We start from the raw sequence: 57,671 nt of genomic DNA, 5'->3' as shown, positions 1-57,671 counted from the left end.
CATTTGGTTGCACCTTCTTCCATCCGCTTCTGGATAGTACATAGCCAAGCCTTTTCATCTCAGCCATACTCAAATCAACAAAGCCATACTCTCTCTTTTGCTCGTCGGTCATATCACTTACCCACATACTTGATTCCCTTCTTGTTGGCTGCCACCGCGTCACTTAACACCGACAATTTTTCAACCATAGTTAGGGCGTTCCAAATCTTACCGGTGATTTTCATGCTTATCTTCCTCCAATCTATTTTTGAGTTGGGTGGTTACTGCATCCAGCGCGGCATTGGCCTCTGATAGTGACTTGTTGTATTTGCTGTCCCCCGGAAAATCTACCAGTCGTGATTTTACGATGTATATATGATCTAGTAAGGCCGTTTGGATGGTATAGAGAGTATCAAGCCCAAACATTACTCTGCGTCCTGCCAATGACCGCTTATTAAGTTGTTTGGCTTTGTTTTGGCTGTGACTTTGGCGTGACGGCTCCAGTTGGTAACTTTAACCTTAAGCCCGGCGAAAACCCCATAATCTAAGCCTGCCTCGATGCCCGTGCCTGCCTTGATGCCCGTGCCTGCCTTGATGCCCCAGCCTGCCTTGATGCCCTCGCCTGCCTCGATGCCCGTGCCTGCCTTGATGCCCCAGCCTGCCTTGATGCCCTCGCCTGCCTCGATGCCCTCGCCTGCCTCGATGCCCGTGCCTGCCTCGATGCCCGTGCCTGCCTTGATGCCCCAGCCTGCCTTGATGCCCGTGCCTGCCTTGATGCCCGTGCCTGCCTTGATGCCCCAGCCTGCCTTGATGCCCTCGCCTGCAATCAGCAATTTAATAAAGGCTCCAATTTTAAAGACAACTCTTCCTGCAAAGACGATCTGCAGAGTAGATTCATTGACGTGTTCCTCGTACTCTCGCACATCCTCTGTAGGGCCAACTCTTCTAAGCAGCCACTCCGCCCAATCCGCACGGCCAACCTCACAGCATTTGTCCAAAATGGCTTGATATTCACCGCCCTCAGGAAACTCTTTCATGAAAAATCTGTATCCTTCCGGGCAAGCGCCATAAGCTTTTACTTGCTCCGACGTAATCAAAAATGTACCTTTCATTTAACTTCCTCCTAAAATTTAGTTTAACTATGCGAAAACTCGGTCTAAACCTCAAACAAGTCCCTTTCCAGCGCCTCAATCTTCGCGCAGATATCATGTTGCCAGTCATACTCGCCGTTGACATGAGCAATGTATGAGAGGTTTTTCAGTTCGTCCAGTCTCTGAATCATTTTCAAATTTTGCTTGAGCAATGGTTGCAACAACTTAAAAGCAGCTTTATCTAGTTTTATTTGACCGTATTGATTCGTTGACATCCACGTGATAAGCGCCATCTTACGATGTATAGGATGTATGCCGATCAAGGGGTATCACTCCTTTCGTAATTATGCTTGCATCATGCCGTCAGCATCATATCGCGTGTAGTTGTGTGGGTTTAACCCTTGGCGCTTTATATAGCTCATGATGTCTTTGATCTTGCGACCGTTCACCTTAAGGACACATAACCATTCGTCCACTGCAAGCCCATGTAGTATGTCGTGGAGATCGTTACCTTCGTAATACATCACAGCAGGCTCTTCTAACCCTACAGCTTGATAGTCGCTAAAAGCTCCGCGTACAATACCCTTGAATTGATATTTCATGTTCTACCTCCTTAGGCTAATGTCCCAATAGCCAATTCTTTGACTATAGTGGTATAGATTTCTTTGAGCCTGGAATCAGACTCGATTACGTCCATGCGGTTAGTCTCGTTGATCTTGGTTTTGGTCGCCCCTGCATCTGCTAAGCGGTCCTGAAGGTTCTTGAGACGGATGTTTAGTTGGCATTTACCGCGCTCTTCGAGCAGCCTATAGCTCTCGGTGCGGATATCCCGGTAACTTGTGCCGGATCGATATGCTGCGCCGTTGAGCATACCTTTGATCATGTTGCGCCAGCTTTCGTCATGCTGTAAAAAGGTATCTTTGATGACTGTCACTTGCTGTTCGGTTTGTTGCTGGCGTTGTTCGATCTGCTTCACGTTTTGTTCCATGGATATTAATAGTTGGAGTTGAGGGCTGAGTCCAGTTAGGTCAATCGCCTGCGACTTTTCCATTTCCTCAAACCTGGACACATAAGCAGCGGTAAACAATGTTCCTTTTTCACCCGTGAGTTTATTCGCAACCATGTCGCATCCCTTTCTAGTTAAAAGGAAGCACGGCAGTTCTCTTCCAGTCGCATCCTTGTAAGTGTTGATGATGAAAAATTCACTGAGGGGAAAATCTCCTTTAGTGAGATATTCCGAGTAAGTGCGAATACTTTTGATTAGATCGCTGTGCGGTCTTCCGATCATTTCCGCAACATCCCGGCTATCGACTAGCAACTGACCGTTTTGATTGATGATCTGCAATTTGTTCACCCTAAAGCTCCTTTCCTTGGTTAGAGACTAAACCAATCGTTTTCCTCGCCTGATACTTTTCAACAGAGGTTTTTGTGATTTTCCAGCGCCCTCCCTCCTTGTAGGCATCTATTTCGCCTTGCTTTATCCGATTGATAACTGTGTATCTACTAATGTCCAAATAATCGGCGGCTTGGGCAACGTCTATAGTTGGAGGCAGAGCGCAGCCAGCAACGATTTCGTTATGTGATTGGTATTGCTTAATAATAATGTCCAAAGAATTTCTAACCATTTCAATGATTGCATCTTCGATTGTAGACAGATAAATCCCCCCTACCCAAAGTTGATTTATCCACTTAAAGTGGACTGGGAGTCAAAAAAAATTTGATCCATTTTAACTCCCACGATTGACGAAAATACCCTCGCCTTGCCTACAGGCATGTTATCTGGGTTTTTCTCCCACTTGAGATAAGTATCTCTGTGGACCCCCAACCTTTCCGCAACATCCTTTTGGGTTAAATCGCAAAGCAATCTTGCCTGCTTTGGAGATAGTGCCATTGTTTAATCACCTCATTTCTTGTTTATAAGCAAATAATAATCTACTTTAAGTGGATAGTCAACAACTATTTTATTGTTTTTTCTATCTTTAAGTTGATTTTTTTCGACTTTCGTTTTATACTCATATCAAATAAAAGGAGGCTACATTAAATTGAGTATTGCAAATAACCTAAAGAAGCTGCGCGAAAGGTACCACATAACACAACAAGAACTAGCCGAAATTGCTGGAGTTACCAATAGAGCTGTATCCGCTTGGGAAACTGGGGTGAAAGAACCAAGAATGGGCGCGATTGAAAAAATCGCCCAACACTTCTCTCTCAAAAAAAGTAACTTAATTGAAGAGGGAGGAATGGAAGCAACACAAATTAATAATCCTGAATTTAATTTAGAAGATTTTACAGAAGAGGAAATCAAACAGATCATAAAGTATGCGGATTTCTTGAAATCGAACAGAGAATGACTTTCGGAGAATAACTTTTTATTTATACTTCACCAGTGGAGACACTGTTTAAATATATTTAAACAACTTTAGACGAGGAGGATTTAGGTGGTAGACAAGGAAAAAAAGACGACCAGGGATCTACCAAAAAATATTCGCGAAAGGAACGGGAAATTTTCCTACAGATATTATGTTCCTGTCACCGAAATTGTAGATGGAAAAGAAAAAAAGAGCAGTAAAGAAACTGAATCACCTTTATTCGATACTCTGGGAGAAGCAGAAGATTTTGGGATATTAATAAAAGCCGAAAAAATCAACAAAACCCTGAAATATGAGAGTAATATGACAGTGAAGCTTTTCAGCCATGTATGGTTAAAAGAATATATTATGGAAAGGGAGCCCGCTATTAACACTATTAAAAGTAGGAAGGCTGGGTTAATCCACATTTACAAGGAATTCGGGGCTTTCGCTTTAAGAGATGTGACAGAAGGCGGGTATCAGTCTCTTCTCTATAAACTTAAAGAGAAAGGATTGTCTAAAAGCACTATAACGTCAGTACATACGGCTGGTAGTTTGATGTTTAAACACGCTAAACGTAAAGGACTAATAAAAACAGACCCAACATCTGGCGCAAGAATACCCAAAGATAAGAGAGAGAAAAGAAAGCCAGGGGAAAAAAGGCAAGTCATCCCGCAGTTTCTTGAAAAGACTCAATTGGAAAAATTTATTGAAGTCTCTAAATTTACATTGAACATTAATTCATGGGCAGTGTTTCTTATCATGGCCTATACCGGATTGAGGGTGGCCGAAGCTGCTGGTTTACAATGGGAGGATATTGATACCGAAAATAGAACAATAGATATTAATAAGCAACTAGAAAAAAGCAGTATCAAAAATTACAGTTTTGGACCTACTAAAAACGAACAAAGCGAACGTGTTGTATATTATGGAGCAACCATTGCCAAGGCTCTGGAGAGTCTGAAGAGTTGGCAAAAAAGAGAAAAACTGTCTGCGAAAAGATTCAACCCCAAAGATAACTTTGTATTTTGGAGTCCAAACAATCCAGGATACCCATTTCAAATTACAAACTTGGGCGCAACAATGAGAAGATCGTTAAAAGCTGCCGATCTTCCCACTAACCTTACACCACACAGTTTAAGACATACTCATGTTTCTTTGCTTGCTTCTAATCCTAATGTTGGATTGACGGAAATACAGGCTCGCATCGGCCACAAGCCTAACTCTAAGGTAACGGCTTTAATCTATTTACACGTAACCCAAGCGAGACAACAGAAAATGGGCGACGATTTTGAATGGGCTATGAACAATTGATTTTCCAACCCGCTCGATCAATGCGGGTAAAGTACGGGTAAGTACCCCCCCAAATTCCCTCTAAAAACCCTTTAAAACAAAGGAATCCTAGTGATACTCTAAATGTAAAACATATAATTTTGCTTCAAGCCATGCTCTTCATAATTAACGAGACTATCCAGTGTCGTCGAATCCAGTACCTCGGCGATGCTATCACGAATCCGCAACCACAGGTCACGTTTGGCTGGATCGTCTTCCTCGGTAAAGTCGACCGGAGAGATCGGCCCTTCCAACACACGGATGATGTCTCCTGCGGTAATCTCAGTGGCTTCACGGGCCAAAATATATCCGCCATACGCTCCGCGCACACTCTTCACGAGTCCGGCGTTACGCAGCGGTGCAATCAATTGCTCCAGATAATGCTCGGATAATTGGTTTTTCTCGGCAATACTCTTCAGCGAGGTAGGTCCCTCACCAAATTTTGCGGCAAGCTCCATCATGATGGTCAGCCCGTAGCGTCCTTTTGTCGAAATTTTCAAACAAGGCACCTCTTTCAATTTTCAAGTAATCTTTATATAATTAGGATTTAATCAATTAAAGATGAAAAATCTCTCTATTCCTATCTTTAACCTATGCTTATCGTAACATATCACAGGTCTTTTGGAAAATAAAGCCCCGGTTATGATAAAATAAACGGCAGAGCGCACGTCGCTCAAAGGAGTGAACATCTATGGCAAAGCCAAATCATGAAATCCGCGTCGTCGTCGGTATGTCCGGCGGGGTCGATTCTTCGGTGACAGCCCTGTTGCTTAAGCAGCAAGGGTACGATGTCATCGGCATATTTATGAAGAACTGGGACGATACCGACGAGTTCGGCCATTGCACCGCTGAAGAGGATGCAGAAGACGTAAGGCGCGTCTGCGAGCAATTGGATATCCCCTACTATACGGTAAACTTTGAGAAGCAATACTTTGATAAAGTATTTGCCTATTTCCTCGAAGAATATAAGCGAGGCCGTACGCCAAACCCGGATGTGATGTGTAACCGGGAGATCAAATTCGGCGAGTTCCTCAACAAGGCGCTGGACCTTGGCGCTGACTACGTAGCGACGGGTCATTACGCCCGTGTCGTTGTAGAAGACGGTGTGTACAAGCTATTGCGCGGTGTAGATAATAACAAGGATCAAACCTATTTCCTGAACGCGCTAAGCCAAGAGCAGCTATCCAAGGCAATGTTCCCTATTGGTCACTTGCCTAAACCGGAGGTTCGTCGATTGGCTGAGGAAGCTGGACTTTACACGGCCAAGAAGAAGGATAGCACCGGGGTTTGCTTTATCGGTGAGCGCAACTTCAAGGAATTTCTAAGCAACTACCTGCCAGCCAAATCCGGTGACATGGTCGATATCGCTACCGGAGAAGTGAAGGGCCGACATGATGGCCTGATGTATTACACCTTGGGCCAACGCCAAGGACTTGGTATCGGTGGCTCTGGTACAGGAGAACCTTGGTTTGTTGCTGATAAAGATTTGGACAAGAACATTCTGTATGTTGTTCAAGGCGACCAGCACCCAAGTCTATATTCAACCTCACTCATTGCTTCGGGTATCAACTGGATCTCAGGCGCAGACAAGCTGCCGGACGGACCGTTTCGTTGCAGTGCAAAATTCCGTTATCGTCAGCCTGATCAAGGCGTTACTATAATCCCTCAAGCGGACGGTACTTTGCATGTGCAGTTTGACCAGCCGCAAAAGGCGATTACACCGGGTCAAGCTGTCGTGTTTTATCAAGCCGAAGAATGTCTGGGCGGGGGGACCATCGAAGCTCCTGCGAAGGTACAAGTATGAGGTTAACGGTAACAGAAAATCATAAGGGTGAGGGGAACTTCCCCACATTTCCGGTTGGATCAACAATAACAAACATTGCACCCTGCAAAAAGTTTAAAAATTGGGTGGAAGGCACAATAGAAGAGCACAAAACGTATTTCCCAACAGATTATATTGAGAACGGTAAATTAGTCTGTAATTATAACCCTACCGAGTTGATTGCATCCCAAGGTAGTACCGTAACTCTGCTTCAAGTTGTTTATGAATGGGCCTTAGTGGAGAATGAGACAGGGACTATTGGCTGGCTGCCTTTTGAGAAACTAAGATCTTCATGAGGTTGTTCAAAAAGTCGTCTTCCCAGGACGGAGTTGCTCTAGAAGTACATTCAACATCGATTCTTGCATTCAGTCAGGACTTCCGTTGCTCACGTACCTACTACGTACGCTCCGCTACTCAGTCCCTAACTTCATCCAACCTTCTCGGTCCTAAAAACCCGACTTTTTGAACTCGCGCTTTAGATGAAAATTAAAATTTAGTAAGAGGCCCCTTCCCGGTATGGTTTAGCCTAAACCATACCGGGAAGGGGCCTTATTTGATCTTTCTATTTCGATTTGCGCCGTAGTTCCTGATTATGCTTGATCTTCGCTTCATTCCCCTGTTCCGTGGCGTTATAGAAGGTACGACCAGCAAGCCGCTTCGGCAGATACTCCTGCTGTACATAATGCCCCGGATAGTCATGCGGGTACTTATAACCTTCATGCCCCAGCTTCATCGCTCCCTTATAGTGCGTGTCCCGCAAATGTAGCGGCACCTCGGCAGAAGTGATCTCCTCGATAGCAGCCAGGGCCTTGCCGATGGTCGTTACGACCCCATCCGACTTAGGACTCTCTACCGCGAATAGAATGGCTTGCACCACATTGAGACGGGCTTCGGGCCAGCCGTTATTTCGGTAAGCATCCAGGGCGCTGACCGCTTGCACCAAGGCTTGTGGATTCGCCAGACCGATATCCTCGCTACTGGCCGCAATCAAGCGACGGATAAACGTCATCGGGTCCATACCCAGCTTCTCTACGGCATACAAGAACCAGAACACAGCCGCATCGCTGGAGCCACGAATACTCTTGTGGAACGCAGACAACACATCATATTGCGTAGATTCATCCGCCTTGACCAGCGGACGTCGAATCGATTCTTCCGCCACCTCCAGGGTAACATGCACCGTACCGTCCGATTGCGGCGGGGTCGTCATAGCAGCTAGTTCCAGCGCATTCAGCGCCCGGCGAATATCACCGTTGGCCATGGCCGCAATATGCAGCAGCGCCTCTTCATCCACGGTAAGCGGCATGAATCCCAGCCCCTTCTCCGTGTCCAACAGAGCCCGCCGCATGGCCATGAGCGAATGCTCCTTGGTGAGAGATTCGAGCTGAAACAACGTAGAGCGGCTCATCAAGGCCCCATTTACATAATGGAACGGATTCTCCGTCGTCGCTCCAATAAATATAATCGTCCCCTTCTCCACCGCAGGCAGCAACGCATCCTGCCTTGAGCTATTAAAGCGATGTACCTCGTCGAGGAACAATATCGTTTTTGTCCCGTAAAAAGCTTTATCATTATGCGCCTTCTCAATCACTTCCCGAACGTCCTTGACTGAGGCATCGACCGCATTCAGACGAATAAATTCCGCCTTGGTATGCGCTGAAATAATATGGGCCAGTGTTGTCTTACCGCAGCCGGGAGGGCCATACAGCAAGATGGAAGATACCTGATCCGCCTCAATAGCCCGGCGCAATAGCTTGCCTGGACCTACAATATGCTCCTGCCCAATATATTCATCCAGCGAGGTTGGACGCATCCGATCAGCCAGTAGTCGCCCCGCCGTTCCTTTGTCTTCTTGGTAAGAAAATAAATCCACGTTTAGTCACTTCCTTGATTGTTACATATTCCATAGCATAGGATAACCCTATTTATTCTAGCACATCTACATCGATTGAACTAACCGTTATCCCGGAGTAAAAAACACTTATAGTCGTTCTTTCGCTTTCTTCTTTATGGCAGATATGAGTTAATATAGTTGTCGGGCCGACGAATCACGTGAAAGGGGGCTGATCGAAGTGATTTCAGTGAGTGAGGTGGTTTCCGCGTAAGCGGAAACCCGATACAAGCGGGGGGCTGGGAACAGCTCCCCTTATTTTGTTTTTCCTGAGCCTATGTTAAGATAAACGCAAGCAAAAAACCGAAAGGGGGATTTACGGCCATGTTGACTTATATCGTAATTGCGGCAACAGAACACGGACCACGAAATAAGGAGGCACATGATCGTGAACTACAAAAATGGGAAGGATGTTCTTCCCCCTAGGTTACTGCAAGAGCTACAAAATTACATTCAGGGAGAATTACTCTATATCCCCAAGCCGAACCGCTCACGAGCCTTATGGGGCGAACTCAGCGGCACCCGGAATTCTATTGCGAACCGGAATGAGGAGATTTATCGGCAATACCGCAGTGGCAGTACCGTAGGCGATTTGGCTACAAGCTATCATCTATCCGAAGAGAGTATACGCAAAATTGTAACCAAGGTGCGCTCGCTTCAACAGCCCGCCACCGTGACTGAATAGCACATATATGCATAGAAAAATAAAAGAAGCCCTTCCGTAATCGAAATTGACTAGCAGGGAAACATCCCTGCAAGGGTCTTTTCTTAAGGGGGCTTCTTTGGCATATACCTGACCAGGATCAAGCCAAGCTGCTGCAAGGCAAGTATGGAATGTGGAGTGTGGGCCTGGCGAAGGTTATAATAGAAGCATGTCTTCACAGTTCGCTTGAATAAGAGGTGACTTTTTTGACTCAGCAATCAAAGCAGGCAAGCACTCCGGCAAAGGCCGTTAAAATATGCGCCTATTGCGGCAAAACGAAACCCGTAGGCGAGTTTCTTCGTCGTACAGGCAAGCGCTCCGGCAAGGGAGAACGCCGCGGGGCCTGCCGTACCTGCCGTGCGGAACGCAAACGGCAAGCCACGGCGATGGACAAGTACAGCACCGAGGCTGATTATGCTGCCAGGCCGCAAAGCAGCGAGCAAGGTGTCCATGACCTGCTCAACGCAGGTGTGACCACCACGCTACCGCAAGCCCCTGTAACTGGCGCTGAGGCCGCTGGCGCGGATACGACTCCACCAGTAGTGAAGCCGCCACGCAAGCGCAAGCGGAAACGCCGCAGAAGCAAAGCCGGGGCAGAGACGACTGCCCTGGCTCGCAGCACGGCCACGGCCTTGCAAGAGGGCGAGAACAACGCTGGCGAAGCTCAGCTTGTTGCCCGCAACGCGGCAGGTGTACATGCCGCGCCCAAGCGCCGGATCAAGCGGGCGCTGCCCGCGCCCCCGCCGAGAGTTGAGGGTCCTGACGTGCGGACCCTTCGCCCGAACAAGAACGGGATGATTCGCATGCGTGGACGGACCGACAAAGGCAGACGGTGGCAACAAGAGGTCGACCTTGAGCTTGCTGTTACGCTCGTCCGTGAGCATATGGCGGTCATTGTTAATCCATTTACGATCCGCCGTCTTTACACCAACAAGGCGTTTCGCCGTTACATTCTGAACCGGGACAACTATACCTGCTTCTTCTGCGGTGAATACGGGGATACCATCGATCACTTGCTCCCCAAAGCCAAGGGCGGCCATACCACCCCTATCAACTGTGTCTGTGCGTGTAACCTCTGCAATCAGAGCAAGGCAGACCGCTTTCTGGAGGACTTCATCGAAGACGACGTTTATCCAGCTACGTAAGGGGGCAATGTCTCGCCATGCAGGAGCCACAGGACATGCAACGCCCGGGTGCATCCAACATAGAGCAATTTGGCATCATTAGCCCCATAATGACTGGCATCCACATCAGTTACGATGACCGCATCAAATTCCAGACCCTTGGAGAGATAGACCGGCAGTACAGATACCCCGCCAGCATATTCTCTGAGCTCGCCATCGATCAGGTTGGCATTAACGCCGTCAGCAACGAGCTCGGCATGCAGGTTCTTGGCATCCTGCATCGTGCGAGTCAACACTGCCGCCGTGCGGATGGTACCTGCCAAAGCCTCATCCAGTATCTGGCGAAGCACCTCTGGGCGATCATCCCCAACAGCCTTCAAGAGCCGCACCGGCTCTCCGCTGCGGAACACGGGCACGGCCAGTAAATCTGCCTCAACCCCCCGCTGTAAAATTTCATTCGCGAACTGAATAATTTCCATCGTCGAACGGTAGCTCCGGGTCAGCGCGAAATAAGCCGTATCCTCCGGCCCAAACAAGCTGCTCATCTCCTCCCAGCGACGCACCCCTTTGTAGTAATGGATGCCTTGCGACAAGTCCCCGAGAATGGTGAAGGAATGTCCCTTCACGAAGCGATCCAGCACATAGACCTGAAAAGGAGAGAAGTCCTGCGCTTCATCAATGACCACATGGTCAAATGTCAGCTTACCGTCTATCTCATGAATCAACGTATATAGATACAATAAGGCGGGCAGCTCCTCTTCCCTTACCACATTTTTCTTCAGCCGAGCCTGTGTATCTTTTAAAATGCCTGCAGGAATACGATGCTTCACATCAACCAATCCTGCCGCCTTATTACTTCCCTTGCCAGCTTGGAACATTTCCTTATACAAGCTAAGGGGTGTCAATTCAGGCCACTTCTTGGCGTAGCTCTTCTCCCTCTGCTGGGCCTTCTTCTTACGTTCCTTCAGTGCAGCCGCCGAAGGTGAATGCTTAAGACGCATCTCAATCCAGCGATGAATACGCGCAAGTACCCGTTCCTTGCGGAGCGCTACCGGGTAATGCCGATATTCGCCTTCAAACCAGCCGATAATTTCCTCGCGAGACAACCTTGCTCCATCCCAAGGCTCAAAGTCTCCCTCCGGCACACAACTAGACTCCAGGCTGGCCACGGCGTCATCAATAATCTCCTTAAAAGCCATCGAGCCCTTGAAGCGGCCTGGCAGCTCCTCTTCCTTCCGGACCTCCTTGGGATCAGCAGCATCGAACCAACCAGACAATACGTCCGAACCATCCAGCTCTATTTCTCCTAGCTCCAGGACCTTGCCTGCCCAATCACTGAATGTGCTCTGTTGAATATCGCCAACCCCAAGCTCAGGCAATACATCGGAGATATAATCGATGAACATATGATTCGGAGCGAAGATAACCATCCGTTCCGCACGGATCTGCTCCTTGTACTGATACAATAAAAAAGCCAGCCGATGTAGCGCCACAGTCGTCTTCCCACTCCCGGCCACCCCTTGAATAATCAACGCCGTATTTTTAGCCGCACGAATGATTTTGTCCTGCTCTGCCTGGATGGTCGAGACGATATCACGCAGGCGGTTATCCTTGTTCTCACCTAACCGGTAAACGAGGAATTCATCCGAAACCGCCGGACCCTCACTTTCCCGATTATACGTATCGGCTACCCGGTCCAGAATACCTTTACGAATAACGATATTCCGCTTCAGATACACAAGTCCTTCAATTACGCCCTCAGGTGCCGTATATGCCGCATCATCCCCGCCGGTAAACGAATAGAACAGACTAGCCGCCGGAGCTCGCCAATCAATTACAATCGGCTCCTTGCCCTCAGGGTCGCCCACTCCTACCTTACCAATATATAACGGGGTTTTGCCCTTTCCCTTCTCCTCGAAATCCAGTCGGCCAAAATACGGCTCGCGCACCGATTGCTCCAGTTGCTTCCGTTGATTCTCCCGGTTCTCTTCCAGCAATTGCTCCGTAAAGTCCTGCCCCGTATACACCGGAATTCCCCGCAATCGTTGCAGTTGCTTGTCTATCTCCTCTAGGGTGCGGTCAAGCCGCGCTACCTCTTCTTGATAGGCACTTTGAAAATGTTCCATATTTCAGTTGCCTCCTAAGGTTTCGTGTTATGCTCCATTCCTGTTCGGCTTTGAAGCAAAAGGAGCTTCATTATACCACTAATGAAAGCGCACCGCACATTTATTTTCTAACACGTGAAAAAGCGCAGAGCCGATGACATCCATCGATTCTGCGCTTCTTTTGTGCGTGTTAAAAAAATTGGGTACAGGAGCGTTACACTCGTACTCCGCCACGTTCCAGGAGCTCACGTACAGCCACGCTGACCATAATGAGTCCAACCACAGGTGGAACAAAGGAATTGCTGGCCGGAGGTTGCTTCGCTTTGCGAATTTTGGCGCCCGCCGGGGCAATTTTCTCCGTTACGTCGGCACGAGGTTTCACCGGAGTCTCGGTCGAGAAGACGACCTTAACTCCTTTCTTAATCCCCTGCTCCCGCAGCTTGTGCCGGATGACCCGGGCCATGGGGTCCATATGAGTCTTGGAAATGTCCGTTACCTGGAACTTGGTGGGGTCCATCTTATTGGCCGCGCCCATGCTAGACAAGATCGGAATCTTGCGTCTCAGACATTCCTTGATCAAATGAACCTTGTAAATAATCGTGTCTGAAGCATCCAGAACATAATCGATATCGTACTTGAACAGTTCCTCGTAAGTCTCCTCTGTATAGAACATGTTCAGTGCAATCGTTTCGCATTCAGGATTGATCAGCTTGATTCGTTCACACATCAAATCGGCTTTCTTCTGGCCAACCGTCGTGGTCAATGCGTGAATTTGCCGGTTAATGTTCGTAATGTCCACAACGTCCTTGTCAATCAGAATGATGCGGCCGATGCCGGTACGGGCCAATCCTTCCACGGCCATCGCACCCACACCGCCAATCCCCAGGACAGCTACCGTGCTCTTCTTCAAAACATCCAAGCCCTCAACGCCAATGGCAAGTTCGGTCCGTGAAAACTGATGAAGCATATTCTATCGCACCTCCTGAGGCATCATTTCTTGGCTTCAGCCGATTTAACGGCAAGCTTGATATGCAATTGCTCCAACTGTGGCGCATCCACCTCGGAAGGGGCATTCATGAGCAAGTCCGTAGCGCTGGCTGTTTTCGGGAACGCAATCGTTTCACGCAGGTTGGAACGGCCCGTTAACAGCATAACAAGACGGTCGAAGCCAAAGGCAATCCCGCCGTGCGGCGGCGTACCATATTCGAAGGCATCCATCAGATAGCCGAATTTATCCTGAGCTTCTTCAGGTGAAAGACCGATAGCTTTGAACATTTGCTCCTGTACCTCGCGTTTGTAAATCCGCATGGAACCGCCGCCTACTTCATAACCATTCAGTACGAGGTCATAGGCTTGAGCAAGAATCTTCCCTGGATCGGTGTCGAACAACGCCAGATCTTCCTCACGTGGCCGGGTAAACGGATGATGCTCTGCCACATAACGTTTCTGCTCTTCATCCCAGCCCAGCAGAGGGAAGTCCACCACCCAGGCAAACTTATACACATTGTCGTCGATCAAGCCAAGTTGACGGCCGATTTTCAGACGTAATGCGCCCAACACATCCGCAACGACCTTCTTGTTATCTGCGGAGAATAACAGCAGATCGCCTTCTTCCGCTCCGGTACGTTCCTTAATAGTGGCAATTTCCTCTTCCGTGAAGAACTTCACGATTGGACCACGGAACTCGCCTTCCTTCACTTGAATCCAGGCCAGCCCTTTGGCACCATAGCGAGCTGCGTAAGGACCCAGATCGTCGATGTCCTTGCGGCTCCATGTACCGCAGCCTTTGGCATTAAGCACTTTAACCTCTCCGCCTTTTTCTACTACCGAAGCAAAGACCTTAACTCCGCTTCCAGCAACCAGATCACTGACATTAACCAGTTCCAGACCAAAGCGCAGATCCGGCTTGTCAGAGCCGTATTTGCCAATAGCATCGGCATAGCTCAAGCGTTGGAACGGTGTTTCAATGTCGACGCCCTTGGTTTCCTTAAAGAGACGAACAACGAGCTTCTCCATCATGTCCAGTAACTCGTCACGAGACAGGAAGGAAGTTTCAATATCGACCTGAGTGAACTCCGGCTGACGGTCTGCACGCAAGTCCTCATCCCGGAAGCAACGAGCGATTTGATAATAGCGTTCTACTCCGCTGACCATCAACAATTGCTTGTACAATTGCGGAGATTGTGGAAGTGCGAAGAATTCTCCTGGATGTACCCGACTTGGTACCAAATAGTCACGAGCGCCTTCCGGCGAGCTTTTCGTCAGAATTGGAGTTTCTACTTCAACAAATCCTTCTCCATCGAGGAAGTCACGGAACACCTTAGCTGCCTTGGAACGAAGGCGTAATGTTTGTTGCATTTCCGGACGACGCAAGTCCAGGTAACGATATTTCAAACGCAGGGATTCATCGACCTCAACACCGTCTTCAATGAAGAATGGCGGAGTCTTGGCTGCGTTCAGCACTTCGATCTCTGTGATTTGCACTTCAATTTGCCCTGTTGGCAAGTTCGGGTTCACCGTCTCTGCATCCCGCTCTACCACTTTGCCCGTTACGGCAAGCACGTATTCGCTGCGCACTTTATCAGCAATTTGTAGCGCTTCGCCCGAATAGGCCGGGTTGAAGACGACTTGCACGATGCCACTGCGATCACGCAGATCAATAAACAATACGCCCCCCAAATCGCGTCTTGTTTGCACCCAGCCGTTTAATGTAACGGTTTCTCCGATGTTGGCTGTGCTGAGCACGCCGCATTGATGCGTTCTTTTCATGTAAATTCTCCTTTATGTGTATAGTTTAATTTAATTCATTAACCAGGTCGGTCAGCTTCACCGTACGCTGCTCTCCACTCTCCATGGACTTAAGGGCAATTTCGCCACGAGCTAATTCGTCGTCGCCCAGAATCGCTGTATAGCGAGCCTGCATCCGGTCCGCAGACTTCATCTGCGCCTTCATCTTACGTCCAAGATAATCTCGCTCGGCAGAGAAGCCTGCTTGCCGCAATCGGAAGATTTGAGTTGTAATCTCTTTGTCAGCCGACTCACCCAAAGCCACCAGATACACGTCGAGCGGTTTGGCCTCGCCAAGAGCAATTTCCTGCTTCTCCAGAATGAGAGCGATCCGTTCCAGCCCAAGTGCCATTCCGATCCCCGGCTGATCAGGGCCCCCAACCTCGGCCACCAATCCATTGTACCGGCCACCGCCGCCAATGGTATCAATGGCACCGATGCCTTCAGCTTTATATTCAAACGCAGTATGCGTGTAATAATCCAAGCCCCGCACCAGTCTCGGATTAATGACATAATCCACTTCCATAGCGCTTAGCAGTTCCTGTACTCTGGCAAAATGAGCTGTACACTCTTCATCCAGACTTTCCAGTATCGAAGGAGCGTTTACGAACTTCTCCTGGTCTACTTTGCAGTCCAGTACCCGCAGTGGATTACGCTCCATCCGGGCCTGACAGTCCTTGCACAAGCTGTCCTTCATTGGCAGCAGGAAGGACAGAAGCTTCTCCCGGTAAGCTGCCCGGCTCTCTGGATTGCCAACGGAATTGATCTCTACCTTTACGCCCTGAAGTCCCAACTCACGGCAATACTGGTAACCTAAAGCTACCACTTCCGCATCAATCGCAGGATCTGTCGCTCCGAAGGCTTCAACTCCGAACTGATGGAACTGACGTTGTCGTCCCGCTTGAGGCCGCTCATACCGGAACATAGGCCCGATATAATACAGCTTGCTCACATCCGGCTCCCCGTACAGCTTGTTCTCCACGTAGGAACGAACCACGCCTGCCGTCCCTTCAGGACGAAGCGTCATACTGCGATCACCTTTATCTAGGAAAGTATACATTTCCTTCTCAACGATATCCGTCGTTTCTCCTACACCACGTTCGAATAGCGAAGTCTGTTCGAAGATCGGGGTACGAATCTCCCGGTAATTGAACCGGCGGCATAAATCTCTGGCCTTCTCCTCTGCAAACTGCCATTTCTCAACAAAGCCCGGGAGTAGATCCTGGGTACCCGTCGGTTTTTGAAAAGCCATCTCCCTCATCCTCCATCCATTAATCAGCTCAGCAAAATAAAAAACTCCCGTCCCTGTTTGTATCAAACAAACAGGGACGGGAGACCGATTATACGATTCACCCGTGGTGCCACCCACATTCCGAATTTGCCCCCAGCCCTAGGGAGAACAAATTCGCTTGAAGCGGTTATCGCCCGCCTACGCCGCGCGTCTACTCTAATTGCTTATTTCGCCGCCGGTTCTCAGGGAAGTCCTTCGTTCAATCATCACCGGAATCCTTCCAGCCTGCCTTATGCTTATTAGCCTGCATCGTCTATTGCTCATGCAGCTACCTGCCAAGGCATGGGATTCCTCTCTGTAGGTGTGGGGTTGAATTACTTTGTCCCGTCATCGAATCATGATTTACTGTTACATGAACTGTTATTTTATGATTGTATGCAACCACCGCACTAAAGTCAAGCCTATGTATCACGAAAAAAGCGGGCCAAAGAAAAAAGACCTGACACCAACGGGGTGCAGGTCCAAAAGATACTATATTAAAAGGGGGTCATGCTGTTATTATATACAGGCAATGTTAAAGGAACATGAATCTAATATTACAGTTATATTACAGGTCAGATATATAAGCTCCCTGATCGCGTAATTTCTTTACAATTTCCTCGTACTCATGCTCCTTGACCTTGGCGCTAAGCACATATTTTAAATCATCGGGATTCACATCTCCGCGAGGTTCCTCTTCTTCCCGGTTATCCCTCTGCGCAAGCTCTTCATTATCTCGTTCATTTACGGTTAATCCTGCTACCGCCAGCCCGGGCAGAGCACCTTGCCCTTCACGAATGGTTCCTGGCAGTGGAACCGCACCCTGGTTCCCTACATTGGCGCCCGTAGCTCCGGAAGCTCCCCCAGTATTTACTGGAAGGAAGGGAAAGCGAATTCTGTCATTTTCACTCAGGCCATCCTCTGCATACCCCGTCTCCACTTGCTCGACCTCAAACGGGAGCAAGCTTAAACGCGCACCCTCCACCTTATCCTCTGTCCTGAAATATGCCTGAATATGCCTCGTCATACCAATCACTCCTTTTCTTTGAGATTCATCGCTCAAGAAACACGGGGTCTCTTAGGTTGTTATTACCCTAAACGATGGACTTTATGTCAGGTTAGAAGTAATTTTTGCGTTCTAATCCAAAAAAGAGCCCTCTGGGCTCCCGAACACTAGCTTCCCGGTCGTGGAAGCCACTCCCCGGAGGGTTTTACCTCGCGCGGGATCATCTCAAATTGTTCCGGAGCAGCCAGACGGGCCAAGCTCCGTGCTTCGGCCAGGCCTCCCGCATCAACCAGCGGAATGACCTGCCAATCTCGGGATTTCGCGGATTGGCGCATAATTCAAGCTCCTTCGTAGCATGGATGCTTCTTCTGAATCTTACTTCGTCTTCAGCTTGCCCCAAAGAAGCCTTACTATTCGGTTAGGATAATTCCCCTCCTCCCAATAGCAAAGAGCATGCTGCATCATCATCATGCAACATGCTCTTTCTACCTTTGCTTATGCTCACACCAGCAAAGTTGATGAAGGACTGTCTATAATCAGGGTCACGGGTCCCCAGTTCGTCAACTTTACGTCCATTTCGGCACCGAATATCCCCGTTTCCACGGTTAAGCCCTTATCTCGAAGCAGTTCGTTAAACCTCTCGTATAACGGCTCGGCGACTTCCGGGCGGGCAGCAGCCATGAAGTTGGGCCTTCTTCCCTTACGGCTATCAGCATACAAGGTAAATTGCGACACCGACAGAATAGCTCCATCAATCTCTGTCACACCCAAATTCAGCTTGCCAACCTCATCCTCAAAAATCCGTAAGCCAGCAACCTTATCAGCTAAATAAGCAGCATCCTGCTCCGTATCCTTATGGGTAATGCCAACAAGCAGCATCAGCCCCTTACCGATTGAGCCCACCGTTTGTCCCGACACGTTCACCTGGGCCTCCCGGCAGCGTTGCACAACTACTCTCATCGTTCCCGAATCCTTTCCGCGTAACTTATTGCATAATCCGGTGCACCGTATAAACGTCCTTCACCCGCTTGATCTTCTCCACTACAGATTGCAGATGATCCGTATTGCGAATCAGGATCGTCATATGCACCAAAGCCATTTTATTTTTGTCCAAGCGGCCAGATACCGCTGAAATATTCGTCTTGCTCTCCGCCACCGCTTGCAGCACCTCGTTCAGGAAGTTGCGGCGTTCATGACCGGTAATCTCGATATCCACACTGTAGTTCGCTTCAATCGCAGTTTCCCATTCCACATCAATAATTCGTGCGGCTTCCTCACCATCATGAATACCTGGAATGTTTGTACAGTCACTGCGATGGACCGATACCCCGCGGCCACGGGTAATGTAGCCTACGATTTCATCTCCCGGTACCGGATTGCAGCATCTGGCAAAACGCACAAGAAGATTATCGATGCCCTTCACCACTACTCCGTTGGTTGGACGGCGTCGTTCCTCCTGTTGGCTCTTGACCTCCTTCACCTCTGAAGTAAGCTCGATATGCCCTGCCGCTTCTTCCTGCTCCTTACGCAGCTTCTCCGTCAGCTTGGTGACGATCTGAGCAGCCGTAATCCCACCGAAGCCTATTGCGGACAACATATCATCTACATCATTAAAGGTGAACTTCTTGGCCGCTTCCAGCAGCTTATCCTCTGACATCCATTGCGAAGGCTCGATCCCGGCACGCTTCAATTCCCGTTCGATCGCATCGCGGCCCTTCTCTACATTCTCCTCGCGCTTCTCCTTCTTGAACCATTGCTTGATTTTGCTGCGAGCATGAGACGACTGGGCTATCTTCAGCCAGTCTTGACTTGGTCCGTAAGAATGCTTGGAAGTCAGAATCTCCACGATATCCCCGGTCTTTAGCCGATGGTCCAGCGGCACGATTCGACCGTTGACCTTGGCCCCGATCGTGCGATTCCCCACCTCGGTATGGATGCGGTAAGCAAAGTCCAGCGGTACAGAGCCAGCAGGCAACTCAATAACCTCACCTGAAGGGGTAAATACAAACACGAGATCGGAGAAGAAGTCCATCTTGAGTGATTCCACAAACTCCGAAGCATCCTTCGCCTCATGCTGCAGCTCAAGAATCTCGCTGAAGAACGTAATTTTGTTCTCCAGACCGCCGGTATCGGTTCCTTCCTTGTAAGCCCAGTGCGCTGCAATCCCGTATTCGGCTGTACGGTGCATCTCCCAGGTACGAATTTGTACTTCTGTAGGTTCCCCGTTCGGGCCGACCACCGTCGTATGAAGAGATTGGTACATATTCGCCTTCGGCATCGCGATATAATCCTTGAAACGCCCTGGCATCGGTTTCCATAGGGTATGGATGATTCCCAGGGTCGCATAACAATCCTTAATATTATCGACGATAATGCGAATGGCCAGCAGATCATAAATCTCATTGAACTGCTTGTTCTTCATCGTCATTTTCCGGTAAACGCTATAAATATGCTTCGGACGACCAGATAAATCAGCCTGAACTCCCATTTCATCAAGCTTTTCCGCAATCCGGTCAATCACATTCTTGATGTATTCTTCACGTTCTGCGCGCTTCTTGCGCATCAGGTTGGCAATCCGGTAATACTGCTGTGGGTTCAAATATCTCAGGGCGATATCTTCCATCTCCCACCGAATCGCAGAAATCCCGAGCCGATTGGCAATTGGACAGAAAATCTCCAGCGTTTCGTAAGCAATCCGACGCTGGCTTTCTTCCGATTGATATTTGAGCGTCCGCATATTGTGCAAGCGGTCCGCCAGCTTGATGACGATAACGCGAATGTCCTGAGCCATGGCGATGAACATTTTGCGGTAGTTCTCGTTCTGCTGCTCCTCCTTGGACCGAAATTTAATTCGTTCCAGCTTGGTCAGCCCATCTACCAGCAAAGCACAATCTCCACCAAATCGCTCTTGTATCTCCTTCAAGGACACCGTAGTATCTTCGACCACGTCATGAAGCAAAGCTGCAATGACCGACAGCACATCCATCTGCATGCCCACTACAATGTCTGCTACGGCCAGGGGATGAAGAATATAAGGTTCTCCGGATTTGCGGAGTTGTCCGTGATGGGCTTGATCCGCAAACTCGTACGCTTCCCGAATGCGCTCCAGGTCCGGTTCCTTTATATAGGCAGATGCCTTTTCGAGTAATTGCTCAATGCCCATGGTGATCCTGTTGATTCCTTTCTATATGAAAATATTCTAAAAAAACGCACAGAAGAGCATAAATCGCCTTATTTTGATTTTCTATAATTATGACTCTTGCACCCTCTCCCGTCAACTCTTGGGTTGCCCCTTCGGTGCGGACATCCCCTCGGAATGGAGTCCTTACATCAATGTTCATGAATTTTCTGTTGAAAAATGGCGACAATGTCATTAATCTAGTAAGGATAGTTATCTTGATCGTCATATTCAGAGGAGTGAACGTGTTGCAACGTGAAATTCAAGTTAATGAAAAGGTTCCTGTCGGACCGGGCGCGCTCTTAAGCCTGCAGCATCTATTTGCGATGTTCGGCAGTACCGTGCTGGTTCCAAATATTTTTGGCGTCAATCCCGGCATGATTTTGCTGATGAACGGGATAGGTACCCTGCTTTACATCTTAATCTGTAAGGGGAAAATTCCGGCCTACCTTGGCTCCAGCTTTGCTTTCATCTCGCCTGTAAGCATGGTAATTGCAAACAATCCGGATGGTGGATATGCGATGGCGCTGGGTGCGTTCATCATTACAGGTCTCATCTTCCTGCTGGTTGCCTTGTTTATCAAATATGCCGGTACAAGCTGGATTGATGTCGTCTTCCCTCCGGCAGCCATGGGGGCCATCGTGGCTCTGATCGGGCTGGAGCTTATCCCCGTAGCCGCCGGTATGGCAGGTTGGATCAGTAGCAATCCCGGGGAGGCCTGGTCTCCTGATCCCAAGCATATTACCCTTTCGCTGGTGACGCTTGGAGTTACCATGTTCGGCGCCGTGCTGTTCCGCGGGTTTCCCAAAATTATTCATATCCTGATCGGGATCGTGGTCGGTTATGTGTTAGCTTATTTTATGAAAGAAGTCGATACGGGTGCCATCGCGGCTGCCAAGTGGTTTACACTGCCTACGGTCACTACCCCGCAATGGAGTCTGTCCGCGATCATTACCATTATTCCTGTGGCGCTGGTTGTTATCGTTGAGCATATCGGCCATCTCCTGGTGACCAGCAACATTGTTGGCAAAGATTTGTCCAAGGATCCCGGACTGCACCGCTCCCTGATGGGGAACGGGATCTCTACCATTTTGTCCGGCTTTGTTGGCTCCACGCCTAATACCACCTACGGGGAGAATATCGGCGTCATGGCATTGACCCGTGTATACTCAATCTTCGTCATCGGCGGAGCTGCAGTTTTCGCTATTCTGCTCTCCTTCTCTGGCAAATTCTCAGCCATCATCGCTGTAATTCCGCCTCCGGTCATGGGCGGTGTATCGCTCTTGCTCTTCGGCGTCATCGCCGCATCCGGCTTGCGTATCTTCGTGGAGCAGAAGGTTGACTTCTCCAAGCCAACCAACATGCTGCTGGCGACCATCGTTCTGGTCATTGGTTTGAGTGGAACAAAGCTGACTATGGGCGATGTTGAACTCAAAGGTATGGCGCTGGCGACCATCGTAGGCATTGTGATGAGCCTGTTGTTCAAGCTGATTCAGGTGCTTGGGCTCAGCAATGACAAGGATGAAGCTGCTCACTAAATTCGAGCTCAAACTCATAAAGGGTACTGCCCCAAAGCCTTTCGCTTTGGGGCAGTACCCTTCTCTCTTTTTTTACATTCAAACAGATTCCCGATCATTTCCCTCACATCATGATCTACTATTGGGCTTAATAAGTCAGCAGTGAGAATACATCGATGCCTTGCAGCTTCTCGCGACCATTCAACTCGCTTAGCTCAATTAGAAACGCAGTACCCACAACGTTGCCACCCAACTGCCGAACGAGATTTACCGAGGTAGATATCGTTCCGCCCGTTGCCAGCAAGTCATCGGCAATCAGCACATTTTGCCCCGGCTTAACTGCATCACTATGCATAGCCAGCCGGTCCTTACCATACTCCAGATCATATTCGACCTCGATGGTCTTGTATGGCAGCTTCCCGCTTTTACGAATCGGAACGAACCCTACGCCAAGAGCATAAGCCAGGGGAGCGCCAACCACAAACCCACGAGCCTCGGGACCAGCAATCAGATCAATCTTCAAGTCACTCACAAGTTGCTTCAACTCATCAATAGACTTACGGTATGCATCACCGTCGTTCAGTAAAGTTGTAATATCCTTAAAACTGATCCCAGGCTGAGGGAAGTCAGGAATGACCCTGATATGTTCTTTAAAATCCACAAAAATCTCCTCCTATTTTATGAAGCCCCTTGGTTTTGGGCAAGCATCCACTCCGTAATTTCCGGGACGCGACCATACTCCAGCAACTGTTCCATATCCGCCAGCAGCTCAAGCTCCCGATAACGGCTCGAGGCCTCAAGCGGCTGCTTGGCCGGAGAGGGATTCAGCTTGACCATGCCAGAGCTCCGCACCAAAAATCCCAGTTCTTCGAACACCCCTAGCGTCATCAGCAACATACGTCTGGACCAGCCAGTCCGCTTTGCCAGCGCGGCAACCAAATCATCTTCACGAAATCCCTGAGCAACTTGTCGATGAATCAGCCCGTACACTTGCTTGAAATGTTCACGGGATGGCCGCTCAATCTTCTCTTGTGCAGAACGCCGCGGATGTAGTAAGTATAACCGCTCCAGCCCGGCAAATGCAGATAACATGCCTTGCCAGCTTTGCTGTGTATCGGGCAATTCCAGAACGAATAACGTTCCCACCCCGTGACTGCCAGAAGCTTGTGCCAGACCATTGACAGGACGGGCACCATCCTTCTTATCATATACCCAAACCTGCATGTCCTTCAATTGGCTTATCACAGATCCATCTGTCCCTGGATTGACCACTACTGCCGAGAGACCGGAGCCGCAAGCGGGCAAATTCATCAGCTTGTGGTAAATCTCCTCCAACTGCTGTAGAGGGCGACGGGAATCTCGATAATCAAAGACCTGAATATGCGATACCGCCAAATCCTGAATCATTAGCTGGGGCTTCCGTGAGCCGTTCCATTCATTTATACTGGCTTCGGCCACTACATCCAGCTCAGCTTCCTCCGTCAATGCCGCAGCTAGCGCTCCCTTGCCAAAAGCAACGGCCTCAACATTCTTCCCGTTCTGAGCCACAATCAACTTTAAATGCTTCCCGTCCTTGCCCATCTGCCGGCACTCCAGTAATTTGAGTCCTCTCAGCAGGAGCTTGGGACAAGCATTGGCCATCCCAAAGGGAGCCAATCCTTCCAATTGCTCAATCGCTTGCAGGGTAATCTCCTGTAGCGAACAACTCAAATCAATTTGCGTAACAGGTACGAAATGCTCCGGTCCCAGCCGGGAGGCAGCAAAGCTTTGCAGCCGTTCTTTAAACGCCTCGATTCGGCTTTGATGCAAAGACATCCCCGCTGCTGAAGGGTGACCACCATAGTGATCAAGCAAATCCGCACAATCAGTTAATGCCTCATACATATCGAATCCCGGGATTGAACGTGCAGAGCCTTTGCATTCTCCGGTCTCGGGGTTAATTCCCAATACAATGGTTGGCCGATAATACCTTTCCAGCAGCTTGGAGGCAACGATGCCCACCACGCCGGCATTCCAGCCTAAACCTGCTACCACGATGACATCCGGCATGGCGTGGTCCTTCGTCTGTTCCTCCAACTGTGCCAAGGCTTCCTGGGTCATTTCATCCACCAGCATCTGTCGCTCTTTATTAAGCACATCCAGTTCCTCGGCGGTGTCCTCCGCTTCTTCCAAAGCGTCCGCTGTCAGCAACGACACCGCCCGGTTGGCATGGCTCATACGCCCGCTGGCGTTAATACGCGGTGCCAAACCGAAGGCCACCGTCGTTGAAGTGACATCGCCGCTAGACCAGCCCGCCGTCCCAAGCAAGGCTGTGATGCCAGGAAAAGACGACTTTGCCATCGACGCAAGCCCCGCCTTGACCATCACCCGATTCTCACCGGTCAACGGCATCAAATCAGCTATGGTTCCAAGAGCAACCAGCTCTGTCCAGGCTTTCGGAGTTTCTTCTCCCAATAAGGCTTGTGATAGCTTGTACGCCACCCCAACCCCAGCCAGTCCTTTAAAGGGATATGTACAAAAGGGGAGTTTGGGATTCACCAGCGTATAGGCCTCGGGTAAAATCGCCGGCGGCTCATGGTGGTCCGTAACAACAACGTCCATTCCTACGGAGTTGGCGTACGCTATTTGTTCTACAGCACTAATCCCCGTATCTACCGTAATGATCAGACTGTAGCCCTTCTTGTGAAAGTGCTCCAGTACAGGGATGTGTAAGCCGTAGCCTTCCTTGGTACGGTGGGGAATGTAATAATCATATGTAGCACCCATATGCCGCATTAAGCAAATCATCAGTGTTGTAGAGGATACGCCATCGGCATCGTAATCGCCATAAATTAATATGCGTTCCCCTTCAGCTACAGCGCGGCGAATACGCGAAACCGCCTCCTCCATCCCGCTAAGCAGCAGAGGATCATGTTGCTCCGCTAGGTCACCACTTAAGAATAGCTCGGCCTGCCGAGCATCCCCCATCCCTCTTGTAACCAGCAAAGAGGCCAGTAGTGGCGAAATCCCTAATTGATCAGCAAGCTCTCGCGAACGATTTGCATCTAAAGGCAATACATCCCAGCGTGATTTGGCATGAAGCAAAATCGGCACCTCCCTTCATGTCATTTCTTAGCTGCCTTTTGCTTATTGAAGCAGACTTGGCAGGTCGTTGTCTGAGTCCTCCGTGTTACTTTTATAAGGGTAACCTGCATCATAAGGCTCTACTTGAATTCGAACATCAATCACATGTGAGAAACGATTAAGCAGCAGCAATCTTGCCCGATTGGCAATATCATTAGCCTCTAGCACCGTGATTTTGGGATTAACGCTGATCTTCGCACTAATCGTAACGTAATGACCGTTCTCCAATGCTCGCAGCTCTTCCACCGCAATCACGCCATGTACTCTTTGAACCGTCTCAATGAACGAAGCCGCGTCCTCTTCCTGCATTCGGAATACCGGCATATCATACAGCGATGTCTTCACCAAATGATAGGATCGCAGCAAAATATGACAGGCGACAAGGATAGCAGCAATCGGTTCAAGGTAAAGCAGCGCGGGGATATCCCAGACATGGCCCCCCATAGCCGCAGCTATTCCGACCAATATGGTCACAGAAGAAAATAACGATTGGCGGTGAACATCCACAAGCCGGCGTCCTTCTACCACTTCTCTTCCTGCTTGCCGTACCTGAAGCTGGAATACCAATTCTTTCAGCGCCATGGACAGCAAGATAGCTATTAACGGTAGAGTCTCGGGAGGGGTAATATCGGCTGTTACAATAGCAGTAACTCCAGCAATCAGAAGTTGTAATGCACCCATCATCAGAAATATAGAAAGAAAAATAGCAGGCAACGGCTTCACCGTTTCCTTGCCGGGCAATGATCCTCCCTGTCTGTTCCGGCGGCTCACTCCTGGCAAGCGCAGCTTAATTGCCGCGCTTACAGCCGCATCATGAGTGGAATACAAGGCTCCCGCCAGCAGTGCTTGGCTGCTAAACAGCCACCCCACTATCCCTTTAAATATGGCGAGACCGACATCGCTAACGATGCCAAGCCACGTCGTTGAACGAAGCAACATGTCTTGTTCTCGTGTCATAGTCAACCTCCTGAAGCACGTAAAACTGAAAAGAGCGGGAAAGCCGCGTCTAGATCGACGCGGCTCCATCCTTACCAACAAATAAGTTACATATCAACGCAACAAAAACGGCTATTTAAGACGCTTTGGCTGGTTTCTTTTGTTTGCTCTTCAACAAGAACCAGAGCGGGCTTGCCACAAAGATGGTGGAATAGGCCCCGAACAGCAAACCGATAACCATTGCCAGCGAGAACATCCGAATCGATTCTCCGCCGAGCAGGAAGAGGAAGAATGCCGCTACAAATACGGTCAAAGCCGTGTACAGGGAACGCATAATCGTTTGCGATACACTTTGATTGACCAGATGAATCAAATCTTCGCGGGTTTTCGTCTTCGCAAAACGGAGATTCTCACGAATCCGGTCAAAAATAACGATGGTATCGTTGATGGAATAACCAATAATCGTCAGCACCGCGATGATAAAGGTAGAATCCACCTCAAGCCGGAAGATTGAGAATAAAGTAACCACCATAAAGGCATCATGCAGCAAAGCTACAATGGCTGCCAAAGCAAAACGCCATTCAAAACGAATGCTGACATAGATGATAATCCCCAGGCAAGAAATCAGTACGGCATATATTGCATTACGCGCTAATTCCTTAGCCATTTCAGGGTCCACCGTATTCACTTCGAAGGAAGCCTGATCGTCCAGCTTCAAAATTTCATTCTTCAGCTCAACGTCATTATTCTCACTTAGTACAGTATCAAATCGGATATTCATCCGTTCTTCCCCTGCACTGATTGACGTACCTTCACGAATGTTCAGCTTCTCCAGAATAGGTTCAACTTGCTCTGATGTAATCGTCTTGGATAGTGAAATATCCACGTTGGAACCGGCTTTGAAGTCAACACTATAGTTGAGACCAAAGACAGAAAGGCAGATGATGCCTACAACGGTCATGATAATAGATATTGTGTAGAAGTATCGGCTAAGATGCACATAGTCCAATTTTTTAAAGCTCACGAATATCACGCTCCTTCACACCGAAATATTTCGGTTTCAACAGCTTGCCAGCCTTAAGCAGCAGGTTCAGCAGGAAACGGGAGAGATATACATTCGTGGCAATACTCAGTACAATTTCCACAATGAGCACCAAGGCAAAGCCTTTGACGGCCCCAGTACCATAAGCGTACATTACAGCCGCAACGATGATCGTTGTAATCTGTGAGTCAAGCACTGTGCGCAGAGAGTGTTGGTCCCCGACTTTAACAGCAGACATAATGCTCCGACCCGCTCGTATTTCCTCATGAATCCGTTCATTAGTAATAATGTTAGCATCCACGGCCATACCTACGCCAAGTATAAACGCGGCGATCCCCGGCAGGGTCAGGGTAAAGTCCGCCCAGACGAAGACGAGAATAAGCAACCAGGTGTGAATAATTAGCGTAAAGGCTGCGATTAAACCAGGCACCCGGTACATTCCAATCATGAAGATCAGTATGAACAGCGAGGCAATCAGACCCGCTTCAATGGTCTCATCCAATGATTGCTTACCGAGCGTTGCTCCAATACTTTGTGAATACTTCTCAGTGAGGTTCAGCGGCAATGCACCCAAGTTAATGGTATCGCGCAGTTGCTTGGCTTTATCAAGGTCTCCGCCCACACTGATCTGAGCGGAACCATCTGTCAGAACCGCTTGAACCACTGGGTCGGAAATAAGCTCCTCATTCATGAAGATGGCAAGCGGCTGACCGAGCAAACGCTTGGTCACTTCAGCGAACTTCTCTTTGCTGGTTACACTGATGCTAACGAGCGGCTCGTTCATTTGTCCGAACTCCAGCTTGGCCCCATTGGCAGCAAAATCCGTACCAATCATCTCAATCTTGTTGTACTGGTCAGGGCCGGTTTCTGTACCGTCCTTGCTACGGAAGGTTAATGACGCAGGCTCCTGCATCGTTTCGCGAACCGTCTTCTCATCCGTCACACCAGCTAATTTCAAGCGGATGCGGTTCGTCCCCTCTGTTGTTACTTCCGGCTCGCTTGTACCGAGCTTGTTAGCTCTCTCTTCCAAGCTCTTGGCCGTTTGAATCAATGATTCCTTCGTGACCTGAGTACCGCCTTCAAGCGGACTAGCTTCATACAAAATTTCAAAGCCGCCCTTGAGGTCAAGACCAAGACGCACGTCTTTCAACAGGCCGGGGGTTGTCCATCCCATGATGGCAAAAGATACAACCACGACGGTTATGAATGCGATAATTCTTTTCATCCCGTACTTCGTTCCCCTTTCAAATTCTCAATATTCCTATTATAGCTATGCCATATTAGCCAGTCAATTTATATGAAAAACCTCTCTTCGTGTTCGTTATTTTCTGGCCCCCTGTCCAAAAAATTCATAAATGGGGCCACCGCAACAAAAAGGACCCCATTTACTCAAAGCGGGATCCACGATAAGCAGAAATCGTCATATAATTCATAAACTGATTTGCTTTCAGCGATAGAATATCATTGACCAGTTGATGTAATGGAGGAGGGCCATTCTTCTCATATTTATGGCTAACGCACTCCCAGATGTCCGCCCCGGTAACATGCTCGTACCCGATGAGCCGGAATTCTTCGGCTTTACTGCGGCACAGGCTTTCGATCGCCTCGTTCAATTGTTGTTCCGTCATTTCCTCTTCAGTCACGATCCAGCCTCCTTCCAACTCGTCTTATCCTATATTCTACTCTAATTCTCCATCTCCTGCCTATAAGAGACATCGAATCTTGAATTCAGCCGTGCCTTCCGTTGCTCACGTAGATCTGTCTACGCTCCGCTACTCAGTCCCTTGCTTCATCCAACCTTCTCGGTCCTGAAAATTCGACTTTTTGAACTCGCATTATTATGAGGTTGTTCAAAAAGTCACCTTTCCAGAATGAAGTTGAACGAACAAGTCATGAATGGGGACAGGTTCAACATATTCATAGAAGAGAGGCTTTGCCGCCTCCATGGAAAGTTCAAAAGCTGACGGGGGAAGAGGGAGTTACCTTGAATAAGCAAACCTTTATCCAGGGGACAATGATATTACTGGCGGCTGGAATCATCAACCGCATTCTGGGGTTTATACCGCGGATTATGTTGCCCCGAATTATCGGGGCCGAAGGCGTGGGTCTATACCAACTGGGCTATCCATTTTTTCTTGTCCTGGTCACAATCATCACCGGCGGAATTCCGCTTGCTGTCGCCAAGCTCGTTGCCGAAGCAGAGTCCTCGGGCAAACCCGAACGGGCCACGTCTGTATTACGGACAAGCCTGGTGTTTACTACTGCCGCCGGGTTCCTGTTTACCTTTCTCTGCCTGTTTGGTGCGCCATGGGTCACTCGTTATGTTTTGCCCGACCCTCGCGTATACCAGACTTTTATTGCCATGAGCCCCATGATTATTATCGTATCCATATCCTCTGTATATCGCGGCTATTTTCAAGGGAAGCAAGACATGATCCCTTCCGCGGTATCCTCCATCTTAGAGACTCTGGCCCGTATCATTGGTGTCCTTTGGTTCTCCTATCTCCTGCTCCCTTATGGGGTTGCTTACGGAGCAGCAGGTGCCATGCTTGGCGTTGTCGCTGGGGAAATCGTGGGGATGGCTGTCTTATTATGGCAATACCGAAGATTACAGCACCGGGAAAGCAAGCCTTTCTCAGGGGAGGCTACCCCGGGGGATAAGTCTAAGCCCCCGCCTTATGACGAGGTGGAGATGTCCCCTGGAAAAACACTTCGAAAAATTCTAAGAATTGCTATCCCGGTGACCGGAAGCCGTCTGGTGGGCTCCTTGTCCTACTTGCTGGAATCTATTACCACCGCGCGCAGCCTGGCCCTTGCTGGAATTTCCGTAGCGATTGCTACCTCCCAATACGGGGCCCTCCAAGGCATGATCATACCCTTACTTCTCCTGCCAGGTGCACTCACCTCTTCGCTAGCCGTTTCACTTGTTCCTTCATTGGCTGAGGCCCAGGCACGCGGAGATATAAGAACCATTCATCTTCGCCTGCACCAGTCTCTTCGATTGGCATTGGTAACCGGTGCTCCATTTGCAGCCATTATGTATGTACTGGCAGAGCCCATCTGCCAAATTGTGTACAACAACATCGAAATTTCGGGCATGCTTAAAATTATGGCTCCGTTCGCCTTGTTCCTGTACGCCCAGGCTCCCCTGCAAGCTACCTTGCAGGCTTTGGACAAACCAGGACGGGCCCTGATCAATACTCTTATTGGAGCCATTATCAAGATCGGACTTATTTTCTACTTGGCTTCCAATCCTGCTTTAGGCATTTATGGTGCGATTATCGCCATTATTGTTAATTTCGCTCTGGTTACCGTCTTGCATGGTTATAGTGTGTCCCGCTCATTGCGCTATCGCCTGCCCTACCTTGATATCACCAAGGTGGTTACTGCTATGTTCATCATGGCTGCCGTAGCCGATTATACCTATAACAAACTGGCTATAAGCTCGCATTCAGCCATTCAATTTATACTGTCTGCCTTGATCTCGGGATTATTGTACATCATCCTTGCCGCCATTATGGGCTTATTCGATCTTCATGATTTGAAAAGATTACCCCTTGTGGGTAAATGGTTTCGCCACTAAAAGCTCAGAATTCAAAAATTAACGGTATTCGTCCAAAGCGTTAATATACAGCTTCCCCGTATGATCAATGCTGCAGAAGAACACTTGTTTGAAGTCGGCCAGGCCTTTAGCCTGAATTTGCTGCTTTAGCCAAAAACGCGTCTTCCCGATTTGTTTCAGATTATCATCACTGACCTTGCCATCCATAATCAGCGGTAACGGTAATGCCTCAAATTGTACGTTCTTGAGGGCGGAACGAGACACATCCTTGCCCTTGTTCTTAGCCCCTTGGTTGGACTGATTGCTATCATTATTCTTAGGAATTACGCTAAGCTGCCCACTCGTTTCCAGCACTGCAAATTCGACATCTGCAATGTTATCAATCTTCTCGGAGCGGAGCTGCATCAGCAGATCGTCCAGATTGTAGCGTTGTTTCTTCATCACATCTTGGTTAATTTGCCCATTCTGAATAATTACGCTGGGCTTACCGTCGAACCACAGACGTATTTTGCGGTATCTCAAGGAAAGTAACGAGATGACAAGTTGAATCAACATCAACGTCAACATGGGAATGATTCCATCCGACAGCGGACGGTTCATATCTTCCAGTGCAAGGACAGCAATTTCCGCAATCATAATGGAGATGACGAAGTCAAAGATCGAGAGTTCCCCGATTTCTCTCTTGCCCATAATGCGCATCACGCCAAACACGAGGAAATACATCAATACGGTTCGAAAGATATGCTCGAAGGCATGCTCCACGGAAAATCCCTCCTTGGCTAGTCAGCGATCACCTTAAACGGCAGTATTCGTATTTTGGCTCCATGATCTTGGTTCCATGCGAGCTAAGGCTGCTCAAAATGCGGGACAAATGCCCTTTTTTCCCTAAAAATAATTGTCCACCTCTTGTACTAATGAAACAAGCTTGACCATAAAATGGGATATAACGTCAGTGAGCAAGTTTTAAAGACAAGGAGGACGATGTCCATGCATTTGCTTCGCCGTTTCTTCGGATTCCGTCTGACCCAACCTACGGTAGCGGGACTGTGGTACGGATTCTTGTGGATGATGATCGGGGCACTCATTTTATCATTACTGCTGCAAGGCGAGCTTGTAGAAGAACTGGAATTAGGTTTATTTGCCTATATTGTGCATGGGATAGCCGTATTCTTCGGAGGAATGGTATCGGGGAAACGCGCCCAGCAAAAAGGATGGTATCAAGGAACCTTGACTGGCTTCCTCTATGTGCTGTTGCTCCTTATCATTAGCTTCCTCGCCTTGGATCATTCCCTTGGCCTTAAGGATTGGCTGTTAATTTTACCGGGAATGATTATCGGAGCTTCTGGAGGTATTCTAGGTGTTAATTTAAGTCGCAAATAGGCAAAAAGGTACAAAAAAGAGCCTGAAAATCAGGCTCTTTTTGCTTTGCTCCCATCACTTAGGACGGATCTTTCACACTATGGCTGATCGCGCTACGATCAAAGGTCAGCTTGGTCACATCGTTTACACGAATAACCACCGTATCAGCCGTCATTTCCATAATTGTACCGTGCAATCCACCAATGGTGACGATTTTATCGCCCTTGTTCAGCGAATTCAGCATGGCTGTCCGTTGATTTTGCTTCTTCTTCTGTGGACGAATGAGCAAGAAGTAAAATACGGCAATCATGATAACGAATGGAATAATCATTTGAATCAATTGGCCGGCCCCAGCCCCACCTGGATTTGCTGCTGCATAAAACATTGAATTTCCCCCTTTCACTATTTACCTATGATCTTGCTTAGAATCCTTTGTCATTGCCAAACAGACCGTACTGCTCAAAGAACTCATCCCGGAAACTCAATAGCCGATCTTCCATAATCGCCTGACGCACCTTCTCCATCAGCTTGATCAAGAAATGCAGATTATGGTATGTAGTCAACCGTAGCCCAAATGTTTCATCAGCTTTGATCAGATGGCGCAAATAGGCTCTCGAATAATTCCGGCATGTATAGCAGTCGCATTCCGGGTCAAGCGGTCCAAAGTCATTGGCATACTGAGCATTCCTCACCACTAGCCGTCCTTGGCTGGTCATCGTCGTGCCATTACGCGCAATTCGGGTCGGTAATACGCAGTCGAACATATCGATACCGCGAATCGATCCTTCAATCAACGCATCCGGTGAGCCAACGCCCATCAGATAACGCGGCTTGTCCGTCGGCAGCAATGGAACGGTGTACTCCAGCACCTCATACATCAACGGTTTGGGCTCACCTACACTCAGTCCACCAATAGCATACCCCGGAAAATCCAGGGAAGTCAAATCTCTGGCGCTTTGCTTACGCAAATCCTCATGCATGCCCCCTTGAACGATGGCAAAGAGCCCTTGGTCATGGGGACGAGCATGGCTCTGCAGGCATCTCTCTGCCCAGCGTGTCGTCCGTTCCAACGAATTTTTCACATATTCATATTCCGCTGGATAAGGTGGGCACTCATCAAAGGCCATCATGATGTCGGAGCCTAGCGCATTTTGAATCTCCATCGCAACTTCAGGAGATAAAAACAGCTTATCTCCATTCAGATGGGAACGAAAATGAACGCCCTCTTCGGTAATTTTCCGCATCTCGCTTAGCGAGAACACTTGAAAACCACCGCTGTCTGTAAGAATCGCCCGATCCCAGTTCATGAATTTGTGCAATCCACCAGCCTCACGAATTATCTCATGACCTGGACGCAGGAATAGATGGTAGGTATTGCTCAATATAATTCGAGCTTCCATCTCCTTCAGTTCCTCGGGACTCATGGTTTTGACGGTGGCCTGCGTTCCGACCGGCATAAAAGTCGGTGTGTCAAAGGAGCCATGTGGTGTATGCACCCGGCCGAGCCGAGCCCCTGATTGCTTGCATGTCTTGATATGTTCATAAGTAATTGCTGGTGCCAATCTGATCAACCGTCCTCTTCTTTAAGTCCGAGTTCAACAACCTCTTAATAAATAAACATCGCATCTCCAAAACTGAAGAAACGGTAGTGATGCCGGATAGCCTCTTGATAGGCCTTCATGATATGCTCCCGCCCTGAGAGTGCACTCACCAGCATCACCAAAGTAGACTTGGGCAAATGAAAATTGGTAAGCATGGCATCTACAAGGCCAAATGAATAACCCGGATAGATAAAAATATCCGTCCAGCCACTGCTAGCCGTAATCGGTGCTGCTCCATATTTCTGCGCCACCGTCTCCAGAGTTCGCGCCGAAGTCGTGCCCACGGCAATGACTCTGCCGCCCCTGGCCTTCGTTGCATTCAGTTCCTCCGCCGTTTCCTGTGGTAACACGTAATACTCTTCATGCATCACGTGATCTTCCACTCGTTCAACCGACATGGGGCGGAAGGTTCCAAGACCAACATGCAAGGTAAGAAAGGCCACAGTGACCCCCTTCTCCCTGACCCGGTTCAGCAGTTCTTCCGTAAAATGCAGACCTGCCGTAGGTGCCGCTGCTGAACCTTCATGCTTGGAGTAAACCGTCTGATAGCGCTCGCGATCATCCAATATCTCCTTAATATAAGGAGGAAGCGGCATTTGCCCGAGACGATCCAGAATTTCATTAAATATCCCAGTGTAATGGAACCGCAAAATCCGGCCCCCCATATCACTTTCCGATTCCACTGTAGCTCGCAATTCCTCACCAAATACGATAACGGCTCCAGCCTTCAGCTTTTTTCCGGGTTTGACCAGCGTCTCCCAACGATCCTCGCCGAGACTTCTAAGCAATAACACCTCCGCCTTCGCGCCGGTATCCACTTTAATACCGAACAACCGTGCCGGGATTACTCTCGTATCGTTTAATACCAACGTGTCGCCGGGCTGCAAATAATCCAAAATATCTGAAAACTTATGATGCGAGATATCCCCATTTTGCTTATTTAAAGTCAATAAACGAGAGGCAGTACGATCAAGCAAGGGGGTCTGGGCAATCAATTCCTCAGGAAGCTCAAAATCATATAAATCCACATTCATTTATTTATTCATTCCTTAACAATAGTCACATTTTGGTAATAGTGTTGCAAAATTGCTTGGTGATCATACCCGGCATCGGCCATTCCCTTAGCACCCCATTGTGAGAGTCCCAATCCATGACCATTGCCATGGCCTACAAACATGAAGCGATTGCCAGACTCTACGACACGAGCCTGTTGATCACTTCCCATGACCACCATGCCACCGGAGCCTGCAGTTGTCTTGCCCGTAGCCGACAGGACCGTTGTTCCGGAAGCCGCCGCTGTCGTAGCCGTTCCTCCGGCACCTTGTACAGTATAACGTCCGGTCGGAACAATATCAAATAGCGTGCTGGGCAGTCCATTTAATGCGGAACGAAAAGCGTCCGGATATCTCACGTCAAGTACTTGTCCGTTAGCTTTAATTTGTGTAACCCTCCCTGATGGGCCACGCCCGGTAACCTCCAGATTGGAGATAACAGCAGGGGGTTCCGTTGTCGTCTTGCCCTTCAGTGTTTTCAGTAATTCCTCTGAAGTAAACGGGCCACGAGTCCAGGCATAGGTGCTGGACTCCTGGACTTTGTCCAGTACGATGGCCTGATCCCCGGGATTCAACTTGCCGATGGGTTCTACATCGGATTGAATCAACGGCAACTTGCGAACCATCACATTGCTGGTCGTTACCGTCAACTGCGCTAGTCCCGCCGAATTGGTTGCACTCATAGCGACATTGTCCTCACGTACATATCCCGTTAGACCGCCAGATAGCAATACATGATACCAGGATTTTAACGATGCCTGAGCTGCCGCGTCCTCCGTGCTGGCTACGCTGGCGTAGACGGAATTCACATTCCCCCATACCTCGGTGGCATCGGCTGTCATCCCACCGCTGTTCGAAGAGAAGATTCCTTCTACAATATTGCCACCCGCCACCAGCACTTCACCCGCTGTGCTATCAACGGCCTGGGTAATACTAGCCGCTTCCTGATTTGTACCATAGTATACCTGGCTTAAGGTGGTATCAACCAGTCCCGCCACCTTGAATTTATTCAACCCCGCATTATACAGGGCATAGCTACGAGCGGCAACGGCCTGAGCCTTAAGCGCCTCCTGCGGCCAGGAGGAAGGAACCTCTCCCGCCACCACCGAGTATAAATATTGCTCTAACGGCACTTCATTGACCAAAGCCAACTGCCCGTTCACCTGACTAATTTCAAATTCTCCACGATACTTGCGGTCGGAGCGTTCCACCAACTGAAGCGGAGCATTCCCCTCATCCCGAACTAGAAGCTTGGCCCCTTCTCCATGAAGCTCATAATGATTGACAGCGTATGGAGTATCCAGGTTTAAAGTTACATCCCGGTGCACGATCAAGGCTGGCACCGTAGACTGGACGGGAGTGAAGCTAATTCCCGGATGCTGGCTTCCCAAGCTGGCTTGCAATGCAGCTTGAGCAGCAGGAGTCACTGCTCCACCAACCCATACCGCATATTGCTGCGGTCCAGTCATCACGGCATAAGCTTCCCCTTGCCCATCGTTAAGAGTCCGGCTTAAACTCTCGGCCTCCCCTAGACTGGCAAAAGAACCAGCGGAGACGTACCATTCCCCACGAACCTCTGGTGTGCTGCCCCCGACGGAGCCGGCCAAAGTCTGTCCTACGCGGCCAACCGCAGTCTGCGCTTCCCCTTCATTGGCATAAGGGCCCGTATACACCCGGTATACCGTTCCACCAGCCCGTTCTACCGCATAGGCTACCGGCTTGTCCACGGTGCCTTGCAGCTTCTTAATTGCAGCAGCGACCGTCTTCCAGTCGGTACTCTCCAGTGCCTTCACCTTCAGGCCGTTAACACTAAAACGCACCGCTTCTCCTGCACTGAAGCGAACCCATGGCTCCCAAACGGCATTGACGGAGAATCCGGCCTCTGCTACGGCCGCCGTCTTCAAGGTCACTGCTGGCGCTGTTGATTTATAGGTGCTGCCGAGATCCAGGTACATGGCTACACGCACCATGGACGTATCCGAACCATCCGCCGATGCCGGAAGATGCAGCGCGCCAGCCAGCATCAATCCGGCCAGCATTCCTTTACCCCATTTGAACCATGTTGCTCTGCGTTGTCTTTCCTTCAAACCGATTCTCCTCCCTTATAACCCTAGCAAGATATATCCTTCCCTGACAGTTCGTCGCATTCGCCCCGACTTAAGGCGACTCGGGCAACGGCAATCCTAAATGCTGATAAGCAGCCGCTGTAACCATCCGCCCCCGTGGCGTCCGTTGCAAGAAGCCGATTTGCAGCAAATACGGCTCGTACACGTCTTCAATCGTCTGGCTCTCTTCACCGATGGTTGCCGCAATCGTATCCAGGCCCACCGGTCCTCCCCGAAAGCTGGTAATCATGGAGTGCAACATTTTATGATCAATCATATCTAGCCCCATCGGGTCAACCCGAAGCATCTGCAAAGCTTCCTTGGCTATGTCCATAGTAATGATACCGTCGGCGCGAACTTGAGCGTAATCGCGCACACGACGCAGTAAACGATTGGCAATACGGGGTGTCCCCCGTGACCGTAGTGCGATCTCTTCAGCCGCATCTCCAATCATCTCAATTCCGAATATATCTGCTCCTCGTGATACGATAAAACTGAGTTCATCCGTTGTATAAAACTCCAGACGACTAACTACACCAAAACGGTCCCTCAGCGGTGCAGATAACAGTCCGGCCCGTGTCGTCGCCCCAATCAGCGTGAATGGAGGCAAATCCAAACGCACCGAGCGTGCGCTTGGTCCTTTGCCAATCATGATATCAAGCGCAAAATCCTCCATGGCTGGATAGAGCACCTCTTCAACCGAACGGTGAAGCCGATGAATCTCATCGATAAAGAGAACGTCGCCTTCCTGCAGATTGGTTAATAGCGCTGCCAAATCGCCTGGTCGTTCAATCGCCGGACCTGATGTTGTCCGCAAGTTGACCCCAAGTTCGTTGGCAATAATATTGGCGAGCGTGGTCTTGCCAAGCCCTGGAGGCCCATACAACAAGACATGGTCTAGCGCTTCATTGCGCATTTTTGCTGCTTCAATATATATTTTCAAATTTTCTTTAATCTGATTTTGTCCGATGTATTCCGCCAGGTACCGGGGCCGCAAACTCAGCTCCACAGCCTGGTCGTCCATCATCAGGTTAGCGGAAATAATCCGGTCGTCCATGATGCTATTCGCGCCTCCTTTCCTACTTCTTCAATCATAACCCGGCATACAGTAGCTTCAAGGCCTTCTTCATCACCAGGTCAACTGCTTCGTCAGGTGCGATATCATCCTTCAAACGTTGCCATACCCGGTCGAGTTCTGTGTCGGTATAGCCCAGCGCCTTCAGCCCTTCCCGCGCCTCGGGCCATCCAGGAACAGCCGAGTCATTTGCCGCTTGCTCTCCAAGCTGCGGGGAACTGAATAAGGTGGTCTCACCCAGGCCCTCCAGCTTGTCCTTCAAATCCAGAATCATGCGTTGCGCTGTCTTCTTGCCAATCCCGGGTAGCTTGGTCAGGAACGCAATATTCTCCTGATGAATCGCCGCTACGACATGCTCGGGGCTTCCACCGCTCAAGATGCCTAACGCCACACGTGGTCCAATTCCAGTCACATCAATCAGCTTGCGGAATAGCTTCTGCTCCTCTCTGCTAGAGAAGCCGAATAACAAAATCGCATCTTCACGCACATGATAATGGATATAAATTGTCACGGCGTCCGCTTCCTTGGCCGCAAAGGCATACGGATTTGGACAGAACACCCGATATCCTATGCCTTGTACATCCAGCACCACATATTCCGGTTCCATATGGGCCACCTGACCCCGTAAAAAATCGATCATGAACGCAATACCTCATTTATTTTAGATTTTAAAGTGTATGAATGCGCGTGGCATATGGCTACAGACAAAGCATCCGCAACATCATCCGGCTTAGGGATGGCCTGCAACTTCAGAAACATCCGGGTCATCTCCTGCACCTGGCGTTTCTCCGCCTTACCATAACCTACGACGGCCTGCTTCACCTGCATTGGCGTATATTCCGACACAGGCAAGCCCTTTTGCACTGCCGCCAGCACCATCACCCCACGCGCTTGGCTAACAGACATCGCCGTAGTGACATTGCGGTTGAAGAAGAGCTTCTCCAGCGCCACCTCATCTGGCTTGTATTTATCAATTAATTGTACGATTCCTTCATAGACATGCAGCAGTCTTTCTTCCTCCGGGGTATGCGCTTCGGTCTGGATGCAGCCATATTGCACCGGCACGACCCTACTCCCCAGTTTATCGACGAATCCAAACCCCACAATGGCAATGCCGGGGTCAATTCCGAGTATACGCAAGGCTCATCTCTCCCTAATTGTTGCTGAACTCCTGTATGTTCCTGTGCAGAGCCCGGCCCTTCAAAGCGAACATATGTATTCACTTTATTATAGCAAAAGATCACGGCAATTGAGGAAAAAGTTTGTATTTGCCACCACCTGGCGTGCGTATACGCAAAAAAGACGTTACTCACGTAACGTCTCTTCTCTGTTAAGCTATTTGTTTCCCATGCTGCCTAGATTCACGGCCTGTCCTCCTGCTGCATAACCCTCTCCGAGGGTTCAATCGCAAAATCGCTAAAGGTCGAGAGTACACTATTATACTCCTCAACATCCTGAATGCGGATGCCCTGCTGCAATTGCTTGATGACATCGGCCGGCAACGCGCTCTCCATCATTTCCACATCCATTTGAAAAAAGGTGCGGATGACTTTCTCCTTCTTCGGCGGTCCTTCAAACAAGGTGAGATTTCCATCCTTGTCCATACCAATATATCCATTATCCTTACATATATCAGATAATCCGGTCACTCTCTCGTCAATCCAGACATCCCCTCCAGCGCCAAGTCGTCCCTCCCAGGCTGGATGCTGTTTGATCAAAGCGGTGATCTCCTGCGGCGTCATAATTCCGAGTACACTGCTCTCTTCCCCGCAAGTATATATTTTCGTAAAGTGAACGATGCGCGTACGGTTTTCTTTCTCCAGATCCAGCAGCCATTCCGGCGTTACCTCAGAAGCCGACTCTTGCCATAAGCTTAATGTCTCCATCGCCAGCGGCTCGCCTGTCATTAGTTCTTCCATCTGGTCGGATAAGGGCAACCCCAACCAGGCCATCAAGGCAACCATCGCACAAGCTCCTGTCGTCCAGATTGCACGTCTCCATTTTTTCCAACGTTTCTTCAAATGTTTTTTTATATGGAAGATACTCACCATGATCCCCTTCTATCACTCTTTATTCTTACTCTATATTGTGACCGACAGTCAGGGGGTTTATTCAATTCATACTCACTTGCGGCAACAAAAAACAACCCTCACCAAGAGTGGTTGTCTTTAATCGATAACAAGTTAATGCTATTTATAATTTGTTATCGGCTGCTGTCTTGTACCCAAGGAATGCTTGGTCATTTAGAATCATTGGAGTTACTGTACCTTCGTAAAAAGGGGTAGGTTCCCCGACGATTTCCCCACCCATCTTGCAGATGATGTTCACCGTGGCGTCCCTTGCATCCATATAAATATCCTTCACTTGCTGCGAAAATAAATCATCCAGCGAAAACCGGGCTAATTTCGTACCAATCTGCATGCCCCGGTACTCCTTACGAGTTGCAAATCTGCCCCAGTGCATTTCATGGTTTACTTCCCAGGCCGCTACGGCTCCCACCATGACGGAATCTACTAGCGCGCACCACCACTTAGGAGATTGATCAGCCGCCAAGGGAATCATGGCCGAAGGAATGCTCTGTTCCCCATGGAAGACGTCTAGTTGTAGCTGGTGAATATCCTCTAAATCGCTGGAGGTAGCTCTTCTTAAGATAAGTTTATCCATAATTACATCCTCTTGTTTTATGCATTTTCTCTATAAACAAAGAAAGAAGTCGATTTAGATACAATCAACTTCTTTCCATCTGAAGCTTATAATCGGGACGACACGATTTGAACATGCGACCCCCTGGTCCCAAACCAGGTGCTCTACCAAGCTGAGCTACGTCCCGCTATTAGGATGACTCCTTTTTTCTCTTTCGAAAAAATCAGGTCACTTTTCCTATTATAGCGAACGCAGGGAAATAGTCAAGAATATTTTTCTAATCTCTATAAATATGATGAACTCTACGCGTGTTGACCTCACGCACTTTGTCCAGTGATACCTTAGGCTCCCGCGTCTCCGTCAGCAGTCCGTTCACTTCTTCCTGCACATCGGTAATTTGCGTGAAGCAATAGCCGGCAATGAACGGAATGGCCTGGATGGCCCCTGTAATGCTACCAAACCGCTCCAGGAAGGCTTCCTCCGAATCAACCTGATTGCCATATCCCCAGCCGCTATTCGTACGGAACGCTATTCCTCCATATTCACTAATGATGATAGGTTGCCCCTGATAACGATACCCGTTCGCGAAGGGGAACTTCCATTCATTAAACGCACTATGATCTCCGGTAATGGAATCCTTATCCTTATAAGTCTCCAGGAAGTCCTCTCCGCGTTCTACATAATCATGCAGCGTAAGAATATCTGAAACCGTGTGCTCCCAGCCATCGTTAGTGATTACAGGACGATACGGATCAAACGCTTTGGTCAAATGATAGATCCCTTCCGTGAACTTCTGTTGCCGCACGTCATGCCCAACGTTCACGATTCCCCAAGATTCGTTAAACGGTACCCAGGTTATAATGCAGGGATGATTGTACTGCTGCTGAACGACCTCAAGCCACTCTTTGGTGAAGCGTTCTACCGCCTCATCATTAAATTCATAGGTAGCCGCCATTTCCGACCACACCAGCACACCCTTCACGTCACACCAGTAGAGAAAACGGGCATCCTCCACCTTCATATGCTTGCGCAAGCCGTTATAACCCATCTCCAGAATCAAGTCAATATCCTCAATGAGCGCTTCCTCAGACGGTGGAGTAAGATGACTCTCCGGCCAATACCCCTGGTCCAAAATTAGCCTTTGATAGAGCGGGTAATTGTTGAGCAGAATTTGACCATCCTTAATCGAAATTTTCCGCATGCCGAAATAGGAGCCTACCCGGTCGATTTCTTGCTCCCCATCATACAATACGAACTCCACATCAAACAGATTAGGTTTTTTAGGGGTCCACATGCTTTCCAGCCATGGGCCATTCGTTTCGTGCAATACGCTTGCTTCCGCTGTCAATCGGCTACGATTAACCGAGAGACTCCATGTAGTCACAGGCCGTCCCTTGAAAGTAATCTCCGCCTCCAGACGAAGGTTAGGCTTATCTTCCACCCCATGCATATGAAAATCAAAACGAACCATGTGGCGATCAATCTCCGGCGTAATTTTCACGGATTCGATCCGGGTTTGCTCTACGTATTCCAGCCAGACCGTCTTCCAAATCCCCGTAGTTTGAACATAAGAGGTTTCGAAATTATGCCCCGAATAACGTTGTTTGCCTCTTGGTTGCATTGGATTATGACCATCCTCAACCTTCAGCACAATTTCATTCTCGGCGTCCTTCACCAAGGAATCTGTGATATCAAAGGAAAATCTAGCGTAGCCGCCTTCATGTTCACCAACCCATCGGCCATTGACCCAGCAGGTTGCTTTATAATCAACGCCCTCAAAATGCAGAAGGGTTCGTTTTCCGTCTGCTTCAGGTGCAAGCTTCCATGTCGTACGATACCAGACTTGAGAATGAACCTCTTGATCATCAATCCCGCTCGCTTTTGTCTCATAAGTAAACGGAACAACTATTTTTTGAGCAGTTGGGAATTGGTCCATCCACCGCTGCGCATCTCCCACCTTAGAGTCATCGAAGCAAAAATCCCAAACTCCGTTTAAGTCCAGCCACTCCTTGCGAGTAAACTGAGGTCTCGGGTAGTTTTTCGTGTAAAATTTGGTTGATGGTGTGCCTGTGGTCATTAATACTTGGCCTCCCTGTTGATGTACAGTAGTCGTTGTTTTAATGGCTTATCCATTTATCTTTAGGATTATAGTGCTGTATGTATGAATAGTCAACGAAATATGTTCAGCAGAAAAATAAGACTTTTACCCTGAAAAATAGCGGGTTCCCCACCTCTTCAGCGAGAACCCGCTCCTGTGAATTTTAAGAGGATGTTCAAAAAGTCGTCTTTCCAGAACGAAGCTGTTCGAGAAGTGCATTCGACATCCTTAATGAGAAACTCCCTTTCCACTGTCCTTCGGGAGACGGAGAATTCGGCTACAGACCGCATCGATATCGGCTTGGTCATGAGACACTAGCAGACAAGTCATCCCTGCCTTCGCCAATATTTGCTTCAGGTCAGTACGGATGTCCGCTTTCAGATCGGCATCCAGATTACTGAATGGCTCGTCCATTAGCAGCACTGACGGCTGAGGGGCCAACGCTCTCGCCAATGCCACTCGCTGCTGCTGCCCACCGCTTAGCTCATGCGGATACCGCCGTTCATAAGCCTCCATCTGCACAAGCTCCAGCATTTGTTCCAAGCGCTGGCGCCGCAAATGCTTCTTGAGCTTATGTAGTCCAAAGGCAATATTCGCGGCTACCGTCATATTGGGGAACAGGGCATAGTCCTGGAATACCATCCCAACACCACGCTGCTCCGGTTCCATGAAGACCCGTTCATCCACCATCAAGTGTTCATCGATAGATATGCTGCCGCTCTCTGGCATCTCAAGTCCGGCAATTAATCGCAAGAGCGTACTCTTGCCACTTCCGCTGGCTCCCAGAATGCCCATGATGTCGCCCTGCTCCATTTGCAGCGTTAATCCGTCGATTACTGCGGGCTCCTTGGGACCAAAACGAAACGTTACACGATCAAGATGAATATAACTCATATGGACCTCCTCTCCGGGTTAAGGATGAACAACACCGTCACCAGCCCGATCAACACCAGTAGCAAGGAAGGCAAAGCTGCCTCAAAAACGCGTTCATCCGTAGCATACTGGTACGCACGGGTAGACAACGTATCGTAATTAAAAGGCCTGAGCAGAAGCGTAAGGGGTAATTCTTTAATAATCTCTACAAAGGTCAGTACAAAGCCGCTTAACAGCGAACCCTTTAACAGCGGAAGCTCCACGCGTATAAAGGTCACCAGACTGCTACGGCCAAGCGTCCTGGATGCCTCCGAGTAGGCACGTGGTATCTTCTCGTATCCCGACTCCAATGCACTGTAGCCTGTGGCCATATAACGAATAACATAACCCGTTAACAACATGGCCAGGGATAGGCTAAGCACAAGCGAGCCCTCGCTGAGTCCCAGCGACACGTACAGGGGAGACAGCCAGCCATCAAGCACGGTGAACACGGCAAGCACGCCAATCGCTATAATTGCCCCGGGCACAGAATATCCGGCGGATATTAGTCTGGCCAACGCTTGCATAAAAGGCGAATCGATCATGCGCACCGCCCGGGAAGACAGCAAAGCAACCAGTAGAATCAGACTTGTGGCAATTCCCGCCCCTTGTAAAGTGTTCATCGCCAGTTCAGCAAAGTCGGAACGCCATATCTTTGCCCCGTACTGAACAGACCAGGCGATTAACTGGACGAAGGGCGCGAGAAAAGCGAGCAGGAGAAGAAGCCCACATCCCATACATGCTACCCAAGCCGCAACTCCCTTCAGGGCCTTTGGCTTGAGCGGATGACCCTGGCTCGTAGTATCCGAATAGCGCCGATTGCGCCGCAGCCAATGCTCAAGGATGAACAGACTAATTACACCAACCATCAACCAAGCCGCAAGACGCATCGCTGACGCCATATCGTACATACCAAACCAGGTTTGAAAAATCGCGGTTGATATGGTCTGTACCCCAAAGTAATTCGCCACCCCGTAATCGCTTAACACTTCGAATACGACAAGCATCCCACCTGCCATAATCGCCGGTCTTGCCAGTGGCAATACAACCCGGATAAAAACACTAAGCGGTCGATGTCCAAGCAAGCGTGCATTTTCGATGTAAGAAGCACTCTGTCTCTCCAGGAAAGCCCGAGTAATCATAAACACATAAGGAAATAGGAATAAGGTCAATACGAACACGGCCCCGCGCTCGGACATGACCTCAATAACTCCTGGCGGCAGCACAATGCCGAACCGGTTACGAAGCGTTGCCTGAATCATACCGGTATAGCCGGTCATCGTACTGTATGTATAAGCGGCTATATAGGGCGGCATGGCCAGGGGCAGCGCAAGAGCCCATCTGAATACATTTCGCAGCGGAAACGTATACCCCACCACAAGCCAGGCAAATGCAACTCCTATGCAAACAGCAAAAAAGGCGGTCATAAGTACCAGCCTGGCCGATCCTAGCACATAATCCGTTAAGAGAAACTGCTTGACCGTGCTCCAATTGTCATTAGGGGGAAGGAACAAACTGAGCAGCAGATAAAGGATGGGCAGCAGTATAACTGCTGCCCCCATCATGCTGGTTACCGTCCATCCATTCACGTGCCGCTTGAGCATTCTAAGAAGCAGCGCTATTCTCATCGACTACTTCCATCCAACCTTGTTGGCAATCTCCACAGCTTTCGGATTTAATTCACCGTATTTGGCAAAGTCAATATCCTGGCGTTTGAAGTCTCCCCAACTCTTCAGCAATTCCGGTAGTTCCGTCTCCGTGTTCACAGGGAACTCGAAATTAGCTTGTGAGATTTTCGCTTGGGCTTCGGGCGCAGTCAGGAATTCGAGCAGCTTGATGGCATTGTCTTTATTCTTGCTATGCTTGATCAGGCCCGCCCCACTAATGTTAATGTGAGTACCGGTCGTTTCCTGGTTAGGGAAGAACACACCAACTTGCTCTGCCACTTTAGCCTCTTCAGCATCCTCTGAAGCGGACAATCTACCCACATAGTAGGTATTCATAATCGCTACATCACCTACACCCGATACGATGGCCTTCGCTTGATCCCGGTCTCCTCCCTCTGGTTCGCGAGCCAAGTTAGCGGCGATACCAGCTGCCCATGCCTCCGCCTCTTCCTCACCCATAATCTCGATAAAAGAAGCTAGCAAGGATTGATTGTACAGATTAGTCGAAGATCTCACGGCAATTTTACCTTTCCATTTGTCCGTAGCCAAATCCTCATAGGTCGAGAGTTGACTGGGCTCAACCCGGTCCTTGGCATATACGATTACCCGTGCTCGCGTGGACAAGCCAATCCATTGATTGTCTTTATCCCTCAAGTCTCCAGGAACCTGCTTGTCCAGCACATCAGATACAATCGGCTGTAGAATCTCTTCTGTCTTGGCCGTGTTCAAAATCCCGCCATCTACCGTAATGAACAGGTCGGCTGGGCTGCTTGCTCCTTCGCGCTTCAAGCGCTCGATTAATTCAGGCGCTTTCCCTTCGACCACATTCACTGTGATTCCCGTTTGCTCCTTGAATGCATCATAGAGCTCCTGATCTACCTCATAGTGACGAGCTGTATAAATATTAACCTCGCCGCCCGTTTGGGCAGGCTCCGTATTTGTGGACGATTGAGCTGGCTCCTCCGTTTGAGCTGGTGCAGTCGTATTATTGCCGCTGCCTTGTCCTGTGTTACTGGCACCGCACCCTGCTAGAAGAGCGATAACAAGCATGCATGAAATGGTTAATACAATGGAACTGTGTTTCTTGAACATGTACCTTTTCCTCCTCATCATTTTCGGATCTCACTCTCGAGAATGAGAATCACTATCAATAAAATTCACTTAATAAGAATTCTATCAATCGAAAATGAGAAAATGATGTGAAAGAAGAAAATTGTCATTTTTGAAATTGACAATTGTTTATTTCCAACCCACTTGGTCAAAAATATCGGCTGCTTTCTGATGCAAGCGGCCCAGTTCCGCAATGCTCACAGGCTGACGAATAAATGACATCCAGCTACGTAGCAAGGCTGGCATATCTGCCTCTGCATTTACCGGGAATTCATAACTTCCTTGTATGAGCATCGTTTGTCCCTCTCGGCCAGTCAGGAATTCAGCTAACTTAAGCGCATTGGCCTCATTAGGTGCATACGTGGCAAGCCCTATTCCGCTTATATTTGTATGAACCCCCGTTGTTAGCTGATTGGGAAAATACACTCCTAAGCCCGCGGCAATCTCCAACTCCTCCGGGTCGCTTGAAGTCAGCATTTGACCCACATAGTACGTATTCATAATGGCCACGTCTCCTATTTTTGCTGCAATGGCCCTAGCTTGCGCCTTATCTCCCCCCTCAGGTTCACGGGCAAAGTTACGCACGATTCCCGCCGCCCATTTCTCTGCTTCCTGTTCTCCATACAATTCAATAAACGAAGCCAGCAAGGATTGATTATACAAACTCGATGAGGAGCGAACCAGCAACTTCCCTCGCCAGCGCTCATGGGTCAAATCTTCGTAAGTGGAGAGCGATTCTGGATTTACCCGGTCCCGGGCATAGACTATAACTCGGGAGCGCGCCGTCATGGCTAGCCAGTAATCGTCCGGGTCACGCCACTCTGCCGGAACATTGTCCCGCAACACATCAGACGACATAGGCTGCAATACCCCGCTCTCCTTGGCTTCATTAAGAATGCCCCCATCCACAACGATTAACAAATCCGCCGAAGAGGCCTGCCCCTCCCGCTTCATGCGTTCAATTAACTCTTCCGCCGTGCCCTTGACTTCATTAACCTGAATGCCCGTGCGTTTCGTGAATTCCTGAAAGACAGCCCGATCCACTTCATAATGTCTCGCTGAAAATACGTTTACGCTGGGCCGATCACCTTGAAGCTGCTGATCCTGCTTTAAAATACAAGATGATAAAAAAACCGCAATGACTAGAAGCGGAATTAGCAGCCCTAAAACGCCTCTCTTTAGCCAGGATTTCATAGACTATTCCCCCCACTTTTATCTATATAAGGCCGGCAAGCAAATGAAAATGTCACCGTCGTCCCTTTTGACACTTCACTTTGGACCATTATCGTGCCATGATGGTGCTCTACTAATCGTTTGGCAATCGCCAGACCCAGACCCGTCCCGCCTTGCTCCCGACTGCGCGCCTTATCCGCTCGGTAGAATCGCTCCATAACATGGGGGAGGTCCTCCTCAGGAATGCCTATGCCATGATCAGTAATCTGAAAAAACGCGCGTTGATCGCGCACATCCCCGGTAATGCTTATTGACGAGCCTGTTGCTGAATACTTGACTGCATTATCCAGTAAAATCATCAAAATTTGCTCAAGATGCCTTTTGGGTACAAGAATCTCATACTCTTGCAGACCGGTCAGCAGGGTTTCAAACGGATAGGCGGGGTATAATTGCTCCCACTCTCCAATTAAATGAAGCACAGTTCGATCCGCTCGAGCCGTCACCTCATCTTCGGCAGGGCTCGCCTTCTCTGCTCTCGTCAGCGTCAGCAGATCCTGAACAAGAGCTTTAATTCGCGTCAGTTCCTGATAAGAAATGCTTAAGGATTCCTCCAACGCCTGAGGATCCTCCTTCCCCCAGCGCAGCAGCAACGACAAATGCCCGTCCATGATGGCGATCGGGGTGCGTAATTCATGGGAAGCATCCTCAACAAATTGGCTTTGCTGAGAGAATGATCGTTCCACCTGATCCATCATGCCGTTGAACATTTTCATCAAGGCCACCATTTCATCTTCTTTGTCTGGAATTACCATCCGCTGTTGCAAGCCATTGCGTTCGACGTCTCTCATCGTCCTGGCCATCGCTTGAATCGGCTTCAGTACTTGCCTTGCCAGTATAGCGCCGCCCAAGCCACTTAAGACGACAGCCCCTAGGCCGCATAGCAAAAACACCCGCAAAATGGCCTCCGTCAGCTTTTCAAATTGATCTATATTCTTGACAATCTCCACGGTACCGGTAAAGGAATGGATGACAATGGGACTTCTCATCACTAACAGGGAATGCCCACCGTGACTGGCAACGACCACTTCTGTCTTGGAACTTGGTATAGCAGGAATAGCGTATTCTGCGATACTGTCGGAGACGGTAATAACTTTATTGCCATGTTGGTCGATGACCCTGATTAATTGATCGTTCTGATTCTTCTTATCCAGATAACTGCGTATTCGCGGTAATTCCTCTTCCGTAAATCCAGCCTCTCGCTCCAGCAGACCATTCAAGATATCATTCATCTTATGCTGCGCCTGCGCCTTCTCCTGACCCAGCATCCATTGCTCGACAAAGATATACTGCACGGTATTATAAGCGATAAATAACACCAGAATCAGAAAAGCGGACCACAAAGTGAGTGTCCATCTAATCGGCAGACGCAACAGCACCTGCTTCAAGGTATGTAGTTTCATAAGTTCATCATATAACCGACACCACGAATGGTTCGGATATAACCATCTTGCCTGGAATCATCTATTTTGTTGCGTAAGTACCGGATATACACATCAACGACGTTCGTATCAACGGCAGCTTCAAATCCCCACACTTTATCCAGAAGCTCCTCCCTGGTCATGACGCGCTTTGCATTCTCTACAAGGGTGGTGAGCAGATCAAATTCCCGTTTGGTTAACCCGATTTCCTCGCCTCCTCTTCTGGCGATCCTTAAGTCCCGGTTAATAGATAAATCCCGAAATAACAACAGTGCTTGAGATTTGTTAGTGTGCTCCTCTTGTCTTCTGAACACCACCCTCATGCGGGCCTTCAGTTCTTCAATTGCAAAAGGTTTGGGCAAATAATCATCTGCTCCGCAGTCCAGCCCCATGACCCGGTCTGTAATACCGTCTCTGGCCGTCAGCATAATTACAGGGGTTTTCTTAATCGTACGGATTTGCCGGCAAACCTCCAGCCCATCTATCTTAGGTAGCATTAAATCCAGCAAAATAACATCCCATTCCTCGCCAAGAGCCAGATGAAGTCCCGTGGCACCGTCATAGGCTAACACAACCTCGTTCTCTTCCCTCCGCAGCTCCATCTCAACGAAGCGCGACAAATGCTGTTCATCCTCAATAAATAAAATCCGTTTCATTACATCCGGTTCCTCTCAATGCAGTTCTTGAAATCCTTTACTGATTTAAAGTCTAGTATAGCTTAAAATAAAGATAATGAGAATCATTATCATAAATTCAAAACATAGAAGGAACGCATACAACAGCAAAGAGAGATAGCCCTCTAGAAAAAAGGCTATCTCTCTTTATTCGTTGCTTCGTGCCGATTATGTTAAGGATACATCTTCACATTATCGAACAAAGTCTCTTTATATGCTGTTCTTAGCCCGATTTTCCCATGTGTGAATGGTTGGGGAGAATGGTCATTGTAATCAATCTTTGGCACCGACATATCATCCACGTACACCTTGATATTGGTTCCGTTGACTACTACTTTTAATTTGTGCCATGAATGGGTATCAAGTGGTGTCGCAAATTCAGCCAGCTTGCCCCAATTGAAATTTTGTTTGCCCAGGTACACCCCATCTGTTCTGATGTAGGCATAATAACCCTGTAAGAAGTCTCCATTATTCTGTCCAAGCTCTAGCCCATTAGCTGGGTTAGTGCCCCTTATAATGACCCCGGCATCTCCATCGTTTTCAAGCATTTTGACATCGGCTTCGAGGGTATAATTTGCCCAGTGATCCTCACCGGTCGTCGTTTTTGCAAAGGTACCACCCGTCGAGTGGTATTGACCATCTATGACAGACCAGTTCCCCTCCCAACGCTTCCAACCCTCGCTATTGTTATCATTAAAATCATCATTCCAGTTAGGAACTTCCGCATAACGATGGAATTCCATACTGGCAAAGTCCGCTTCACCCGTAACAAATTCAACCCGTAATTCTCGGAGCCCTTCATTTAATGTAACGTTATGAGTCGTTATTGATCTCCACTCATCCCAGCCACCTGTATTGGGAATAGATACAATACCGGTTAAATCCGTAGTTCCGTCCCAGACACGGATCTGTACACCATCCATTGTGGTAGCCATACGGAATGTAATATCGTAAGCTCCCGAGTCAGCAACATTTACGCGATACTTCAACCACTCACCCGTCTGGTTCCAACCGACGTTGTAGCCGCCTTGCGGATTTTCCCGTATATCAACCGCGTCATTCCGATACTGACCGCCAATATTGGCGGGAGTAGTGTCATGGTAGCCCACTCCCTCACCACCACTCATATAATGAACGGCCTCGATTTTACCCGGTATAGGCTTATATGCCTCCCAGGCACTACTGCCTCCAGCCTGATTGCTGAATGCTACATATCCAAAGTCAGCATGGGTATCCTCCGACACGTAACCAATCTGTCCGCCCTCCAGATTCGCCGCTCTGGTTACCTTCAACATCTGATCTACATAAATTTTATAAGTATCTGCTGATTTTTCTACACGAAGATTATGCCACTTCTTATGGTCAAAGTCCGCAGGCAGTCCTGCATTCTCCCAACCTTGGGAGACCCCGTTAATCACCAGATGGGTCTCTACTTGATTGTTCTTCGAGCTCAGCATGGCCACACCATAATTGTTCTCATCCACATAGGAGAAAGTCACGCCATACCTTGGAGAAGCACTGGTTCCCCGATTCATTTCCTTCATATGAAATTCAGCAGTAAAGTTAGAAGCCGTTACTGCCTTAGTAATCTGCTTGTATGGCACTGTAGTTCCGATGGTATCCTGCCACATCAATTCTTGGTTATAAATCCCCCAAGTCCCTCCGTTTACGTTCTGCCAGTCCAGTCCCACGGTTGCCCGATCAAATCGATCTTGGAAAACTGGCTGCGCAGGATCAGGCTGAGAGGTCGTCGTAGGTCCAAGCACTACCATTTTGTCGCCGTTCCAAACCACCCGATCAAAGTTAATGCTGCGAATGGGCCATCTTTCAGGCGTGTACCCTTTCCAATCATGATAGAACATGTAGGTAGAATCCAGATCCGGACCTACAACCAGGCTATTATGCCCGAGGCCAATGGTAGGCCCCTCTGTGGAGACAAGGACCGGATTCTGATTGCTCGCAGGAACAAACCCGGTTAACGGATTGTCACTTACTGCATAGTCAATCCGGTACGCCGGACTATGGACATGATTACCGGTATAGGTCATGAAATATCGGCCATCACGCTTGACGACCGTCGCCCCTTCTGTCCAACCTCCATTGATCGAGGCCCCCGTATTATGACCTGGTCCAAATGTATAGGGATCACTCATCTGATGAGCAACCATCTGTCCATGCGCCGCACGGTAGAAATACCACTGACCATCATCATCTATGAATACATGACCGTCAATCGACAGCCCTCTGTTCGGTGTTTGAACCGTAAAGGGACCCGTCGGACTTTCGCTTCGCAGTACATAATGACCGCCTCCGCCTGGTGAGGTATACATATAGAAATAACCATTCCAGTAAATGACTTCAGGCGCATAGGCCGCCTTCGTTATAGGATCGGTTGCTACCAGCCCTTCGTATGTCCAATCAACAAGGTTCGTAGAGCTCCAAGCTTTGATACCAATCTCGGAGTCCTTGGTACTAACATATAGATAATACACTCCTTGAAACTTCAAAATATAGGGATCGCCCGAACCGTAAGTTGGCCACTCCTGATCTAGTGATCTGGGATTCTCATAGGCGGTTGCCAGGGTAGCAGGCAACATCAAACATAAGACCATAACAAAGAGCAGTAACCTGAATTTCTTCAAGAACCTCATTCCTCCCACTCTAATATGATATCGCTTTCATTTTGCGTATATATCATACCATCATGGGTAGAGCAATTTTATACCTTATTGAGTATATTTTTGTGGAACAACTTGACCGGAACAGCAATTCTTCTTGGGTCATGCTTGCCTTGAATTTGCTCGACCAGGAGTTCGACAGTAATCCTGCACATGTCCTCAACGTTCTGCTTCACATAACTGACGTCCGCCAAATCAGATTGATCGAAACTGACCAGTTCCGGCTTGCAAAATCTCTGTTGGCTCATCACCTTCATAGCCCGGTGAGTGTAGTCTGTTAGCTCTGCATTGCAGGCAAAGATAGCTGTGATATCAAGATTGTCCTCTAGAAATTCCCGGATGATCGAAATGCCTTTACCCGAAGCAATGTCCTCAATATTCAGGATGCACCATAGATTTTTGTTGATGGGTAAATTTTTCTCCAAGAAAGCTTGTTCAAATCCGGCGGCCCGATCTGCCGTGGCCGTATTCGTCACCTCTACCGTAATAAAGGCGATCTTCTTGTGTCCCTTGTTGAGCAAATCCTTAATGGCAACGTAAGTTCCATTAATATTGTCAGCCGATACACTATAAGTCTCAACTTCCTTGATATAACGATCAATTAATACAAGGGGGAACTGATCCAGGCTTAGCCTTAAAATATCGTTGTTGTACATTTGCTGCTCAATAGGAAAAATAATCAGGCCTTTTACGCGTAAAAGCAAAAAATCCTCAATAGCTTTACTTTCCTCAACGGCAGACTCCTGTGTAATCCTGACCAGCAAATAATAACCTTGCTCCCTTACATTTTGTTCAATGGAGCTCATAATTCGCTGGTCCACTTTCGTTTTCATGCTAGGTAGAATGAGCCCGATAACCCCTTTATGAATATCGCCAGAAGGGAATTGCTCCAGAACTCTGTTCACGAAAGTTCCCTTACCACGGTATCTGACCAACACGCCTTCCTCCGTTAAACCGTTAATTGCATTTTTGGACGTAATTCGGCTCACATGGTATTGCTCGGCCAGTTCTTGCTCCGAGGGTACTCGATCACCCGGCCTCAGTTGTCCCGACCTAATCAGAAATCGAATGTCTTCTTGTATCTTCTTGTAAAGTGGAAGTGATTTCATGAGGATTCCCCCGTTTTAGTTGAATTATATCAAATATGGAAATCCAACGTATATCAGATTATTAATGCACAAAACAAAGAACCCAGACCCTACAGAAGAGGATTGGGTTCCTTGTTGATACTGGCAGAGATCGTTCTACATTCCGTTCTAGAGATTGTCCTCGTTAAGATTTGTTGGGGCAGGACCCGGTTGGATAGGCAATCCATAGTGCTCCCTTACAAGCTGGAAGTAGTTATCCGCTCTAACAAATTCAATATTGCTATTGGAGCTGAAATAATCGACTACATCCACAAAATCCTGATAACCCACATCCCACGGATTCGCTTGAATGGTCACAAATCTCGGGGCCGAACCATCCCAACCCGCAATCGCATTATTGATTTCCAATTTCAACGTATCATAGGAATAACAATAGTTAGCGTTCAACACTTGGCTTGGCAGCGAGTTATTAAATACAGTAACGTTGCCACCGCCTCCCCCTTGTGCTGTCATGCCGAGCAAATTTGGTGCGTTCTGAGCAAAGCTATTGCCCACATTAGGATTTGTCGCCCCCACAATCGTGTTCCAAATCGTCACTACCTTAAGTCCGGCACGCTCCATGTAATCTCCGGATAGTGCAGTGTACTCGTCAAGGAAAGTTTGGTTATCCCAGTAGTTAGGGTACGTATAACCTACTCCGCTCGGTCCGGCAATCAAGGCATCATTTGGCGTCGCTGTATCATACAAATAATCCAGTACTCCAGGCATAGCATCCAGCATCGCTGGCGATACGGTCCAACTGAGTGGTACCTCCCCTCTGTTAGGCGCATCCCAAATGCTCTTGAAGCGATGCTCCATATATTGCAGATTATCGCCGTCACTTAGAATAAGCGAGATATAGATTTTATTATCCAGATTAGGCTTGGTCGGGACGGGCTTAACATCCACGTTCCGCGAGGTGCCCCCAAACACAGTAAGATTGGACGAGAAGTCACTGGCAATGGTGGAAATACCATATTCGGATGCGGTTTCAACCCCGCGTTGTTCCGCAGGCCACCAACCCATGTAAATCCCGCTGCCGTAAGGCATATCATCAAAGAATTTACGCAGCAATGTGTTCTCTGCCGGGACGTCCGGATCAAGCCAGATAACAGCCGATCCTATTGCAGTTGCATAATCTCGAAGAAATCCCGTAAGATTCGGATTCAGTCCTACAATCAATCGATGTGGCAGCGAAGGCCAATAATTGTCGTATAAGTCCTGATATACTTCGATCTTGTTGGCATAATCACCCCGCAGATCATCCAATATCGGCAAATTGTATGGTGCAGAGGTTAGCTTACTAACCAGGCTCGGTGGGGCAACAATGCCATCATTTAACGAAGCAATCGTTGTTGCTAGGTTTAATGTATCCGGCAACTGATCGTCATAGACCACAATCCCGTCTACTTCATTCAGATACTTGCTGAGCAGCAGCCAGTTATCCGATACATCGGTATAACCAAGACCCAACGAGTTGAGCCAATTCTCCCTGCCTTCCTCGCCTCTAACAGCATTGTCATAAGTATAAATTCTTGGCTGTGTGCGGTTCACAATCCCCTTGAGTGAAGTGAACAAAGCAGCTTCTGCGGCATTACTCAAAGATTCTGTCCCCACTTCCCGCACCTTAATATAGGAAGCTCCATGCCAGTAAACTCTAAACTCCAATCGATGTCCTGCATTTTCATTCGTAAAAGGCAGATAAAACCGCTCATAATTAGACGTATACGTCCAATCCTGTCTTCGGATATCTCTGGTGGCCAGCACCTCACCCGTATCATGATCCCTTACATCAACAGTAACCATGACATTATTGTCAGCCGTGTTATTATCAATAATCATATCAAAAAAAGCTCTGTGTTCCCCTACCGGAATGTCTGTGGCGTACGGCCCATAGACCATATGATGAAATGGCTCATCAATGTTGACTTGAGCAAGCCACCCATCCCCATCCAGTCGGCCCGTATTGTGTCTAATTAACGATCCAGTTGCGTTGTACTTGAATTCTGTCAACAATTCCATGACATCAAGCGTTGGAGCGGGTGATGAAAATGACGGGAGCAACTGGTCTGATGGCCAGCTCAACCCTGCCGCCTCAGCCTCTGGCAATCCAGCCGGCGGTACAATAGTAACGATTAAAGCAACCCCTAAAAATACAGCCAACCACTTCTTCTTCCAACGAAATTTCATGCTCACCTTTCTCCTCCTTTAAATTTGGACTAATGAGCCTTACTCCTCGCCATGATGAAAAAGAAAATTATGCATTAAAAATATATCACATATATTAATTATAATAAATAATACTTTAGCATTAAAAAATAATTATTTTTTAATCAAAATCTATAAATTTAAACCATATATCGAAATACAAACAAAGAAAATCACTCAAATTTGCTATATTAAACATAAAAAAGAATTATACTAATATACTAATTAACAATTCCAAAAGCTTAAATAAAAATGTAAAATTTTATTTGTATACCAAATTTTACTATGTTATACTTTATTTACACTAAATTATAGGAGGTAAATTTATGAAAAATGTAAAGAAATTTTTGGTGGTTTTAATTCTATCACTCTCATTTTTTACTATCCCGTCTCTAATCTCATCGGTTTCTGCTAAAGAAATATCAACTAATTCTTCTATTGGTTTGACTCAAGGAGAAATAATTGGAACTGTCAATTTCAATATGCGTAGAAATTCGAATGTACAACTTTTCACTGCCAATCAAAATGTTCAAATTCAATCGGGTGGACACCTTATTAGTATTAGTCCAGGTGGAGTAGTTTCATCTAACAACCAACTTGGTACTGCTGTTGTATATACTTTTAATCCTAACGGAGACTATGTAATATATCTCATAACTGTAAATGCAAATTAATAATTTTAATTGTATAGTTTAATCAAATCATTAATTAATAGGTTTATTTTCTACCAATCTCACCATCAATAAGCCAGAAATCGCCGTGATCTTTGATCGGATTTCTGGCTTTTTTTCTGTTATTGCCTATATTCCGATATAGATATAAGTTGCTTTATCCTCTATCGAGCAAGTTTCAGATACTGTTTAAATTGTTTTTTTACAACTCTTTTTTAAAATTCTCCGGCTTTTTCTTTTCATTCAATTTCTACTTTTAAGCCGAGTTAGTCAAAGTGCAGGTAATGGAACGTGTGCAGGGACTACCCAGGAAGAAAATAAAAAAAATCTAAAACAGAAAAAAGAATCAACTTCTCTCCGGCAACGAAACCGAAAAGAAGTTGATCCTTCAAGAGAGTGTAGAAAAAATTATTATCCTACACGATGATACAGACGAGACCTATCACGTAGATCTCACAGTTAGGTTTATCAATGATGCCGGTGAAGGGACTCGAACCCCCACGGTTTCCCTCACGATTTTGAGTCGCGCGCGTCTGCCAATTCCGCCACACCGGCGAGTAAAACGCGCCCTAAGAGATTCGAACTCCTGACCTTTTGATTCGTAGTCAAACGCTCTATCCAGCTGAGCTAAGGGCGCATATCATATGGAGCGGACGACGGGAATCGAACCCGCGACCCTCGCCTTGGCAAGGCGATGCTCTACCGCTGAGCCACGTCCGCAAAATAACAAAGAAAAAGCTATGAGCCATGAAGGACTCGAACCTTCGACACCCTGATTAAAAGTCAGGTGCTCTACCAACTGAGCTAATGGCTCGTACAATGTACGACCATCCCTTATCAGGATGCAGAATTGTAAAATAATAATGGCGGAGCCGACGGGATTCGAACCCGCGGTCTCCTGCGTGACAGGCAGGCATGTTAGGCCTCTACACCACGGCTCCACACTTAGGGTAATGCAATTGCGGGGGCAGGATTTGAACCTGCGGCCTTCGGGTTATGAGCCCGACGAGCTACCGGGCTGCTCCACCCCGCGTCAGTAAAAGTCTTATGGTGGAGGCTGAGGGGCTCGAACCCCCGACCCTCTGCTTGTAAGGCAGATGCTCTCCCAGCTGAGCTAAGCCTCCGATCTGGGTTTTAAGGAAATAATGGTGACCCGTAGGGGATTCGAACCCCTGTTACCTCCGTGAAAGGGAGGTGTCTTAACCCCTTGACCAACGGGCCATA

At 48.4% G+C, this 57,671-nt stretch carries 54 protein-coding genes and 9 tRNA genes (1 of these 63 running past the window's edge); 10 read left to right on the top strand and 53 right to left on the bottom strand.

Going from position 1 to position 57,671, the window contains the following annotated elements; genetic code table 11:
• From AC1VOR_RS06100 to AC1VOR_RS06065, 8 genes are all read right to left on the bottom strand, one after another.
• A protein-coding gene (locus tag AC1VOR_RS06100; protein WP_482616510.1) for a hypothetical protein crosses the window boundary here: on the bottom strand, positions 1-127 show its 5' portion. The gene continues 95 nt to the left of window position 1, outside the view; the window shows 127 of its 222 coding nt (coding positions 1-127); the start codon lies at positions 125-127; its stop codon lies beyond the left edge, outside the window.
• An 80-nt stretch (positions 128-207) separates the two neighbouring features.
• A complete protein-coding gene (locus AC1VOR_RS06095; RefSeq protein ID WP_482616509.1) occupies positions 208-405 on the bottom strand; it encodes a hypothetical protein in 198 nt (65 codons plus the stop codon).
• Positions 405-1,091, bottom strand: a complete 687-nt coding sequence (locus AC1VOR_RS06090) for a hypothetical protein (protein ID WP_482616508.1) — start codon at positions 1,089-1,091, stop codon at positions 405-407. The genes AC1VOR_RS06095 and AC1VOR_RS06090 overlap by 1 nt, the downstream gene beginning before the upstream one ends.
• Positions 1,092-1,135: 44 nt before the next feature.
• Positions 1,136-1,393, bottom strand: a complete 258-nt coding sequence (locus AC1VOR_RS06085; RefSeq protein WP_482616506.1) for a DUF7667 family protein — start codon at positions 1,391-1,393, stop codon at positions 1,136-1,138.
• Positions 1,394-1,414: 21 nt separating this feature from the next.
• Positions 1,415-1,672 carry a hypothetical protein gene (locus AC1VOR_RS06080; protein ID WP_482616504.1) on the bottom strand — a complete coding sequence of 86 codons (258 nt, stop codon included), beginning with the start codon at positions 1,670-1,672 and terminating at the stop codon, positions 1,415-1,417.
• A gap of 11 nt (positions 1,673-1,683) precedes the next feature.
• On the bottom strand, positions 1,684-2,424 hold the full coding sequence (locus AC1VOR_RS06075; protein ID WP_482616503.1) for a Rha family transcriptional regulator: 741 nt from the start codon (positions 2,422-2,424) through the stop codon (positions 1,684-1,686).
• Between the two features lies 1 nt (position 2,425).
• Positions 2,426-2,695, bottom strand: a complete 270-nt coding sequence (locus AC1VOR_RS06070; RefSeq protein ID WP_482616499.1) for a helix-turn-helix domain-containing protein — start codon at positions 2,693-2,695, stop codon at positions 2,426-2,428.
• 56 nt (positions 2,696-2,751) lie between these two features.
• Positions 2,752-2,961: a helix-turn-helix transcriptional regulator gene (locus AC1VOR_RS06065; protein ID WP_482616498.1), complete on the bottom strand. Its 210-nt coding sequence runs from the start codon at positions 2,959-2,961 to the stop codon at positions 2,752-2,754.
• 151 nt (positions 2,962-3,112) lie between these two features.
• Between AC1VOR_RS06065 and AC1VOR_RS06060 the strand changes: the two genes are divergently transcribed.
• Both AC1VOR_RS06060 and AC1VOR_RS06055 read left to right on the top strand, forming a co-directional pair.
• The gene (locus AC1VOR_RS06060; protein ID WP_482616496.1) at positions 3,113-3,421 is read left to right on the top strand and encodes a helix-turn-helix transcriptional regulator; all 309 of its coding nucleotides are present in this window, start codon (positions 3,113-3,115) and stop codon (positions 3,419-3,421) included.
• Positions 3,422-3,508: 87 nt separating this feature from the next.
• The gene (locus AC1VOR_RS06055; protein ID WP_482616493.1) at positions 3,509-4,732 is read left to right on the top strand and encodes a tyrosine-type recombinase/integrase; all 1,224 of its coding nucleotides are present in this window, start codon (positions 3,509-3,511) and stop codon (positions 4,730-4,732) included.
• A 98-nt stretch (positions 4,733-4,830) separates the two neighbouring features.
• Here the strand turns inward: AC1VOR_RS06055 and cymR are convergent, their stop codons facing one another.
• A complete protein-coding gene (gene cymR / locus AC1VOR_RS06050; protein ID WP_059051882.1) occupies positions 4,831-5,250 on the bottom strand; it encodes a cysteine metabolism transcriptional regulator CymR in 420 nt (139 codons plus the stop codon).
• A gap of 191 nt (positions 5,251-5,441) precedes the next feature.
• Here cymR and mnmA point away from each other — a divergent pair, with 191 nt between their 5' ends.
• Positions 5,442-6,554 carry a tRNA 2-thiouridine(34) synthase MnmA gene (mnmA, locus tag AC1VOR_RS06045; RefSeq protein WP_482616491.1) on the top strand — a complete coding sequence of 371 codons (1,113 nt, stop codon included), beginning with the start codon at positions 5,442-5,444 and terminating at the stop codon, positions 6,552-6,554.
• Positions 6,551-6,868 carry a hypothetical protein gene (locus tag AC1VOR_RS06040; protein ID WP_482616490.1) on the top strand — a complete coding sequence of 106 codons (318 nt, stop codon included), beginning with the start codon at positions 6,551-6,553 and terminating at the stop codon, positions 6,866-6,868. The genes mnmA and AC1VOR_RS06040 overlap by 4 nt, the downstream gene beginning before the upstream one ends.
• Before the next feature lie 266 nt (positions 6,869-7,134).
• On the opposite strand, the gene AC1VOR_RS06035 is transcribed toward AC1VOR_RS06040, so the two are convergent.
• Positions 7,135-8,445, bottom strand: a complete 1,311-nt coding sequence (locus AC1VOR_RS06035; protein WP_482616489.1) for a replication-associated recombination protein A — start codon at positions 8,443-8,445, stop codon at positions 7,135-7,137.
• 400 nt (positions 8,446-8,845) lie between these two features.
• On the opposite strand from AC1VOR_RS06035, the gene AC1VOR_RS06030 reads away from it, so the two are divergent.
• Both AC1VOR_RS06030 and AC1VOR_RS06025 read left to right on the top strand, forming a co-directional pair.
• Positions 8,846-9,148: a CD3324 family protein gene (locus AC1VOR_RS06030; RefSeq protein WP_482616487.1), complete on the top strand. Its 303-nt coding sequence runs from the start codon at positions 8,846-8,848 to the stop codon at positions 9,146-9,148.
• A gap of 224 nt (positions 9,149-9,372) precedes the next feature.
• Positions 9,373-10,311 carry an HNH endonuclease gene (locus AC1VOR_RS06025; RefSeq protein ID WP_482616485.1) on the top strand — a complete coding sequence of 313 codons (939 nt, stop codon included), beginning with the start codon at positions 9,373-9,375 and terminating at the stop codon, positions 10,309-10,311.
• Here AC1VOR_RS06025 and AC1VOR_RS06020 read toward each other — a convergent pair.
• From AC1VOR_RS06020 to AC1VOR_RS05985, 8 genes are all read right to left on the bottom strand, one after another.
• Positions 10,296-12,416 carry a HelD family protein gene (locus AC1VOR_RS06020; protein ID WP_482616483.1) on the bottom strand — a complete coding sequence of 707 codons (2,121 nt, stop codon included), beginning with the start codon at positions 12,414-12,416 and terminating at the stop codon, positions 10,296-10,298. The genes AC1VOR_RS06025 and AC1VOR_RS06020 overlap by 16 nt on opposite strands.
• Positions 12,417-12,609: 193 nt before the next feature.
• Positions 12,610-13,362 carry a tRNA threonylcarbamoyladenosine dehydratase gene (locus tag AC1VOR_RS06015; RefSeq protein WP_482616482.1) on the bottom strand — a complete coding sequence of 251 codons (753 nt, stop codon included), beginning with the start codon at positions 13,360-13,362 and terminating at the stop codon, positions 12,610-12,612.
• Positions 13,363-13,385: 23 nt separating this feature from the next.
• On the bottom strand, positions 13,386-15,164 hold the full coding sequence (gene aspS, locus AC1VOR_RS06010) for an aspartate--tRNA ligase (protein ID WP_482616481.1): 1,779 nt from the start codon (positions 15,162-15,164) through the stop codon (positions 13,386-13,388).
• Between the two features lie 25 nt (positions 15,165-15,189).
• Positions 15,190-16,434 carry a histidine--tRNA ligase gene (gene hisS, locus AC1VOR_RS06005; protein ID WP_482616480.1) on the bottom strand — a complete coding sequence of 415 codons (1,245 nt, stop codon included), beginning with the start codon at positions 16,432-16,434 and terminating at the stop codon, positions 15,190-15,192.
• A gap of 586 nt (positions 16,435-17,020) precedes the next feature.
• Positions 17,021-17,479, bottom strand: coding sequence for a hypothetical protein (locus AC1VOR_RS06000; protein ID WP_482616479.1), 459 nt, complete (start codon positions 17,477-17,479; stop codon positions 17,021-17,023).
• Positions 17,480-17,625: 146 nt separating this feature from the next.
• The gene (locus AC1VOR_RS05995) at positions 17,626-17,793 is read right to left on the bottom strand and encodes a hypothetical protein (protein ID WP_482616478.1); all 168 of its coding nucleotides are present in this window, start codon (positions 17,791-17,793) and stop codon (positions 17,626-17,628) included.
• Between the two features lie 166 nt (positions 17,794-17,959).
• Positions 17,960-18,418, bottom strand: a complete 459-nt coding sequence (dtd, locus tag AC1VOR_RS05990; protein ID WP_482616477.1) for a D-aminoacyl-tRNA deacylase — start codon at positions 18,416-18,418, stop codon at positions 17,960-17,962.
• Between the two features lie 25 nt (positions 18,419-18,443).
• Positions 18,444-20,621, bottom strand: coding sequence for a RelA/SpoT family protein (locus AC1VOR_RS05985; RefSeq protein ID WP_482616475.1), 2,178 nt, complete (start codon positions 20,619-20,621; stop codon positions 18,444-18,446).
• Positions 20,622-20,884: 263 nt separating this feature from the next.
• On the opposite strand from AC1VOR_RS05985, the gene uraA reads away from it, so the two are divergent.
• Entirely contained in the window at positions 20,885-22,174 is a 1,290-nt protein-coding gene (uraA, locus tag AC1VOR_RS05980; protein WP_482617643.1) for a uracil permease, read from the top strand.
• A gap of 127 nt (positions 22,175-22,301) precedes the next feature.
• On the opposite strand, the gene AC1VOR_RS05975 is transcribed toward uraA, so the two are convergent.
• The 6 genes from AC1VOR_RS05975 to AC1VOR_RS05950 all read right to left on the bottom strand — a co-directional run bounded on the left by AC1VOR_RS05975 (position 22,302) and on the right by AC1VOR_RS05950 (position 28,882).
• Complete coding sequence (locus tag AC1VOR_RS05975; protein WP_059051870.1) at positions 22,302-22,814, bottom strand: adenine phosphoribosyltransferase; 513 nt, start codon at positions 22,812-22,814, stop codon at positions 22,302-22,304.
• A 17-nt stretch (positions 22,815-22,831) separates the two neighbouring features.
• Positions 22,832-25,237, bottom strand: coding sequence for a single-stranded-DNA-specific exonuclease RecJ (gene recJ, locus AC1VOR_RS05970; RefSeq protein ID WP_482616474.1), 2,406 nt, complete (start codon positions 25,235-25,237; stop codon positions 22,832-22,834).
• A 42-nt stretch (positions 25,238-25,279) separates the two neighbouring features.
• Positions 25,280-26,233: a cation diffusion facilitator family transporter gene (locus AC1VOR_RS05965; RefSeq protein WP_482616472.1), complete on the bottom strand. Its 954-nt coding sequence runs from the start codon at positions 26,231-26,233 to the stop codon at positions 25,280-25,282.
• A gap of 115 nt (positions 26,234-26,348) precedes the next feature.
• The gene (secF, locus tag AC1VOR_RS05960) at positions 26,349-27,236 is read right to left on the bottom strand and encodes a protein translocase subunit SecF (protein WP_482616471.1); all 888 of its coding nucleotides are present in this window, start codon (positions 27,234-27,236) and stop codon (positions 26,349-26,351) included.
• Positions 27,226-28,479 carry a protein translocase subunit SecD gene (gene secD / locus AC1VOR_RS05955; protein ID WP_482616469.1) on the bottom strand — a complete coding sequence of 418 codons (1,254 nt, stop codon included), beginning with the start codon at positions 28,477-28,479 and terminating at the stop codon, positions 27,226-27,228. Before secD ends, secF begins: the two co-directional genes overlap by 11 nt.
• Before the next feature lie 160 nt (positions 28,480-28,639).
• Positions 28,640-28,882, bottom strand: coding sequence for a post-transcriptional regulator (locus AC1VOR_RS05950; RefSeq protein WP_059054413.1), 243 nt, complete (start codon positions 28,880-28,882; stop codon positions 28,640-28,642).
• Between the two features lie 356 nt (positions 28,883-29,238).
• On the opposite strand from AC1VOR_RS05950, the gene spoVB reads away from it, so the two are divergent.
• Positions 29,239-30,837, top strand: coding sequence for a stage V sporulation protein B (gene spoVB, locus AC1VOR_RS05945; RefSeq protein ID WP_482616467.1), 1,599 nt, complete (start codon positions 29,239-29,241; stop codon positions 30,835-30,837).
• A gap of 18 nt (positions 30,838-30,855) precedes the next feature.
• Here spoVB and AC1VOR_RS05940 read toward each other — a convergent pair whose 3' ends face one another.
• Positions 30,856-31,539 carry a DUF421 domain-containing protein gene (locus AC1VOR_RS05940; RefSeq protein ID WP_482617641.1) on the bottom strand — a complete coding sequence of 228 codons (684 nt, stop codon included), beginning with the start codon at positions 31,537-31,539 and terminating at the stop codon, positions 30,856-30,858.
• 264 nt (positions 31,540-31,803) lie between these two features.
• On the opposite strand from AC1VOR_RS05940, the gene AC1VOR_RS05935 reads away from it, so the two are divergent.
• Complete coding sequence (locus tag AC1VOR_RS05935) at positions 31,804-32,196, top strand: TIGR04086 family membrane protein (RefSeq protein ID WP_482616466.1); 393 nt, start codon at positions 31,804-31,806, stop codon at positions 32,194-32,196.
• 58 nt (positions 32,197-32,254) lie between these two features.
• On the opposite strand, the gene yajC is transcribed toward AC1VOR_RS05935, so the two are convergent.
• The 20 genes from yajC to AC1VOR_RS05835 all read right to left on the bottom strand — a co-directional run bounded on the left by yajC (position 32,255) and on the right by AC1VOR_RS05835 (position 55,758).
• Complete coding sequence (gene yajC / locus AC1VOR_RS05930) at positions 32,255-32,560, bottom strand: preprotein translocase subunit YajC (protein ID WP_482616465.1); 306 nt, start codon at positions 32,558-32,560, stop codon at positions 32,255-32,257.
• Between the two features lie 37 nt (positions 32,561-32,597).
• Positions 32,598-33,737, bottom strand: a complete 1,140-nt coding sequence (gene tgt, locus AC1VOR_RS05925; RefSeq protein ID WP_059051863.1) for a tRNA guanosine(34) transglycosylase Tgt — start codon at positions 33,735-33,737, stop codon at positions 32,598-32,600.
• Between the two features lie 44 nt (positions 33,738-33,781).
• Positions 33,782-34,810, bottom strand: coding sequence for a tRNA preQ1(34) S-adenosylmethionine ribosyltransferase-isomerase QueA (gene queA, locus AC1VOR_RS05920; RefSeq protein ID WP_482616463.1), 1,029 nt, complete (start codon positions 34,808-34,810; stop codon positions 33,782-33,784).
• 8 nt (positions 34,811-34,818) lie between these two features.
• The gene (locus AC1VOR_RS05915; protein WP_482617639.1) at positions 34,819-36,867 is read right to left on the bottom strand and encodes a SpoIID/LytB domain-containing protein; all 2,049 of its coding nucleotides are present in this window, start codon (positions 36,865-36,867) and stop codon (positions 34,819-34,821) included.
• Positions 36,868-36,985: 118 nt separating this feature from the next.
• Entirely contained in the window at positions 36,986-37,990 is a 1,005-nt protein-coding gene (gene ruvB, locus AC1VOR_RS05910; RefSeq protein ID WP_482616461.1) for a Holliday junction branch migration DNA helicase RuvB, read from the bottom strand.
• A gap of 34 nt (positions 37,991-38,024) precedes the next feature.
• On the bottom strand, positions 38,025-38,648 hold the full coding sequence (ruvA, locus tag AC1VOR_RS05905; RefSeq protein ID WP_482616459.1) for a Holliday junction branch migration protein RuvA: 624 nt from the start codon (positions 38,646-38,648) through the stop codon (positions 38,025-38,027).
• The gene (gene ruvC, locus AC1VOR_RS05900; RefSeq protein WP_482616457.1) at positions 38,645-39,148 is read right to left on the bottom strand and encodes a crossover junction endodeoxyribonuclease RuvC; all 504 of its coding nucleotides are present in this window, start codon (positions 39,146-39,148) and stop codon (positions 38,645-38,647) included. Before ruvC ends, ruvA begins: the two co-directional genes overlap by 4 nt.
• 221 nt (positions 39,149-39,369) lie before the next feature.
• Positions 39,370-39,972, bottom strand: a complete 603-nt coding sequence (locus AC1VOR_RS05895; RefSeq protein WP_482616455.1) for a BofC C-terminal domain-containing protein — start codon at positions 39,970-39,972, stop codon at positions 39,370-39,372.
• A 229-nt stretch (positions 39,973-40,201) separates the two neighbouring features.
• Positions 40,202-40,672 (bottom strand): GNAT family N-acetyltransferase, encoded by a 471-nt coding sequence (locus AC1VOR_RS05890; RefSeq protein ID WP_482616453.1) that lies wholly within the window; start codon positions 40,670-40,672, stop codon positions 40,202-40,204.
• A gap of 92 nt (positions 40,673-40,764) precedes the next feature.
• Positions 40,765-40,838 (bottom strand) — tRNA-Pro (locus AC1VOR_RS05885).
• A 90-nt stretch (positions 40,839-40,928) separates the two neighbouring features.
• On the bottom strand, positions 40,929-42,728 hold the full coding sequence (locus tag AC1VOR_RS05880; RefSeq protein WP_482616452.1) for a glycoside hydrolase family 2 protein: 1,800 nt from the start codon (positions 42,726-42,728) through the stop codon (positions 40,929-40,931).
• Between the two features lie 249 nt (positions 42,729-42,977).
• Positions 42,978-43,643 (bottom strand): ABC transporter ATP-binding protein, encoded by a 666-nt coding sequence (locus AC1VOR_RS05875; RefSeq protein ID WP_482616450.1) that lies wholly within the window; start codon positions 43,641-43,643, stop codon positions 42,978-42,980.
• Positions 43,640-45,289, bottom strand: coding sequence for an ABC transporter permease (locus AC1VOR_RS05870; RefSeq protein WP_482616448.1), 1,650 nt, complete (start codon positions 45,287-45,289; stop codon positions 43,640-43,642). Before AC1VOR_RS05870 ends, AC1VOR_RS05875 begins: the two co-directional genes overlap by 4 nt.
• A gap of 3 nt (positions 45,290-45,292) precedes the next feature.
• The gene (locus tag AC1VOR_RS05865; RefSeq protein ID WP_482616447.1) at positions 45,293-46,420 is read right to left on the bottom strand and encodes a Fe(3+) ABC transporter substrate-binding protein; all 1,128 of its coding nucleotides are present in this window, start codon (positions 46,418-46,420) and stop codon (positions 45,293-45,295) included.
• Between the two features lie 147 nt (positions 46,421-46,567).
• Positions 46,568-47,632, bottom strand: a complete 1,065-nt coding sequence (locus tag AC1VOR_RS05860; protein ID WP_482616446.1) for a Fe(3+) ABC transporter substrate-binding protein — start codon at positions 47,630-47,632, stop codon at positions 46,568-46,570.
• Positions 47,629-49,071, bottom strand: coding sequence for a HAMP domain-containing sensor histidine kinase (locus tag AC1VOR_RS05855; protein ID WP_482616444.1), 1,443 nt, complete (start codon positions 49,069-49,071; stop codon positions 47,629-47,631). Before AC1VOR_RS05855 ends, AC1VOR_RS05860 begins: the two co-directional genes overlap by 4 nt.
• Complete coding sequence (locus AC1VOR_RS05850) at positions 49,068-49,745, bottom strand: response regulator transcription factor (RefSeq protein ID WP_482616442.1); 678 nt, start codon at positions 49,743-49,745, stop codon at positions 49,068-49,070. The genes AC1VOR_RS05855 and AC1VOR_RS05850 overlap by 4 nt, the downstream gene beginning before the upstream one ends.
• A 191-nt stretch (positions 49,746-49,936) precedes the next feature.
• On the bottom strand, positions 49,937-52,414 hold the full coding sequence (locus AC1VOR_RS05845) for a family 43 glycosylhydrolase (protein ID WP_482616440.1): 2,478 nt from the start codon (positions 52,412-52,414) through the stop codon (positions 49,937-49,939).
• Positions 52,415-52,482: 68 nt separating this feature from the next.
• Complete coding sequence (locus AC1VOR_RS05840; protein WP_482616439.1) at positions 52,483-53,550, bottom strand: GntR family transcriptional regulator; 1,068 nt, start codon at positions 53,548-53,550, stop codon at positions 52,483-52,485.
• Positions 53,551-53,697: 147 nt separating this feature from the next.
• Positions 53,698-55,758 carry a GxGYxYP domain-containing protein gene (locus AC1VOR_RS05835; protein ID WP_482616437.1) on the bottom strand — a complete coding sequence of 687 codons (2,061 nt, stop codon included), beginning with the start codon at positions 55,756-55,758 and terminating at the stop codon, positions 53,698-53,700.
• Between the two features lie 344 nt (positions 55,759-56,102).
• Here AC1VOR_RS05835 and AC1VOR_RS05830 point away from each other — a divergent pair, with 344 nt between their 5' ends.
• Positions 56,103-56,450 (top strand): hypothetical protein, encoded by a 348-nt coding sequence (locus AC1VOR_RS05830; protein WP_482616435.1) that lies wholly within the window; start codon positions 56,103-56,105, stop codon positions 56,448-56,450.
• Between the two features lie 472 nt (positions 56,451-56,922).
• Here the strand turns inward: AC1VOR_RS05830 and AC1VOR_RS05825 are convergent.
• The 8 genes from AC1VOR_RS05825 to AC1VOR_RS05790 all read right to left on the bottom strand — a co-directional run bounded on the left by AC1VOR_RS05825 (position 56,923) and on the right by AC1VOR_RS05790 (position 57,668).
• A tRNA-Leu gene (locus AC1VOR_RS05825) sits at positions 56,923-57,002 on the bottom strand.
• A gap of 8 nt (positions 57,003-57,010) precedes the next feature.
• Positions 57,011-57,084, bottom strand: a tRNA-Arg gene (locus AC1VOR_RS05820).
• Positions 57,085-57,092: 8 nt separating this feature from the next.
• Positions 57,093-57,167: transfer RNA gene (locus AC1VOR_RS05815), tRNA-Gly, on the bottom strand.
• Positions 57,168-57,188: 21 nt separating this feature from the next.
• Positions 57,189-57,261 (bottom strand) — tRNA-Lys (locus tag AC1VOR_RS05810).
• A 50-nt stretch (positions 57,262-57,311) separates the two neighbouring features.
• Positions 57,312-57,388: transfer RNA gene (locus tag AC1VOR_RS05805), tRNA-Asp, on the bottom strand.
• 18 nt (positions 57,389-57,406) lie between these two features.
• A tRNA-Met gene (locus AC1VOR_RS05800) sits at positions 57,407-57,480 on the bottom strand.
• Between the two features lie 15 nt (positions 57,481-57,495).
• A tRNA-Val gene (locus AC1VOR_RS05795) sits at positions 57,496-57,571 on the bottom strand.
• A gap of 22 nt (positions 57,572-57,593) precedes the next feature.
• Positions 57,594-57,668, bottom strand: a tRNA-Glu gene (locus tag AC1VOR_RS05790).
• Positions 57,669-57,671: the final 3 nt, after the last annotated feature.

Source organism: Paenibacillus sp. 1SOY10 (assembly GCF_056836745.1).
The sequence above is the reverse complement of the archived record's forward strand: the minus strand, read 5'-3'. Positions and strand labels throughout refer to the sequence as shown.

Bases quoted from the DNA above. Each gene is read 5' to 3' on its own strand.
- AC1VOR_RS05950 (WP_059054413.1), bottom strand. From the start codon at position 28,882: ATGACGGAACAACAATTGAACGAGGCGATCGAAAGCCTGTGCCGCAGT.
- AC1VOR_RS06015 (WP_482616482.1), bottom strand. From the start codon at position 13,362: ATGCTTCATCAGTTTTCACGGACCGAACTTGCCATTGGCGTTGAGGGC.
- AC1VOR_RS05985 (WP_482616475.1), bottom strand. From the start codon at position 20,621: ATGGGCATTGAGCAATTACTCGAAAAGGCATCTGCCTATATAAAGGAA.
- AC1VOR_RS05845 (WP_482616440.1), bottom strand. From the start codon at position 52,414: ATGAGGTTCTTGAAGAAATTCAGGTTACTGCTCTTTGTTATGGTCTTA.
- AC1VOR_RS06080 (WP_482616504.1), bottom strand. From the start codon at position 1,672: ATGAAATATCAATTCAAGGGTATTGTACGCGGAGCTTTTAGCGACTAT.
- hisS (WP_482616480.1), bottom strand. From the start codon at position 16,434: ATGGCTTTTCAAAAACCGACGGGTACCCAGGATCTACTCCCGGGCTTT.
- AC1VOR_RS05850 (WP_482616442.1), bottom strand. From the start codon at position 49,745: ATGAAACGGATTTTATTTATTGAGGATGAACAGCATTTGTCGCGCTTC.
- AC1VOR_RS05940 (WP_482617641.1), bottom strand. From the start codon at position 31,539: ATGTATTTCCTCGTGTTTGGCGTGATGCGCATTATGGGCAAGAGAGAA.
- queA (WP_482616463.1), bottom strand. From the start codon at position 34,810: ATGAATGTGGATTTATATGATTTTGAGCTTCCTGAGGAATTGATTGCC.
- ruvA (WP_482616459.1), bottom strand. From the start codon at position 38,648: ATGATCGATTTTTTACGGGGTCAGGTGGCCCATATGGAACCGGAATAT.
- AC1VOR_RS05895 (WP_482616455.1), bottom strand. From the start codon at position 39,972: ATGGTTGCCTTGATGGCCTGGTTGGGGTTGCCCTTATCCGACCAGATG.
- AC1VOR_RS05855 (WP_482616444.1), bottom strand. From the start codon at position 49,071: ATGAAACTACATACCTTGAAGCAGGTGCTGTTGCGTCTGCCGATTAGA.
- AC1VOR_RS06095 (WP_482616509.1), bottom strand. From the start codon at position 405: ATGTTTGGGCTTGATACTCTCTATACCATCCAAACGGCCTTACTAGAT.
- dtd (WP_482616477.1), bottom strand. From the start codon at position 18,418: ATGAGAGTAGTTGTGCAACGCTGCCGGGAGGCCCAGGTGAACGTGTCG.
- AC1VOR_RS05915 (WP_482617639.1), bottom strand. From the start codon at position 36,867: ATGCTGGCCGGATTGATGCTGGCTGGCGCGCTGCATCTTCCGGCATCG.
- AC1VOR_RS06040 (WP_482616490.1), top strand. From the start codon at position 6,551: ATGAGGTTAACGGTAACAGAAAATCATAAGGGTGAGGGGAACTTCCCC.
- AC1VOR_RS05840 (WP_482616439.1), bottom strand. From the start codon at position 53,550: ATGAAATCACTTCCACTTTACAAGAAGATACAAGAAGACATTCGATTT.
- AC1VOR_RS06065 (WP_482616498.1), bottom strand. From the start codon at position 2,961: ATGGCACTATCTCCAAAGCAGGCAAGATTGCTTTGCGATTTAACCCAA.
- AC1VOR_RS05965 (WP_482616472.1), bottom strand. From the start codon at position 26,233: ATGACACGAGAACAAGACATGTTGCTTCGTTCAACGACGTGGCTTGGC.
- AC1VOR_RS05995 (WP_482616478.1), bottom strand. From the start codon at position 17,793: ATGCGCCAATCCGCGAAATCCCGAGATTGGCAGGTCATTCCGCTGGTT.
- AC1VOR_RS06000 (WP_482616479.1), bottom strand. From the start codon at position 17,479: ATGACGAGGCATATTCAGGCATATTTCAGGACAGAGGATAAGGTGGAG.
- AC1VOR_RS06030 (WP_482616487.1), top strand. From the start codon at position 8,846: ATGATCGTGAACTACAAAAATGGGAAGGATGTTCTTCCCCCTAGGTTA.
- ruvB (WP_482616461.1), bottom strand. From the start codon at position 37,990: ATGGACGACCGGATTATTTCCGCTAACCTGATGATGGACGACCAGGCT.
- AC1VOR_RS05835 (WP_482616437.1), bottom strand. From the start codon at position 55,758: ATGAAATTTCGTTGGAAGAAGAAGTGGTTGGCTGTATTTTTAGGGGTT.
- secD (WP_482616469.1), bottom strand. From the start codon at position 28,479: ATGAAAAGAATTATCGCATTCATAACCGTCGTGGTTGTATCTTTTGCC.
- AC1VOR_RS05890 (WP_482616453.1), bottom strand. From the start codon at position 40,672: ATGGATAAACTTATCTTAAGAAGAGCTACCTCCAGCGATTTAGAGGAT.
- AC1VOR_RS05875 (WP_482616450.1), bottom strand. From the start codon at position 43,643: ATGAGTTATATTCATCTTGATCGTGTAACGTTTCGTTTTGGTCCCAAG.
- AC1VOR_RS05880 (WP_482616452.1), bottom strand. From the start codon at position 42,728: ATGACCACAGGCACACCATCAACCAAATTTTACACGAAAAACTACCCG.
- AC1VOR_RS05860 (WP_482616446.1), bottom strand. From the start codon at position 47,632: ATGAAATCCTGGCTAAAGAGAGGCGTTTTAGGGCTGCTAATTCCGCTT.
- yajC (WP_482616465.1), bottom strand. From the start codon at position 32,560: ATGTTTTATGCAGCAGCAAATCCAGGTGGGGCTGGGGCCGGCCAATTG.
- aspS (WP_482616481.1), bottom strand. From the start codon at position 15,164: ATGAAAAGAACGCATCAATGCGGCGTGCTCAGCACAGCCAACATCGGA.
- AC1VOR_RS05830 (WP_482616435.1), top strand. From the start codon at position 56,103: ATGAAAAATGTAAAGAAATTTTTGGTGGTTTTAATTCTATCACTCTCA.
- AC1VOR_RS06070 (WP_482616499.1), bottom strand. From the start codon at position 2,695: ATGGTTAGAAATTCTTTGGACATTATTATTAAGCAATACCAATCACAT.
- AC1VOR_RS06090 (WP_482616508.1), bottom strand. From the start codon at position 1,091: ATGAAAGGTACATTTTTGATTACGTCGGAGCAAGTAAAAGCTTATGGC.
- AC1VOR_RS05870 (WP_482616448.1), bottom strand. From the start codon at position 45,289: ATGAGAATAGCGCTGCTTCTTAGAATGCTCAAGCGGCACGTGAATGGA.
- AC1VOR_RS06020 (WP_482616483.1), bottom strand. From the start codon at position 12,416: ATGGAACATTTTCAAAGTGCCTATCAAGAAGAGGTAGCGCGGCTTGAC.
- AC1VOR_RS05935 (WP_482616466.1), top strand. From the start codon at position 31,804: ATGCATTTGCTTCGCCGTTTCTTCGGATTCCGTCTGACCCAACCTACG.
- AC1VOR_RS05865 (WP_482616447.1), bottom strand. From the start codon at position 46,420: ATGTTCAAGAAACACAGTTCCATTGTATTAACCATTTCATGCATGCTT.
- mnmA (WP_482616491.1), top strand. From the start codon at position 5,442: ATGGCAAAGCCAAATCATGAAATCCGCGTCGTCGTCGGTATGTCCGGC.